Raw genomic sequence first — 57,671 nt, 5'->3', positions numbered from 1 at the left:
AAACCGGAGCGACATGGGCCGAACCGTTGTTGAGGGCGATCATCAACGCCTCGGACCAGCGCCCGAGCAGGCCGAACAACACGCCGGCGCCGACCTGGCGATTGGCGGTTTTCAGCACACGCCCCAGGCAGGCATCGTCATCCCGGCTGGAGGACGACGATTTGAGCATGTCACGTAGAGATTCTTCAAACGGATCGTGCATCAGGCACCTCACGCAATGTCAGTGAGAGACGAGGCCCGTTTCGGCCAGGTCACACACACTCGCCAAATGTTTTGCGCAAAACGCCTGCTCAGACCCAGCGCAGACGTCTGAACAGCCACCACTGTCCCGACGCCAGCGCCACGATCAACCCGCAGGCGACCAGAAAACCATAAGGGCTGTCCGAGCCCGGAATGCCGCCGACATTGATTCCCAGCAGGCCGGTCAGGAAACTCATGGGCAGGAAGATCCCGGTGATGATACCGAAGCGGTACATGGTGCGGTTCATGTGCTCGCGCAGCCGCCGGTCTTCGGATTCCAGCAACAGGCCGACCCGCTCGCGGGTCAGCTCCAGCTCTTCCAGATACCGGGTCAGGCTGTTGTTCAGCTCGTTCCAGTAATCGGCATCGTCATCGACGAACCATGGCAGTCTGATGCGCGACATTTGCCCGTAGATATCACGCTGCGGCCCGAGAAATCGCCGCAGCCCGGCCGCACGCCGGCGAATGTGCAAAAGCTTGCTGTGATCGGGCGAATACCGTTCGTCGGTGTCTGTCTTTTCTTCCTCGATATCAACCGATTCCGACAGCTCGCCCACCAGATCCTGAATCTTGTCGGTCAGGTACTGCGACAGGTACAGGATGAGTTCCGACGCGGTTTTCGGTCCGCGACCGGCGCTCAGTTGTTCGATCAGCTCTTCGGTAGCGCGCAACGGGCGCAGGCGCAGGGAAATGACGCGCTGGGCCGCGGCAAAGATCCGCACCGAGACCATGTCTTCCGGCTCGGCGCCCGGATTGAGGTTCACGCCGCGCAGGAACAGCAGCAGCTCCTGATCAGGCAACGGCAACAGCCGCGGGCGGGTGTTTTCTTCCAGCAGCAGGTTGCAGGAGAATTCGCTCAGACCACTGGCCTGGCGCAGCCAGGTATGGGTCTGCGGATGACTGCGATCCCAATGCAGCCACAGGCTTTCCTGGGGCTGCAACTGGAGTGCTTCGAGTTCGGTCCGAGCGATGAAACGCGCCCCGCCTTTACCATCCAATACGAGGGCATGGACCAGCCCCCACTGCGCGTTGGCTTCATCAAACATTCAGGTTTCGCTTATTCCGGCATTGTCAGGGGGGATGGGGAAATGATCACGCCGTTGTTATCGGCGTACAGGTAGTCACCGGGCCTGAAGGTCACTCCGCCGAAAGTGACCGGGACGTTCAGGTCGCCGATGCCGCGTTTTTCGGTTTTTCTGGGGTGGCTCGCAAGGGCCTGCACACCGAGATCCGTCTGCGCCAGCATGTCCACGTCACGCACGCAGCCGTAGATCAGCAGCCCTTCCCAGCCGCTTTTCGCCGCTTGCTCGGCCAGCAGATCACCCAGCAATGCGCAGCGCAGCGAGCCGCCGCCATCGACGACCAGCACCTTGCCCTTGCCGTCCTGGGCGACCTGATCCTTGACCAGGGAATTGTCTTCATGGCACTTGATGGTGACGATCTGCCCACCAAAGGAGTCGCGTCCGCCGAAGTTGCTGAACATCGGCTCTACCGCTTGCACCAGCTCCGGATAGGCGTCGCACAGATCAGGGGTCAGGTAATGCATGAGTCAGCTCCAGTCAGTTGTGAACATGCGCACGGCTAGATCAGCTGTAGCGGGATTAAAGCAGCATAGTGAATTTAATCCCAGCCATCGACGCAATACCCTGCCCGTCTCAGCTCACCTGCGCAACCGGCAGCGGCTGTACCTGCTGTGGTGCACAACGGGCCTGCAGCCAGTCGGCGATACGCGGCCAGACTTCCCGCTGCGCGGCTTTGCTGACCACCATCTCGACATGGCCGAAGTCTTCGCTGAAGCCCTGCTCACGCCCCAGGCACAGAAACTGTTTGTGCTCGGAGCCGATCTGCTCGAACAGCATCCGGCAGGCCCAGACCGGGTCTTGATGATCACCCATGGCGGCCACCGCCAGCAGCGGCACCTCAACGGCCTCAAGCCCCTCCCACCAATGATTGCCCCGCTCGCCGAACTGACCGAACAGGCCGTGCCAGCGCATGCTTTCCAGCACCAGGCCCATGGGCTCGTCTTCCGGACCGCGCTTGAAACGCGGGCCGGAGATGTGGTCGAAACGCTTGAGCAGCAGCCGTGCGGACCACTGCAACGGCGGAATCTTCAGCGGCCAGTAAGTGCGGCTGACCTGGCTGCCGAGCAGCGCCACCGAAGCGGCGTGCGCAGGCCCGAGGTACTGACCACCCAACGCCGCCGCCAGGGTCGTGCCGCCCAGGGAATGGCCGATCCAGTGCGGCGCCTGCCCGCTCTGCTCCCGAACGAAGCCGGCGATGGCCGGCAAATCATAACGGGCATAGTCCGCGACGCGGTTATCGCGGTAGCGTTCGTTGCGTGCGCAAAGCCCGTGACCGCGCATTTCGGCGATCCACACGTCATAACCGGCCCGCGCCAGAAACGGCCCAAGACCAATGCCTTTGGGCGAATACCAGAAACGGCGGTTGGAAAAACTGCCATGCAACAGAATCACCGGCACGCCGCGGGCATCGGGCTGGTCGCTCAGGCCCAGGCGGGTCAGGGCCAGTTCGACACTGGGGTCGGGACTGTTGGCAGGCTTGAGACGGTAGACGTCCTCGACCAGATCGCCACGACGTTCGGCGCTGATCAGGGCCACGGGAAAAAGATGGCTGCTGCTTTGCATAGTGCTCTTTATCGAGGGTTCCAGGGCCGCGCAGGCCCCGTCGGACTGAACAAGACGGCGTGCAGACGCCTGTTTCGGTGCAACACACAAGAAAAAAGGCGGTTTCCGGGAAAACCGCCTTTCGTCAAAAACCTGAACCACAAGACGGTTCAGATCGGATGTGCGTCACATCAGGCCGGCGCCTGCCCCTCGGACAGGAAGAACCAGGTTTCCAGCACCGAGTCGGGGTTGAGCGAAACGCTTTCGATGCCCTGCTCCATCAGCCAGCGCGCCAGGTCCGGATGGTCCGACGGACCCTGACCACAGATGCCGATGTACTTGCCGGCCTTGTTGCACGCGGCGATGGCATTGGACAGCAGCTTCTTGACCGCCGGATTGCGTTCGTCGAACAGATGCGCGATGACGCCCGAGTCACGGTCCAGGCCCAGGGTCAGCTGGGTCAGGTCGTTGGAACCGATGGAGAAGCCATCGAAGTATTCCAGGAATTCCTCGGCCAGGATTGCGTTGGAAGGCAGCTCGCACATCATGATCACGCGCAGCCCGTTCTCGCCACGCTTGAGGCCGTTGGCCGCCAGCAGGTCGATCACCTGGCTGGCCTCGCCCAGGGTGCGCACGAACGGCACCATGATCTCGACGTTGGTCAGGCCCATGGTTTCGCGCACGCGCTTGAGGGCGCGGCATTCCAGCTCAAAGCAGTCGCGGAAGTTTTCGCTGATGTAGCGCGACGCCCCGCGGAAACCCAGCATCGGGTTTTCTTCTTCCGGCTCGTAGAGCTTGCCGCCAATCAGGTTGGCGTATTCGTTGGACTTGAAGTCCGACAGGCGCACGATGACTTTTTTCGGCGTGAAGGCCGCTGCCAGGGTGCTGATGCCCTCGACCAGCTTCTCGACATAGAATTCGACCGGGTCGTCGTAACCGGCGATACGCTTGTCGACGCTGTCCTTGATGTCCTGCGGCAGCCCGGCATAGTTGAGCAGCGCCTTGGGGTGCACGCCAATCATGCGATTGATGATGAACTCCAGACGCGCCAGGCCGACACCGGCGTTGGGCAACTGGGCGAAATCGAATGCGCGGTCAGGGTTGCCGACGTTCATCATGATCTTGAACGGCAGTTCGGGCATGGCATCGACCGAGTTGGTCTTGATGTCGAAACCCAGCTCGCCTTCGAAGATGTAGCCGGTATCGCCTTCGGCGCAGGACACGGTCACGCCCTGCCCGTCCACCAGCAATTGGGTGGCGTTACCGCAACCGACCACCGCCGGGATGCCCAGCTCACGGGCAATGATCGCCGCGTGACAGGTGCGGCCGCCACGGTTGGTAACGATGGCGCTGGCGCGCTTCATCACCGGCTCCCAGTCCGGGTCGGTCATGTCGGAGACCAGCACGTCGCCAGCCTGGACCTTGTCCATCTCCGACACGTCCTTGATGATCCGCACCTTGCCGGCGCCGATGCGCTGGCCGATGGCACGACCCTCGACCAGAACCGTGCCCTTCTCCTTGAGCAGATAGCGCTCCATGACGTTGCCCGAGGTGCGGCTTTTCACCGTTTCCGGACGCGCCTGGACGATGTACAGCTTGCCGTCGTCACCGTCCTTGGCCCATTCGATGTCCATCGGCGCCTTGTAGTGCTGCTCGATGATCATCGCCTGCCTGGCCAGCTCGCTGACTTCGGCATCGGTCAGGCAGAAGCGCGCGCGTTCGGCGGCATCGACGTCGACGGTCTTGACCGACAGACCGGCCTTGGCCTCGTCGCCGTAGATCATCTTGATCGCCTTGCTGCCCAGGTTGCGGCGCAGGATCGCCGGGCGGCCGGCGGCCAGGGTGTTTTTGTGAACATAGAATTCGTCAGGGTTGACCGCGCCCTGCACCACGGTTTCGCCCAGGCCATAGGCGCCGGTGATGAACACCACGTCGCGGAAGCCCGATTCGGTGTCGAGGGTGAACATCACGCCCGCCGTGCCGGTTTCGGAACGCACCATGCGCTGCACACCGGCCGACAACGCGACCAGCTTGTGGTCGAAGCCCTGGTGAACGCGGTAGGAAATAGCCCGGTCGTTGAACAGCGAAGCGAAGACTTCCTTGGCCGCGCGGATAACGTTTTCCACGCCGCGGATATTGAGGAAGGTTTCCTGCTGGCCCGCGAAGGACGCGTCAGGCAGGTCTTCGGCGGTGGCGGAAGAACGCACGGCAACGGCCAGGTTCGGATTGCCCGCCGAGAGCGTGGCGAAGGCGGTCCGGATTTCGGCGTTAAGCTTCTCGGGGAACTCGGCTTCCATGATCCACTGACGAATCTGCGCGCCGGTACGGGCCAGGGCGTTGACGTCGTCGACATCAAGAGCATCCAGAGCTGCGTGGATCTGATCGTTCAGACCGCTCAGCTCAAGGAAATCACGGTAGGCCTGGGCCGTGGTGGCGAAGCCACCGGGCACCGAAACGCCAGCGCCCGAGAGGTTGCTGATCATTTCGCCGAGGGATGCGTTCTTGCCTCCCACATGCTCTACATCATGGACGCCGAGCTTATCGAGGGAAACTACGTACTCTACCAAGGTGATCTCTCCACTAACTGTGTTGTTGGGAAAAGCTCATACACCTGATGCCGCCTGAGGGCGACAGCGGGCCAGTTGGGTCGGGCGCGAGCCTGGACCTGAAAAAAAGGTGAGAATGCCGGCACCAGGGGCCGACAAGCGCGCCTATCATAGCCAAGAATCGTCACCTGCTTATAGGGCCAAAGGCGCAAATGAAACGATCCGCTTTCTTCATCTCCGACGGCACCGGCATCACGGCTGAGACGCTGGGCCAGAGTCTGCTAGCGCAGTTTGAAAACATAACCTTCAACAAGTTCACGCGCCCCTATATCGACAGCGTCGAAAAGGCGCGGGCGATGGTACAGCAGATCAACAAAGCCGCGGACAAGGACGATGCCCGGCCGATCATTTTCGACACCATCGTCAATCAGGAGATACGCGAAATACTGGCGACATCCAACGGCTTCATGATCGATATCTTTTCGACCTTCCTGGCGCCGCTGGAGCTGGAGCTTAGTTCACACTCCTCGTATTCGGTGGGCAAATCCCACTCCATCGGTCACAACTCCAACTACATGGAACGTATCGAGGCGGTCAACTTCGCGCTGGACAACGACGACGGCGCACGGACGCAGTATTACAACAAGGCCGACATCATTCTGGTCGGCGTATCGCGCTGCGGCAAGACGCCGACCTGCCTGTACATGGCGATGCAATTCGGTATCCGCGCGGCCAACTATCCACTGACCGAAGATGACATGGAGCGCCTGCAACTGCCGGAGGCACTCAAGGCGCATCGGGAAAAGCTCTTCGGCCTGACCATCGACCCGGATCGCCTCACCGCCATTCGTCATGAACGCAAGCCCAACAGCCGTTATGCCAGTTACGCCCAGTGTGAATTCGAAGTGCGGGAAGTGGAAAACCTGTTCCGCCGCGAGAACATTCCCAACATCAATTCCACGCATTTTTCCGTGGAAGAAATCTCGGCCAAGGTGCTGGTTGAAAAAGGGGTGGAGAGGAGATTCAAATAACGGACCCTGCTCACTGACCCGCTCGCCAGCAAGACGGATCGCCGGCTCCTGCAAGGACACGCCGCGCCCGCAGGAGCTGGCTTGCTGGCGAAAGCCATTTCCAGCACTGGCTGTCAGACCACAAACAAATCCATGAACCGATGCACCGTCATCTCTTCCAGGCGCTTCTGGTCCTTGCACAACGCAAAGATCTGTTCGCAGCGCTGGGCGGGGAAGCGGGTGGCGAGGTTGGTCTTGAATTTCTCTTCCAGCAGCGGGATGCCTTCAGCGCGACGACGGCGGTGGCCGATGGGGTATTCCACTACCACGTTGCCGGTGCTCGATCCGTCCTTGAAGAACGCCTGAATGCCGTTGGCGATGGAGCGCTTGTCCGGTTCCAGGTATTCCTGGCTGTAGCGCGGCTCTTCGATGATCACCATTTTCTCGCGCAGTTGATCGATGATCGGGTGCGCGGCGTGGAAATCGTCTTCGTAATGCTCGGCCACCAGCGTGCCGTAGGCCAGCGGCACTGCCACCATGTATTGCAGGCAATGGTCACGGTCGGCGGCATTGGCCAGTCGGCCTTCCTTGGAAATGATGCGGATCGCCGATTCATGGGTGGTAATCACGATCCGGATGATTTCATGCATGCGGTGGCGGATCTGCGGATGCAGGATCACCGCCGCCTCGCAGGCCGTCTGGGCATGGAACTCGGCCGGGAAGCTGATCTTGAACAGCACATTTTCCATCACGTAGCTGCCGTAAGGCCGCGACAGCACGAACGTACGTTGTTTCTCGGGCTTGGTGGCCAGGTCCTTGTTGCTGTGGCTGAACGACACGTCATAGAAGCCCCATTGCGGCGCGCTCAACACGCCGGGAATGCCCATCTCACCACGCAAGGCAATGTCGGCCAGGCGCACGCCGCGACTGGTCGCATCGCCCGCGGCCCAGGATTTGCGCGACCCGGCATTCGGGGCATGACGATAGGTGCGTAGCGCCTGACCATCGACGAAGGCGTGGGATAGCGCAGACAGTAACTGCTCGCGATCGGCGCCCATCAGTTTCGCGGTCACCGCTGTGGAGGCCACCTTGACCAGCAGCACGTGATCCAGCCCGACCCGGTTGAAGGCATTTTCCAGCGCCAGAATGCCCTGGATTTCGTGGGCCATGACCATCGCGTCCAGCACCTGACGCATCAACAGCGGCGGTTCGCCACTGGCCGCCCGGCGTTGCGAGAGATGATCGGCCACCGCCAGAATGCCGCCCAGGTTATCCGAAGGATGGCCCCACTCCGCCGCCAGCCAGGTGTCGTTGTAATCCAGCCAGCGGATGATGCAGCCGATGTCCCATGCGGCCTTGACCGGGTCCAGCCGCAGCTGGGTGCCGGGCACCCGTGCGCCGAACGGCACCACCGTGCCTTCGACGATCGGCCCCAGATGTTTGGTGCATTCGGGAAAGCGCAGCGCCAACAGGCCGCCGCCCAAGGTATCCATCAGGCAATTACGCGCCGTGTCCAGCGCTTCGGCCGATTCGACCTGGTAGTTCAGGACGTAGTCGGCGATATCCTGCAAGACCTGGTCGTAATCAGGGCGGTTGTTGACATCGACGTTCTGGCTCATGTGTACCCTCCACGCGTTATCAGGGTCGGCTCACCCTTATAGACAATTGCTGACCCCTAGAGCGGCACCCTGACCCAACCCTCCATCAGAACCCGCGCGCTGCGGCTCATGATTGCATTGGTCACCTTCCACTCCCCGCCTTCCTGACGTGCTTCGGCGCCGACTCGCAAGGTGCCCGACGGATGACCGAAACGCACGGCGCTGCGCGACTCGCCGCCGGCCGCCCGATTCACCAGCGTGCCGGGAATCGCGGCGGCGGTGCCGATGGCGACGGCAGCCGTGCCCATCATCGCGTGATGCAGCTTGCCCATGGACACTGCCCGTACCAACAGATCGATGTCCGATGCCTTCACCGGCCTGCCGCTGGAGGCGATGTAGTCGGCAGGCGGCGCGACAAACGCGACCTTGGGCGTGTGCTGACGCGTGGCCGCCTGTTCGATGCTGTCGATCAGGCCCATGCGCAACGCACCGGCACCACGAATGGCTTCAAGCATAGCCAAGGCTTGCGGATTGCCGTTGATATCGCCTTGCAGCTCGGCACCGCTGTAGCCGATAGCGTCTGCGTTGACGAAAATGGTCGGGATGCCGGCATCGATCAGTGTGGCTTGCAACGTCCCCAGACCGGGCACTTGCAGTTCGTCCACCAGATTGCCGGTGGGAAACATCGCCCCGCCCGCCCCGTCTTCGTCGGCAGCCGGGTCGAGGAATTCGAGCTGTACTTCAGCAGCCGGAAACGTCACGCCGTCCAGTTCGAAATCGCCGGTTTCCTGCACTTCGCCGCCGGTGATCGGCACGTGGGCGATGATGGTCTTGCCGATGTTGGCCTGCCAGATGCGCACCGTAGCGGTGCCACTGTGCGGAACATCGTCTACCAGACCGCTCGATATCGCGAAGGAACCCACCGCCGCCGACAGGTTGCCGCAGTTGCCGCTCCAGTCCACGAAGGGTTTATCGATGGAAACCTGACCAAACAGGTAATCGACGTCGTGCCCGGCCTTGCTGCTGCGCGACAGGATCACGGTCTTGCTGGTGCTGGAGGTCGCACCGCCCATGCCGTCGATCTGCTTTTCATAAGGGTCGGGGCTGCCGATGATTCGCAACAGCAAGGCATCCCGCGCCGGGCCGGGCACTTGCGCAGCTTCAGGCAGGTCTTCCAGCGTGAAGAACACACCCTTGCTGGTGCCGCCCCGCATGTAGACGGCAGGGATTTTCAGTTGTGGTGGATGGGGCATGGTCGTGGTCCTGTCGAAATTGTCCGGGTGAGGTTTTTTGGGAGGGAGCTTGCTCGCGACAGCGTGGGGACGGGCCATGCATTTCTGCCAAAGAAGCCCCCGTCGCCAGCAAGCTGCCTCCCTCAATGTCCACGCCGAGTCGGCACGAGGTCAGCTTGCGGTCGCCTCCAGAAAATCCTGGGCAAAGCGCTGCAGCACGCCGCCGGCTTCGTAGATCGAGACTTCTTCGGCGGTGTCCAGGCGGCAAGTTACCGGCACTTCGATGCGCTCGCCGCTGCGACGGTTGATGACCAGCGTCAGGGTCGCACGGGGTGTGCGATGGCCGACCACGTCGAAGGTTTCGCTGCCGTCGATGCCCAGGGTCAAACGCGTGGTGCCTGGCTGGAATTCCAGCGGCAGTACGCCCATACCCACCAGATTGGTGCGATGAATGCGCTCGAAACCCTGTGCCGCAATGGCCTCGACACCCGCCAGACGCACGCCCTTGGCCGCCCAGTCCCGGGACGAACCCTGGCCGTAGTCGGCACCGGCGATGATGATCAGCGGCTGCTTGCGCTGCATGTAGGTTTCGATGGCTTCCCACATGCGCGTCACAGTGCCTTCAGGTTCCAGGCGCGTCAGCGAACCCTTCCTGACCTGGCCGTCGATCACCGCCATTTCGTTGATCAGTTGCGGGTTGGCGAAGGTCGCCCGCTGGGCGGTCAGGTGATCGCCGCGATGGGTCGCGTAAGAATTGAAGTCCTCTTCCGGCACGCCCATCTTCGTCAGGTATTCGCCCGCCGCGCTGTCGCGCAGGATGGCGTTGGACGGCGACAGGTGATCGGTGGTGATGTTGTCCGGCAGCACCGCCAGCGGGCGCATGCCTTTGAGGGTGCGTTCGCCGGCCAGCGCGCCTTCCCAATACGGCGGGCGACGGATGTAGGTGCTGGCCGGCCGCCAGTCGTACAGCGGCGCGACCTGCGCGGCACTGCCTTCATCAATGGCGAACATTGGAATGTAGACCTGGCGGAACTGCTCGGGCTTGACCGAAGCCTGCACTACGGCGTCGATTTCCTCGTCACTGGGCCACAGGTCTTTCAGGCGAATGTCCCGGCCGTCGACCACGCCCAGCACGTCGTTCTCGATATCGAAGCGAATCGTGCCGGCAATTGCGTAGGCCACCACCAGCGGCGGCGAAGCGAGGAATGCCTGTTTGGCGTAGGGATGAATCCGCCCGTCGAAATTGCGGTTGCCGGACAGCACCGCCGTGGCGTACAGGTCCCGGTCGATGATTTCCTGCTGGATCGTCGGGTCCAGCGCGCCGGACATGCCATTGCAGGTGGTGCAGGCAAACGCCACGACGCCGAATCCCAGTCGCTCCAGCTCTTCAGTCAAGCCGGCCGCGCCCAGGTACAGCGCCACGGTCTTGGAACCGGGCGCCAGGGAAGATTTCACCCAGGGTTTGCGCGTCAGTCCCAGACGGTTGGCATTGCGCGCCAGCAGCCCGGCGGCGATCACGTTGCGCGGGTTGCTGGTGTTGGTGCAACTGGTGATGGCCGCGATGATCACCGCGCCGTCCGGCATTTGCCCCGGCGTCTCGCTCCACGGCCCGGCAATGCCCTTGGCCGCCAGCTCGGTGGTGGCGACCCGCGCATGGGGGTTGGACGGCCCGGCCATGTTACGCACCACGCTGGACAGGTCGAAGCGGAGCACTCGCTCGTACACGACCTGCGCCAGATCGTCCGACCACAGCCCGGTCTGTCGGGCATAGCATTCCACCAGGCGTACCTGCTCGTCTTCGCGACCGGTCAGGCGCAGGTAATCGAGGGTCTGCTGGTCGATGGAAAACATCGCCGCCGTCGCGCCGTACTCCGGCGCCATGTTGGAAATGGTCGCCCGGTCGCCCAGGGTCAGGCTCGACGCGCCTTCGCCGTAGAATTCCAACCAGGCGCCCACCACTTTCTGTGCACGCAGAAACTCGGTCAGCGCCAGCACCACATCGGTGGCGGTGATGCCCGGCTGGCGGCGGCCGGTCAGTTCGACGCCAATGATGTCCGGCAAGCGCATCCATGAAGCGCGGCCCAGCATCACGTTCTCCGCTTCCAGCCCGCCGACGCCGATGGCGATCACGCCCAGCGCATCCACATGGGGCGTATGGCTGTCGGTGCCGACCAGCGTGTCCGGGAACGCGACCGAACCCAGGACCTGCACCACCGGCGACATTTTCTCCAGATTGATCTGGTGCATGATGCCATTGCCCGGCGGGATGACTTCGACGTTCTTGAACGCCAGTTTGGTCCAGTCGATGAAATGGAAGCGGTCTTCGTTGCGGCGGTCTTCGATGGCGCGGTTTTTCTCGAACGCCTGGGGGTCGTTTCCGCCGCATTCCACCGCCAGCGAGTGATCGACGATCAGTTGCACCGGCACCACCGGATTGACCAGCGCCGGGTCACCACCCTGCGAGGCGATGGCATCGCGCAAACCGGCCAGGTCCACCAGCGCGGTCTGGCCCAGGATGTCGTGGCACACGACTCGGGCCGGGAACCACGGGAAGTCCAGGTCGCGGCGTCGCTCGATCAGTTGCCTGAGGGATGCGTTAAGGGTCGCCGGATCACAGCGACGCACCAGATTTTCCGCCAGCACCCGCGAGGTGTAGGGCAAGGTGTCGTAGGCGCCGGGCTTGAGCGCTTCGACCGCCGCACGGGCATCGAAATAATCCAGCGGCGTACCGGGAAGCGGCTTGCGAAAGTCAGTGTTCATTGCGGGACTCGATCACGGTGAAATCGGAAATGAGCGGGGCGTTCTTCAGTGACGCCCCTGCCCTTGGATAACCGGCAGCTTTCATTTGCCCGGTGGATGGGAAACCTGGTCGTCACGAGCAGGCTCCCTCCCACGGGACAGCGGCAGTGTTCAGCGCTGTGAGAGGGCAATGAACTTGCGCTGCTCGACACCGACGTACTCGGCGCTCGGGCGGATGATGCGGTTGTTGGCGCGCTGCTCGAACACGTGGGCCGCCCAGCCGGTCAGCCGCGAACAGACAAAGATCGGCGTGAACAGTTTGGTCGGGATGCCCATGAAGTGGTACGCCGAGGCGTGATAGAAATCGGCGTTGGGAAACAGCTTCTTCTGTTCCCACATGACCTTGTCGATGGCCTCGGAAACCGGAAACAGCACCGTGTCGCCCGCTTCATCGGCGAGCTGTTTCGACCAGCCCTTGATGACCTCATTGCGCGGGTCCGATTCCTTGTAGATCGCGTGGCCGAAACCCATGATCTTTTCCTTGCGTTCCAGCATGCCGAGGGTGCCTTGAGTGGCTTCTTCGGCCGAGGCGAAACGCTGGATCATTTCCATCGCCGCTTCGTTGGCGCCGCCATGCAACGGGCCGCGCAGGGTGCCGATGGCGGCGGTGACGCAGGAGAACAGGTCGGACAGGGTCGAGGCACAGACCCGCGCCGTGAAGGTCGAGGCGTTGAACTCGTGTTCGGCGTAGAGAATCAGTGAGACGTCCATGACCTTGCGGTGCAGGTCGCTGGGGGATTTGTCGAGCAGCAGGTGCAGGAAATGCCCGGCGATGGACGCTTCCTCGGTGGTGCAGTCGATGCGCTTGCCGTCATGGCTGAAGCGATACCAGTAGCACATGATCGCCGGGAAGGCCGCCAGCAGCCGGTCAGTGGCGTCGCGTTGCTGGTCGAAGCTGCGCTCCGGTTCCAGGGTGCCGAGCATCGACGCGCCGGTGCGCATCACGTCCATCGGATGGGTGTCGGCGGGAATGCGCTCCAGTACTTCTTTCAAAGCCTGGGGCAAATCCCGCAGGCCCTTGAGACGCTTCAGGTAATCGTCCAGTTGCGACTGGGTAGGCAACTCGCCATAAAGCAGCAGGTAAGCGACCTCTTCGAAACGCGCTTCGGCAGCCAGTTCGCGAACGTCGTAGCCGCGATAGGTCAGCCCGGCGCCGGCCATGCCCACCGTAGACAACGCCGTCTGCCCGGCCACCTGCCCGCGCAGACCGGCACCACTCAATACTTTTGCTTCAGCCATTGCATTCTCCAGTTCTTGAAATTGTCGGGAATCGGCTAGTCGGATCATTCGTCACTGCAGGAGCCACCTTGGTGGCGCAGGGACCGTTACATACGCAGCAAATTCGTTGACAAAAAATGACGTCATCGCGGCAAGCACGCTCCTACCGTTCAGGTCAGCCTTTCTTCTGCGCAAACAGCGCATCGAGCTTCTGTTCAAAATCGTGATAGTCGATGGCGTCGTATAGCTCCATGCGCGTCTGCATGGTGTCGATGACGTTCTTTTGCGTGCCGTCGCGACGGATGGCGCCGTAGACATTTTCGGCGGCCTTGTTCATCGCACGGAATGCCGATAAAGGATAGAGCACCAGAGAAACGTCGGCCTCGCGCAGCTGGTCCACGGTGAACAGCGGCGTGGCGCCGAATTCGGTGATGTTGGCCAGGATCGGTACGCCTGCGCGGTTGGCGAACTGTTTGTACATCGCCAGTTCGGTGATGGCTTCGGGGAAGATCATATCGGCACCGGCTTCGATACAGGCCGCCGCCCGCTCCAGCGCCGACTCCAACCCTTCCACGGCCAGCGCGTCGGTGCGCGCCATGATCACGAAGCTGTCGTCGCTGCGGGCATCGACGGCTGCCTTGATGCGGTCGACCATTTCCTGCTGCGAAACGATTTCCTTGTTAGGCCGATGGCCGCAGCGCTTGGCACCTACCTGATCCTCGATATGGATCGCCGCCGCGCCGGCCTTGATCATCGAGCGCACCGTGCGCGCCACGTTGAAGGCCGACGAGCCAAACCCGGTGTCCACGTCCACCAGCAGCGGCAGGTCGCACACGTCGGTGATGCGTCGCACGTCGGTCAGCACGTCATCCAGGCCGGTAATGCCCAGGTCCGGCAAACCCAGGGAACCGGCCGCCACGCCACCGCCGGACAGGTAGATCGCTTTGAAGCCCGCCCGTTTCGCCAGCAAGGCATGGTTGGCATTGATCGCCCCTACCACCTGCAACGGGTGTTCGCTGGCCACCGCATCACGGAAGCGCTGGCCGGGAGTTTTATTGTCGTGACTCATGGTTCACCTCGGTCGGGAGCCGTCTGGTAATGACGCTCGATGTTGCGACGTGAGGCGCCGATATGGCGGCGCATCAGCAGTTCGGCCAGTTCGCCGTCGCGGTCGGCGATGGCGTCGAGAATCCGGTGGTGTTCGGCAAACGCCTGGCGTGGCCGGTTAGGGGTCGTGGAAAACTGGATGCGATACATGCGCACCAGTTGGTACAGCTCGCCGCACAACATCTGGCTCAACGTGCGATTGCCGCTGCCCTGGATGATCCGATAATGGAAGTCGAAGTCGCCTTCCTGCTGGTAATAGCCGACCCCGGCCTGAAATGCCGCATCGCGTTCGTGGGTGTCCAGGACTTGGCGCAGTTCGTCGATCTGGGCTTGAGTCATGCGTTCGGCGGCCAGCCGGCAGGCCATGCCTTCGAGGTATTCGCGGATTTCGTACAACTCGATCATTTCCCCATGGCTCAGCGAAACCACGCGAGCGCCGACATGAGGCACGCGCACCACCAGGCGCAAGCCTTCCAGGCGGTGGATGGCTTCGCGCAGCGGCCCACGACTGATGCCGTAGGTGCGCGCCAGTTCCGGCTCGGAAATCTTGCTGCCGGGCGCGATCTCGCCTTTGACGATGGCCGACTGGATACGACGAAACACATTTTCAGACAGAGTTGCCGAATCGTCCTGTGTGCCCGCCAGATTCTGTAGCTCGCTGAACATTGTCGACACCCTTGTGATTCACCACGGCAAAACTAGTCAAATATGGCTCTGTCGTCAAAGAAAATACGCCGACTGTCGACAATCGTCTAATAGCTGGCCGAATAAGCGGCCAGCCTTCACAGGGAAGTTTCCTACGCATTACTGCACCAGTCGCACAACTGGCGCCAGAAAAACCCCATGCTAGAATGCTGCCGCTTTCGCGGGGGCGCCGTTGTTTCACCGCCCTCGGCCTTTCGCCGGCCTTGTCATCGGGCGCGTGTCGAGGCCAGTCGCCCGTTTGCCGCCCGTTCATTACCTTTTTTGCCCGAATGCGCCCACCGCGCCAGGATCTATGAGACTCACATTCTTCCCCGCCCTGCTCTGCCTGCTTTTTCTGCCCGCCCTGGGGTTCGCCGCCAGCAAGACCGTCTATGGCTTGAACGAATACGCCAGGCTCAGCGATATCGATCTGGAGGTTGCTGCCAAGCTCGACACCGGCGCCAAGACCGCCTCGCTGAGCGCCCGGGACATCAAGCATTTCAAGCGCGATGGCGAGAGCTGGGTGCGTTTCTATCTGGCGATCGACGACCGCCACGCGCACCCCATCGAACGGCCGTTGGCCAGGGTCAGCAAGATCAAGCGCCGGGCCGACGATCTGGACCCTGACGAGGACCAAAAGTACAGCGCCCGGCCGGTCATCAGCCTGCAGGTGTGCATGGGTGAAACTTTACGCACCATAGAAGTGAACTTGACCGACCGAAGTGCTTTCCAATACCCGCTCCTGATCGGCTCCGAGGCGCTCAAGCACTTCGATGCGCTGGTTGACCCAAGCCTTAAATACGCAGCAGGCAAGCCCGGCTGCGCTTCCGTCGCTCAAAACGCAGAGTAAAACCATGCGCGCTCTTACGCTCCATCTGAAAATCCTGATCACTGTGCTGGTGACCCTGGGCATCGCGATCACGGCTTACCAGATAGTCGCGCTCGGCATTCCCGTGAGCGAAGAAGAAACCGACGATTTGTGGAACATCGATGCCAAGGTCGAGTTCGTTGCCAACCCCAAGGATTCGGTGAAGATCCAGATGTTCGTGCCACCTCTGGCCCACGACTACATCAGTCTCAACGAAAGCTTCATTTCCAATAACTACGGGGTCAGCGTCAACCGTGCCGACGGCAACCGTCGTGTCACCTGGTCGACCCGGCGCGCCACCGGCAACCAGACGCTTTACTACCGTCTGGTGCTGACCAAGCGCTATACCGGCGACAAGCCCAAGGTCAAAGGCCCGATCTTCCGCGACAGCCTGCCGGTCGAGGGGCCGGAGAAAATCGCTGCGGAGGCGCTGCTGGCGCCGATACGCCAGCATTCGGCGGATGTCGAGACCTTCATCACCGAAGCCATCAAGCGGGTCAATAACCTCAACGACGACAACGTCAAGCTGCTGCTGGGCGGCGACACCTCGGCCTCGAAGAAAGCCCAGATCACCGAACTGTTGCTGTCCATCGCCCATGTGCCGATGGAAAAGGCCCACACCATTCGCTTGATCGCCGACCAGCCACAGACACCGGAACTGTGGCTGCGCAGCTTCAACGGCAAGGAATGGCTGTACTTCAACCCGGACACCGGCGAAGCCGGCCTGCCCGAGGACCGGCTGCTGTGGTGGACTGGCGAAGAAAGCCTGGTCACCGCCGAAGGTGGCAGGAAAGTGCAGGTCAATTTCAGCCTCAACAACAGCGAAATGAACGCCATGCGTCTGGCCAAGCTGACCGACGAAAGCACCGACGCAGACTTTTTGTCCTACTCGCTCTACGGCCTGCCGCTGCAGACCCAGCAGACGTTCATGATCATGGTGATGATCCCCATCGGCGTGCTGGTCATCCTGGTCCTGCGCAACCTGATCGGCCTGCAGACCCTGGGCACCTTCACACCGGTGCTGATCGCCCTGGCGTTCCGGGAAACCCAGCTGGGCTTCGGCATTGCGCTGTTCACGGTGATCACCGCACTGGGCCTGTCGCTGCGTTCGTACCTGGAACACCTCAAGTTGCAGATGCTGCCGCGCCTGTCGGTAGTGCTGACCTTCGTGGTGGTGCTGATCGCCGCCATCAGCCTGTTCAGCCACAAGCTGGGCCTTGAGCGCGGCCTGTCGGTGGCGCTGTTCCCGATGGTGATCCTGACCATGACCATCGAGCGGCTGTCCATCACCTGGGAAGAACGCGGCGCCAGCCATGCGATGAAAGTCGCCATCGGCACGCTGTTCGCCGCTTCCCTGGCGCACCTGATCATGAGCGTCCCGGAACTGACCTACTTCGTATTCACCTTCCCGGCCGTATTGCTGGTGCTGGTCGGCTTCATGCTGGCGATGGGCAGATACCGCGGCTATCGCCTGACCGAACTGATGCGCTTCAAGGCGTTCCTCAAAGAGGAACAGGCCAAGTGATCGGCTGGTGGAAGACCTGGAAGGCACTGGAAGCCAAGGGCATCATGGGCATCAACCGGCGTAATGCCGACTATGTGCTCAAGTACAACAAGCGCAGCCTGTACCCGATCGTGGATGACAAGATCATCACCAAGGAACGGGCGATCCAGGCCGGCATTCATGTGCCGGAAATGTACGGGGTGATCTCCACCGAGAAGGAAATCGACCGCCTCGACGAAATTCTCGGCGGACGCAGCGACTTCGTCATCAAACCGGCACAGGGCGCCGGCGGTGACGGCATTCTGGTGGTTGCCGACCGGTTCGAGGAACGCTACCGCACGGTGTCCGGGCGCATCATCAGCCACGATGAGATCGAGCATCAGGTGTCCAGCATCCTGACCGGCCTGTATTCCCTGGGCGGGCACCGCGACCGGGCGCTGATCGAGTATCGGGTCAAGCCTGACCCGATCTTCAAGAGCATCAGCTATGAAGGCGTGCCGGACATCCGCATCATTGTGCTGATGGGCTACCCGGTCATGGCGATGCTGCGCCTACCGACCCGACAGTCCGGCGGCAAGGCCAACCTGCACCAGGGCGCCATCGGCGTGGGTGTGGACCTGGCCACCGGCGTTACCCTGCAAGGCACCTGGCTGAACAACATCATCAGCAAGCATCCGGACACCACCAATGCGGTGGACGGCGTGCAGTTGCCGACCTGGGACGGCTTCATGAAGCTTGCCGCCGAATGCTACGAGCTGTGCGGCCTGGGTTATATCGGCGTGGACATGGTGCTGGACGAAGACAAAGGCCCGCTGATCCTGGAGCTCAACGCCCGTCCCGGCCTGAATATCCAGATCGCCAACGACTGCGGGCTGACGCACCGGACCCAGGCCGTCGAAGCGCGGCTGGAAGAGCTGGCGCGCAACGGGGAGCAGGAAACACCTGAGCAACGCCTGAAGTTCGTGCAGGAAACGTTCGGACATGTGGGCCTCTAGCCGCTGCTGATCGGCCGACACTTCATGACGATCAGCCAGGTTGCGGCTAGGACTCAGGGGCCAGTGGGATTACAATCGCCGACCTCTTAACGTCGACCGCCTTTACGAATGCCGATCTGTAGCCTGCATCCCTTGCCGTATTCAGCTGACCCTGCCGAATACTTTCTGCGCATCCGACACGCACCCGGCGCCGTACTGCTGGACAGCGGTCGTCCGGGCGCGGATCGCGGCAGGTTTGATCTGCTCAGCGCCTGGCCTGTGGACCAGCTGGCTGTCGAGGCAGACGAATCAGGTGCGGCGTTTCTTCAGCGTCTGCGCGACAGCCTCGCTGGCCTGGGCGAGGCACAGTTACCCGCAGGCAGCGAGCTGCCGTTTGCCGGTGGCTTGATCGGTTATCTGGGCTACGACCTGGGCCGACGCCTTGAACCGCTGCCGGAACGGGCCATCGACGATCTGCGGCTGCCGGATGCACGCCTGGGCTTGTACGCCTGGGCGGTCATTACCGACCATCATGCCCGCACCACGCAGCTGGTCTGCCACCCTTGCGTTGCCGAGGCCGACAAGCGTCGCCTGCTGGGGTTATTCGCTCAGCCGGCCGATCGCCAACCGGCAGCGTTCGAACTGACCGGCCCATTCAGAGCCGACCTCAGCCCCGAACAATACCGCGCCGCATTCGACAAGATTCAGGGCTACATTCAGGCCGGCGATTGCTATCAGGTCAACTTCGCGCAACGCTTTCAGGCCAATTGCCAGGGCGATCCATGGGCGGCGTACACCGCGTTGCGAGCGGCCTGCCCGACACCGTTTTCCGGCTTCATGCCGCTGCCGGACGGCGGCGCGGTGTTGAGCCTGTCGCCGGAGCGCTTCGTTCGGGTCAGCGACCGGCAGGTGGAAACACGCCCGATCAAAGGCACACGTTCCCGTGGCCGCGACGCTATCGAAGACGCCGCGCTGGCCGAAGAATTGCTCGCCAGCCCCAAGGACCGCGCGGAAAACCTGATGATCGTCGACCTGCTGCGCAACGATCTGGGTCGCAGTTGCCGGATCGGCTCGGTGACGGTGCCGGAGCTGTTCAGCCTGGAAAGCTACCCCAACGTGCATCATCTGGTCAGCAGCGTGACCGGCGAGCTGGCGGCTGACCACGACGCGCTGGACCTGATCGGCGGCAGCTTCCCCGGCGGCTCGATCACGGGCGCGCCGAAGATCCGCGCCATGCAGATCATTGACGAACTGGAACCGACACGCCGAGCGCTGTATTGCGGCTCGCTGCTGTACCTGGACGTGCGCGGCGAGATGGACAGTTCCATCGCCATCCGCAGCCTGCTGGTCAAGGACGGCCGCATTTGCTGCTGGGGCGGCGGCGGTATCGTCGCCGACTCGGACTGCGAAGCCGAATACCAGGAAACCTTCACCAAGGTGCGGGTGCTGATGGAGACGCTGGAAAACCTGTAGCCATGGTTTTTGGCGTCTGCCAATACGCGTTCGCCAGCAGGCTGGCTCCCTGCACGCTCCATGCATGCCCCCACAATAGAAAGCCTCGATTTGTTACCATAGCCGCCACTACGAGCGCTTGAAGCGCCACTCTGTACTTAGGAAGCCGCCTGATGAGCCAACCTTTCGACGTCGCCGAACTGGCCGCGACGTACGCCAACAAGTCCCCCCAGGACATTCTGAAACTGGCCTTCGAACACTTCGGTGACGATCTGTGGATTTCGTTCAGCGGAGCCGAAGACGTGGTGCTGGTGGACATGGCCTGGAAACTCAACAAGAACGTCAAGGTGTTCAGCCTGGACACCGGCCGCCTGCATCCGGAAACCTACCGCTTCATCGAGCAGGTTCGCGAGCACTACAAGATCGACATCGAGATCATGACGCCCGACCAGCGCCTGCTCGAACCCCTGGTCAAGGAAAAGGGCCTGTTCAGTTTTTACCGCGACGGTCATGGCGAGTGCTGCGGGATTCGCAAGATCGAACCGCTGCGCCGCAAGCTGTCGACGGTGAGAGCCTGGGCCACCGGCCAACGCCGCGACCAGAGCCCCGGCACCCGCAGCGCGGTGGCGGCCCTGGAAATCGACAGCGCCTTCTCCACGCCGCAACGTACGCTCTACAAGTTCAACCCGCTGGCGCAGATGACCAGCGAGGAAGTCTGGGGCTATATCCGCATGCTGGAGCTGCCGTACAACAGCCTGCATGAACGCGGCTTCATCAGCATCGGCTGCGAGCCCTGCACCCGGCCGGTACTGCCCAACCAGCACGAACGCGAAGGTCGCTGGTGGTGGGAAGAGTCGACGCAGAAGGAATGCGGATTGCACGCGGGGAATCTGATCGCACGGCAGCCGGGCTGAGCTACAAGCTACAAGCTACAAGCTGGGGCGTATGGCCCTGACTTGGAGCTTGCAGCTTGAAACTTGCCTCTGCTTTCTAATGCACCGGCAGCTCGACATCCTGGAACAGTTCTTCAAGCTCCTGTCGGTTATGGCAATGGATCGCCTTGGCCATGACTTCACGGGTCAGGTGCGGGGCGAATTTCTCGATGAAGTCGCACATGAAGCCACGCAGGAATGTCCCGCGTCGGAAAGCAATTTTGGTGACACTGGATTCGAACAGTTCGCTGGCATCGAGTATCACCAGGTCGCTGTCCAGTTCCTCGTCCACCGCCATCCTGGCGACGATACCCACCCCCAGATTCAACCGCACGTAAGTCTTGATCACGTCCGCGTCGGCGGCGGTGAACACGACCTTGGGCACCAGGCCCCGATGGCTGAAGGCTTCATCGAGCTTGGAACGACCGGTGAACCCGAACACGTAGGTGACGATCGGGTATTCGGCCAGCAGTTCCAGGGTCAGCTTCGGCACCTTGGTCAGGGGATGACCCTGAGGCACCACGACGCAGCGGTTCCAGCGATAGCACGGCATCATGACCAGATCGCCGAACTGCTCCAGCGCCTCGGTGGCGATGGCGAAGTCCACGGTGCCGTCAGCCGCCATTTCGGCGATCTGCATGGGCGAGCCCTGATGCATGTGCAACGCAACGTCCGGATACTGCCTGATGAAGTTGCTGATGACAGGCGGCAGCGCATAGCGCGCCTGCGTATGGGTGGTTGCAATCGATAATGTGCCCTTTTTCTCGTTGGAGAATTCCTGGGCGATTTGCTTGATGCTTTCGACCTTGCGCAAAATCTCACCGGCCGTGGTGATGATGCGCTCGCCTGCCGGCGTGACCCGGGTCAGGTGCTTGCCGCTGCGGGCAAAGACTTCGACCCCCAACTCGTCCTCGAGCAAGCGGATCTGCTTGCTGATGCCGGGCTGAGAGGTATAGAGGCTTTGTGCCGTCGCGGAAACGTTGAGGTCGTGGTGCGCCACTTCCCAAATGTAGCGCAATTGTTGGAGCTTCATATGTATCCCTCAAAGCAGATAAACCCTAGGGGCATCAGCGACGGTATATAACTGGATTAATGGTGCGATGAATTCTACTAGAACTATTTATCACCTTTGTGAGGCGATTACACGCTCCATTTCACCAAATCCCTTCAAACGAACCTTCGCTCTACCCTCGCCCTCTGTTCTGCATCATGGGCACCATGTAAACCGGTACATCGGAAAGCTGCAAAATCCTGGCGGCCGTACGTCCGATCGACTCGCCCTCTTTCGCCTGATGGGTATGACTTCCCACCACCAGCAAATCCACAGCCAGTTCCCGGGCCTGCTCAAGGATCACACTGGAAGGTTCTCCCTGAACGACTCGCACTGTGCGGATGAAAGACAGATCCTTGTGGCCTTCACCCAGTTCCTCACGAAACCCGTCGAGCATCCTTTGCTCTATTCCATCCATGAACGCACCTACGCCACTGCTGTGAAGGTCGTGCCAGGCGTCCTCGCCCAGGTAGCTCTGCAGCACCGACTCGGCGAACAGCCCCATGGGTTCAACGACGTGGACGACATAGAGTTCGGCACTGAAGGTTCGAGCCAGCGCCAACGCGTGTTGCGTGACATACGGCGCATACAGACCCAGGTCTGTGGCATACAGCATCGAACGAATCATGTGACCTCCCGGACTGCCTGAATGGCGGAGATTGATTCAGCTTAGCAGTGCGCTCACATCAGGGACGGCGGTGAACTTGCGCCCCGTCTCATCACAGCTTTATTTCGTTGCTGACCCCGTGGGGAACATGGCCGGTGGCTACGACCTCACGAGCCAGCTCGCAATGTCCTGGCTGATCGTCGAAGAACACATCGGCGGCGAAGGCTTCGAGAAACGCCGATTTGCGCAGGCCGCCGAGAAACAGCGACTCGTCGAGCCGGATGTCCCACTCGCGCAGGGTGCGGATGACCCGCTCATGCGCCGGTGCCGAACGGGCGGTGACCAGGGCGGTCCGGATCGGGCAGCTTTGTTCGGGGAATTCGCGCTGCAGGCGGTTCAAGGCGGCCAGGAAAGGTTTGAACGGCCCACCGCGCAACGGTTCGCGGGCCGACTCGCGTTCGCTGGCCTGGAACGCCGCCAGCCCGCCGGTCTGGTAGACCCGTTCGGAATCATCGGAAAACAGCACGGCGTCACCGTCGAAGGCGATGCGCAGCTCGGCGGTAGCTGCACGTCGCGCACCGCCGGACAAAATGGTCGCCGCCGCGAACCCCGCATCCAAGGCACTGCGCACGTCGTCGGCGTGGGTGGACAGAAACAGATGGCAGCCGAAGGCCGCCAGGTACGGATAAGGACTGCGGCCACCGGCGAACGCCGCGCGACTGATATCCAGCCCATGGTGCGCAATGGAGTTGAATACCCGCAGGCCGGTGTCGGCACTGTTGCGCGATACCAGCACCACTTCCACCCGCGCCTCGCCCAGACTGGCATTGAGGCTCAGGAGCTTTTCCACCAGAAGATACGCATCGCCAGGCTCGAGAAACTCGTCCTCGTGCTCGATCTGGTACTGACGGTAGGCTTCGACCCCGTCCCTCATGTACACCGCGTGGCTGTCACGCAGATCGAATAGCGCACTGGAGGAAATGGCCACCACCAGTTTTCGTTCATCAACCGTTGCCATGAACCGTCCTCCTGTTCATCCAAGGCCCCTCAGGGCAGTTCTTCCGCAGGCTGGTTCAAGGCAAGCTCCAGTGCCCGATTCAGTGCCGTGGCGTCGAGGGTCGAGCGCATCGCGCCGAAGAAAGCGCCGTCGCGCACCACGAACAATGCCGGCAGGTGAAACACTTCATAGCGCTGCACGGCGCCGCCGCTTTCCTGCGCATCGACCCAGCACAGCCGTTCGACCGCCAGCGCCAGGCGCGGCAGGTGCTCACGGGCCCAACGGCAGCTCGCACAGCCGGCGCTGGTGAAAATCACCAGCGATGTACCGGGCAGATCGAGCAACTGATGGTCGATGTCAAAGTCACTCAACTGCAACTGGTCCAAGAAAGCGTCCTCGATAATGGCCGTACACTATCCTTCGACAAGAGGCCGGTTGCAAATCCGGACGGGCCGACCTGCCAGGCCCGGCCCGACTGTCGGCGCATCGTCTGGCCGCGTTTGCCCATTGTAGAAACACCGGGTAACGCGCTAAGGTTCGGCTCCCCGCTGCGCTCAAACCTGCCGGGCACCGCCGCACGGGGATACCGTTGGCGGCCCGTACCCGTGACCTGATGAGTAACACATGGCCGATTTACCGATTGACGACCTCAACGTCGCTTCCAATGAGACGCTGATCACTCCCGATCAGCTCAAGCGCGAGATCCCGCTCACCGACGCTGCGTTGCAGACCGTCAGCCAGGGCCGCGAAGTGATCCGCAACATCCTCGACGGCAACGATCATCGCCTGTTCATCGTGATCGGGCCGTGCTCGATCCACGACCTCAAGGCCGCCAAGGAATACGCCGAGCGCCTCAAGGCCCTGGCCGCCGAGGTGTCCGACACGTTGTATCTGGTCATGCGCGTGTATTTCGAAAAGCCGCGTACCACCGTGGGCTGGAAAGGCCTGATCAACGACCCGTACCTGGATGACTCCTTCAAGATTCAGGATGGCCTGCACATCGGTCGCCAGTTGCTGCTGGACCTGGCGGAAATGGGCCTGCCCACCGCCACCGAAGCATTGGACCCGATCTCCCCGCAATACCTGCAGGACCTCATCAGCTGGTCGGCCATCGGTGCGCGCACCACCGAATCCCAGACGCATCGGGAAATGGCTTCGGGCCTGTCCTCGGCGGTCGGCTTCAAGAACGGCACCGACGGCGGCCTGACCGTGGCGATCAATGCCCTGCAATCGGTTTCCAGCCCGCACCGGTTCCTGGGCATCAACCAGGAAGGCGGCGTTTCGATCGTGACCACCAAAGGCAATGCCTACGGTCACGTGGTGCTGCGCGGCGGCAACGGCAAGCCCAACTATGATTCGGTCAGCGTCGCGCTGTGCGAGCAGGCCCTGAACAAGGCCGGCATCCGCCCCAACATCATGGTCGACTGCAGCCACGCCAACTCCAACAAGGACCCTGCCCTGCAGCCGCTGGTCATGGAAAACGTCGCCAACCAGATCCTGGAAGGCAACGAGTCCATCATCGGCCTGATGGTTGAAAGCCATTTGAACTGGGGTTGCCAGGCGATTCCCAAGGATCTGTCGGAACTCAAGTACGGCGTTTCCATCACCGATGCCTGCATCGACTGGGAAAGCACCGAGACCACCCTGCGCAGCATGCATGCCAAGCTCAAGAATGTCCTGCCCAAGCGCAAACGCGACTGAACGATCAGGCGGTAAGAGGGTGCTTACAAAATAGGCGAACGAAGGCAAGACAAGTCGAAATCGCTCAAAAAAGCGCAGTTTACATAGAGTAAATGAGCATTTTTAGGGCGGTTTCAACGCAATAATTGGCGAGTGCAGCCATTTTGTAGACACCCTCTAACGAAAACGCCGGGCAAAAGCCCGGCGTTTTTCATGGTGTGGCCGTGTGGTCAGATCTTGGCGGCCTGCCGCTGATGACGCTCCATGTAGCGCTCGACGTAGGAGCACGACGGAATCACGGTGTAGCCCATGCTGTCGGCGTAGTTCAAGGCACGTTCGGTGAGCGCGGCGGCCACGCCCCGACCACGCAGTGCATCGGGAACGAAAGTCCGATAGAAGTCCAGGGTCTGCTTACCCAGGTCCATGTAAGTCAGATAGGCGCGATGGCCGTCGATATTGACTTCGAATTGATGACCACTCTGGTCATGGTGGATGGACAACGCCTCGCTCATCACTTCTCCTCGCGGGTCTTGGAATTGGACCCTACCTTACCGATCTTTTTCCGGCGAAGGAACATCTACGCCACCCCGTGCCTGTCTGGACACCGAGAAGAGCACGCTGATCTCAATGAAGAGCACCTCTGAATAGTAGGCGTCATTGAGGAACATGCTCAAGCGGCGTCGGCCCGAAAAGTCATGACCGAACATCCGATTGCATTTGGGTTGAACCAGATCCCGCCGAATGCTGTCGACTGAGACGCCTGTAAAGAGTGGAAGTCACTGCAGTTTCCAGGCACCGTCAACGTGCCGCTGCGGGTGAGCGATACGAAGGTGCCGGATCGGGTGCGCGAGGGCCGGCATGGCGTCGCAAGTACCCGTTCTGCAAGGACTTGCAACCCGCCGGCACCCGGGAGCCACGCCGTCGTCGGGCGTGCGGCCGAGGCACTTGCGGCAAGGTGGATAGTTTTTAGACAGACTGGATGAGAAGTAACGCGGAACTCTTTCAAACCCAAGAAATTTGTTCGCTTCTTGCGCTTCGTCAGTTTACTTACTACAAACAATGGGTACTATGTACGCCGGTCATTTTCTCAGTTTCGAGAGGTGACTAACTCGAAGAAAAAGTCCTTGAAGGGGAACACGATGAACAACGTTCTGAAATTCTCTGCTCTGGCTCTGGCCGCAGTTCTGGCCACCGGTTGCAGCAGCGTCTCCAAAGAAACCGAAGCTCGTCTGACTGCTACCGAAGACGCAGCAGCTCGTTCGCAAGCTCGTGCTGATGAAGCCTACCGCAAAGCTGACGAAGCTCTGGCTGCTGCTCAGAAAGCTCAGCAAACTGCTGACGAAGCCAACGAGCGCGCTCTGCGCATGTTGGACAAGGCTAGCCGCAAGTAATCCCCCGGGATTATCGAAAAGCCGATCCGCCTAGGCGGGTCGGCTTTTTTTTCGTCTACAGATTGAGGTGCGAAGCCGGAAAATGGGCATATCCGTTATCCGGGTGACTGTGCTTATGGCTCCGGCCCTTACGGCCGGCCTACTTTGTTTTCGCACAAAGTAGGCATAGGCATTGCTCCCAGCTCCGGGGGCCGTGCTGCAAAGGGCCGTCCCGGCCCGCAGCACCAACTCGGCATCCATGCCTCGTTTCCCCCTGCGCAACGCCTCCACTCGGCCTGCACACGTCGCGATCGGCGGCGCCTGAGCCGTCGCGGCGAAGAGCAAAAGCCAAGGCCTGGGCGCCGTATCTGCCGCTGCAATCGTGACTGACACGCCGCCATCGCCAGCAAGCTGCCTCCTACAAAGCGCGCCGTATTACTGAAACATCACCGCCGGATCGCCCGCAGTCGTGGTCGCGGTACCCGGAACGGCAATTTCCACTGGCATGCCGTCTTCGGCTGCCACTACGTCCCGCACCAGATCCCAGTTCATGCGCAGGTTGTTCGCCAGGTCTTCCCGCTTGAGCAAGGCGTTGATCACCGCCGTGTGCTTGTCCACCACCGACGGATTGCCCAGGTCGTCCAGCGGGGTGTGGGCTTCGAGGAAAATCTTGCCGCCACTGATGCCGAACTTGTATGGCTCGCTGATGATTCGCACCGTGGTGCCTACCGGCGCCATGTCGGCCAGTTCCAGCACGTTGTTGTTGTACATGCGGAAGCAGCCGTGGCTGGTGCGCATGCCGATACCGAATTTCTTGTTCGAACCGTGGATCAGGTACCCGGACATGCCCAGGCCGAACTTGAACGGCCCCAGTGGGTTGTCCGGCCCGGCCGGTACCACGTTGGGCAACGGATCACCGTCGGCGGCGTGTTCGGCCTTGATCGAAGCCGGTGGTGTCCAGGTCGGGTTCGGCGTCTTGGCAGTGATTTTGGTCACGCCGATCGGCGAGCCCCAGCCTTCACGCCCCACACCCAGCGGATAGGTATGCACTACGTTCTGCCCCTTGGGGTAGTAGTACATCCGGTATTCGGAGAGGTTGATGACGATCCCTTCGCGCGGACCGGGCGGCAGGATGAAACGGGTCGGCAGCACGATGTCCTTGCCGGCGCCCGGCAGCCACGGATCGACACCGGGGTTGGCAGCGATCATTTCCAGATAGCCCAGGTCGTACTGCGTGCCCAGGTCGGCGAAGGTGTCTTCGTATTTGGCCTTGACCACCTGCACCTCGCCGATGATGTCTTCACCGGGCGGCGGCAGCGGAAATTCCAGTGCATTGACAGAGCCCGCTGCGCAGAGAGCAGCGATTGACAGGCAGCAGGTAACGGCTGGAATGCGCGACAACATCCTGGAACATCCTTCGGGTAAGCGGGGAAATGGGAAAGATGCGAGTGTACACGGCTGTCACTGGATCGGGGAAACTGCCCTCGGCCGGTGCCTACAGCTCGGGCCAGATCGGATTCATGCCCCGTCGCTGGGCATCGAGAATCGCCTTGCACAGCGGACAGAGGCGTTCGTCGCGCATGGCTTGAGGTTCGACGGCGGTCAGCTGGGGTTGCGCGGGCAACAGCGTGCCGCACAAGGTACGGTCGATGGAGCCGCCCAATTCCAGCTGACGAGCAATGACATGGACCCGGACTTCCTGGCAGGCGAAGAGGTCGAGCTGTTCATCAGGCTCGAGCAATTGATAAGCAAACAGGGACCAGGCGGGACGCGGCATGGGGGGCTCCAGATCGGGGGCGCCACCTTAGCCGAAAGCCCCCGCCTAGAAAAGCCTCAAAGCAGCGGTTTCAGGGTCGGCCAGACATTTTCCAGCAACTTGTCCTGCGCCGCCGCGGCCGGGTGCAGACCGTCGGCCTGCATCAGCCCCGGAACACCCCCGACACCATCAAGGAAAAACGGCACCAGCGGCACCTGTTTCTCTTGCGCCAGCGTGCTGTAGACCTCTTCGAACGCCTTGGTGTAGCGCGGCCCGTAGTTGGGCGGAATACGCATGCCCAGCAACAGCACCTTGGCGCCTGCCGCCCGCGAGCCATCGATCATCGAAGAAAGGTTTTGTTGCAATTGGGCAGGCAGCTGACCACGCAGGCCATCATTGCCGCCAAGCTCCAGGATCACCAGCTCAGGCTTATGCTCTGCAAGCAGCGCAGGCAGCCGCGCCTGGCCTCCGGCACTGGTATCGCCACTGATGGAAGCATTGACCACCTTGTCGTCGAAACCCTCCTGGCGCATACGCTCCTGCAGCTTGGTCACCCAACCTACACGGGTATCCAGGCCGAAAGCCGCGCTGATACTATCCCCAACGATCAACACCGTGCCCGCCACTGCGCCTTGTGACAACAGCAGCAACCCCAGGCCAGCACTTAAAAACCACGCACGCATCGGATTCTCCATGAGTGAAAGTATTCTCAGTGCCCAAAGCCTCAGTAAAGTCGTCCCCAGCACCGAAGGTGACCTGACTATCCTGCACGAACTCTCCCTGGAACTGAACAAGGGCGACACATTAGCTATCGTCGGCGCGTCGGGTTCCGGAAAATCCACCCTGCTGGGCCTGCTTGCCGGCCTCGATCTGCCCAGCGCAGGCGCGGTCATCCTGTCGGGCCGCAACCTCAGCCAACTCGATGAAGACCAGCGCGCCCGGGTGCGTGCCGAGCATGTCGGTTTCGTATTCCAGTCGTTCCAGTTGCTCGACAGTCTCAACGCGCTGGAAAACGTGATGCTGCCGATGGAGCTCGAAGGCCGCAAGGATGCGCGGGAGCGCGCCCGCACCTTGCTGGAACGCGTCGGCCTGGGCCAGCGCCTGACCCATACGCCTCGCCAGTTGTCAGGCGGCGAACAGCAACGCGTGGCCATCGCCCGCGCCTTCGCCGCCGATCCTGACGTGTTGTTCGCCGACGAACCCACCGGCAATCTGGACAGCCAGACCGGCGCAAAGATCAGTGACCTGCTGTTCGAACTGAACAAGGAGCGCCAGACCACCCTGGTGCTGGTGACCCACGACGAGCGCCTGGCCCATCGCTGCCGTCGCCTGATTCGTCTTGAAGGGGGCCGTCTGGTTGCCCCTCTGGAGCCTTGATGGCACGCCTGCCCTTTCTACGTCTTCTCAGCCTTGCCGGCCGCCAACTGGCGCGCGACGCCCGTGCCGGCGAACTGCGAGTGTTGTTCTTCGCCCTGCTGGTGGCCGTTGCCGCCAGCACCGCCATCGGTTATTTCGGCGCGCGCCTGAACAGCGCGATGATGCTGCGCGCCACCGAGTTTCTCGGCGCCGACCTGATCCTTGAAGGCTCAAGTCCGGCGCGACCGGAACAGGTCGAAGCCGGCGAAAGACTCAAGCTGGGTCACGCCCGCATCGTGATTTTCTCCAGCGTCATCGCCACCGACAACGGTATCCAGCTGGCCAGCGTCAAGGCCGTGGACGATGCCTATCCGTTGCGCGGCGAGCTGAAAAGCGCGCCGGACCTTTACCAGACCGAGCAGGTCGACAGCGGTCCGAAACCCGGCGAAGCCTGGGCCGAGGCGCGGCTGTTCCCGGCGGTGAATATCAAGATCGGCGATGAGATCGATGTCGGCGCCAAGACCCTCAAGCTGACCCGGGTGCTGACCTATGAACCGGATCGGGCGGGCAATTTCTACAGCCTGACGCCACGGGTGATGATCAACCAGCAGGATCTGGCCGCCACCAACGTGGTGCAGCCCGGCAGCCGGGTGACCTATCGGGAAATGTGGAGCGGCCCACCGCAAACCCTGGCGGCGTATCGCAAGGCCATCGAGCCGGGCCTGGAACCGCACCAGGAAATCAAGGACGCCCGGGACGGCAGCCAGCAGATCGGCGGCGCGCTGGGCAAGGCCGAGCGTTACCTGAACATGGCGAGCCTGGTGGCGGTGTTGTTGGCCGGCGTGGCGGTGGCGCTGTCGGCCGCTCGCTTCGCGGCCCGTCGCTACGATGCCAGTGCACTGCTGCGCTGTCTCGGCCTGTCGCGCGGTGAAGCGTTGACCCTGTTCAGCCTGCAACTGGCGATCATCGGCCTGCTGGCCAGCGTAAGCGGCGCCCTGTTGGGCTGGCTCGCCCAGCTGGGGCTGTTTGCCTTGTTGCAAGGCTTGCTGCCGGCCACGGTTCCGCCCGGCGGATTGATTCCGGCACTGGCCGGCATGGGCACGGGTCTGGTGGCGCTGGCCGGGTTCGCCCTGCCGCCGCTGGCTGCGTTGGGCCGCGTGCCGCCGCTGCGGGTATTGCGCCGCGACATGCTGCCGATTCCCGCCAGTTCGTGGCTGGTCTACGGCGCCGCGTTGCTGGCGCTGGGGTTGATCATGTGGCGCCTGAGCCTGGACCTGGTGCTCACCTTCGCCCTGCTCGGCGGCGGTGTAGTCGCCGCTCTGGTGCTGGGCAGTCTGTTGCTGGTGGCGCTCAACAGCCTGCGCCGCCTGCTCTCGGGTGCTTCGCTGCCATGGCGAATCGGCCTGGGCCAACTGTTGCGCTATCCACTGGCGGCTGCCGGTCAGTCCCTGGCCTTCGGCCTGATCCTGTTGTCCATGGGGCTGATTGCGCTGCTGCGCGGCGAACTGCTCGATACCTGGCAGAACCAGTTGCCCAAGGACGCGCCCAACTATTTCGTGCTCAACGTGCTGCCGGCGGAAAAAGATAATTTCGCCCAGACCCTGAGCCGCATTTCCCCTCACGCCGCCCCGCTCTATCCGGTGGTGCCCGGGCGCCTGACCAGCATCAACGACCAGCCGGTCGGCAACTTCGTGGTCAAGGATTCCCGAGGCGAAAACGCGACCCGTCGCGACCTGAGCCTGACCTGGGCGGCAGACTTGCCGGAAGGCAACACATTGACCGCCGGACACTGGTGGCAGGCCACCAATGGCGAGCCGACAGCCAGCGCGACGCCCGGTGTGTCGATCGAGAACAAGCTGGCCGAGAGCCTGCAGATCAAGATCGGCGACCGCCTGGGCTTCATCGTCGGCGGACTGACTCGCGAAGCGGTGGTCACCAGTCTGCGGGACGTGAACTGGGACACCTTCCAACCCAACTTCTTCATGATCTTCCAGCCCGGCACCCTGGCCGACCTGCCGACCACCTACCTGACCAGTTTCTATCTGCCGGCCGGCCAGGATCGGCAGATCGTCGAGCTGTCGCGGGCCTTCCCGGCGATCAGCATCCTCGGTGTCGAGGCCTTGCTGGCCCAGGTTCGCAGCATTCTGGATCAAGTGACACTGGCGGTGCAGTTCGTGCTGCTGTTCGTGCTGGCGGCGGGAATTGCGGTGCTGTTTTCCGGCTTGCAGGCGACGCTGGATGAACGCATTCGCCAGGGCGCATTGCTGCGTGCACTGGGCGCGGAACGGGCGTTGTTGATCAAGTCGCGACGGATCGAGTTCGGCCTGCTGGGCGCAGCCAGCGGTTTGCTGGCGGCACTGGGTTGTGAACTGGTGAGCCTGGTGCTGTACCGCTACGCCTTCTCCCTGGAATGGGCGCCGCACCCGTGGCTGTTGTTGCTGCCGGTGATCGGCGCATTGCTGGTAGGCGGTGCCGGCGTGTTCGGTACCCGACGTGCGTTGAACGCCAGCCCGTTGCAGGTGTTGCGGGAGGGGTAGAGTTCAGCGCAAGGACTATGGGAGGGAGCTTGCTCGCGACGTCGGTGTTACAGGCAGTAGATCTGTCAGGGCTGTACCGGCCTCGTCGCCAGCAAGCTGCCTCCCACAGAAGCCCGGCTCCCCCGACGGATCTCCATTCTGGGGCGTCAGGGTTATTTTTCGTAAACGATGCTATTCACAAACCACAACACCTCGCCGGTCGGGGTGTTGACGACCACTTCGTCGCCCACTTCCTTCTTCAGCAACGCCCTGGCCATGGGTGAGTCGATGGAGATGTAGTCGTTGCGACCGTAGATCTCGTCATAGCCGACCACCCGAAACCGCTTGGTCTCGCCCTCTTCGTTTTCGATTTCGACCCAGGCGCCGAAGAACACCCGGCCTTCCTGCTCCGGGGAATACGCCACCACGCGCATGTCTTCCAGACGTTTGCGCAGGTAACGCACCCGGCGGTCAATCTCGCGCAGCAGCTTCTTGTTGTACTGGTAATCGGCGTTCTCGCTGCGGTCACCCAGCGAGGCCGCCCAGGCGACTTTCTGCGTGGTGTCGGGGCGTTTCTCGCGCCACAGGTAGTCGAGCTCCTTTCTCAGCGCGTCATGGCCTTGCTGGGTGATGATCTTGGTGCTCGACATATATTCAGTGGACCTGGCAAACGAATCGGCAAACCGGGCTAGCGTCGCGCTACCTCATGTTTGATGCAACCGTCATGGTAAATCTTCTTGATGCTCTCGGGCTTGAGCCGCGACGGGCTATCGTAGGTCTGCTCGGTAATACCCAGCGCCATGGGGCGCATCCAGCTCTTGGGGAATTTGCGCGCCTGCAAACGCTGGCGTGCACCATACCGAGTGACACCGGCCAGCTTGGAGGCTTGCGCGTTTTTGGCGATGTCCGCGCCCCAGGTGCAGACATAACGCTGCTGCTCGGTAGCGCTGCGGGCCTGGGCCGCATACGAAATACTGACCAGCGCGACGCAGGCCACGGCATTGAACAGGATACGCATCCGTTGAATCACCTAATCCTTTGATAAGGCAAGGATTGTGGCAAGACGTTACGGACAGGTGGGCCAGCAAAATGCCTTCTCTGTCAGCCCAGCGCGATCAGCCCCTGACGGGCGATGCGGGTCAGGTGATGAATCACTTGCTCCACCTGTTCCGGCGCCGGTGACTGAACCACGGCCAGATCGAATTCATCATCGCGATACTGGCTCAGCGATTCGCGGCTGTCGACGAACTTGATCAGGAAGGCGTGCGGCCCGCTGCGGCGACGCGGCCAGCCATCGAGGTAGCGCAGCAGGGTCGGCTGATGGGTACCACCGAGAAGAATCTTCGGGTTCTTGCGGGACAGGACGGTGCTGATCGGGGACAGACGCAGAAGGGGGCGCAGGTTGTTCATGATGCGAGTCTCAGCCTCTATTGCTCCGCTGGGCAGCGGTGAGAGGCAACACCGAACCAACGTTTTAGCGGTATTTGGACAAGGCTGGCCTTGCCCGGCGCCCCGCAAGTAGTTGTTAAATCGGCGCTCGAACACGCATCCTAGAGAAGCCGCCGACCTGTTGTCAAATGCCGGGGACACAAATTGCGTACGCAAAAAAAGGCCCGCCTGCGGCGGGCCTTGATCGACAGCGTCAGGTCATTTGGTGATAGCGCCGTCCACCGAGAGCTTGCCGGCGCCTTCGATCAACACCGCGATAGCGCCGCCGAGCAGCGCCAGGGCGAATTCGTAGCCGTTGTTGGCCATGAACAGGCCGTTGCCGATGTGCACCGAGAGGATCGCGACCACCAACAGGCCGATCAACACCACGGCGGCAGGCCGCGCCAGCAGACCGATCAGCATGGCCACACCGCCGAAGAATTCCGCACTGCCGGACAACAGCGCCATCAGGTAGCCGGGCGTCAGGCCGATGCTTTCCATGTACTGACCGGTGCCTTCCAGGCCGTAACCTCCGAACGCGCCGAACAGCTTCTGGCTGCCGTGGGCGATGAAGATAATGCCGACGATGATGCGTACGACAGTCAGGCCGTACCCGGCGCGGGTGGTGAGCAGAGCGTTGATCGATGTGTTCATGGTGAAGCGTTCCGTCAGTGATTAAGTGGGAGTGGCGCCATCATAATCAAATCATCCAATATGAAAACGGCAAAAAACGCGGCATAACCATCGATTTATTCGATTACTTCCTGATGACGTATTCGCTGGCAGGGTTGTTCTCCAGCGTGTCGCGCTGGCGGTCAAACGCCAGGTAGTACTTGTTGACGCTGTTGACGAAGGTCACAACGTTGGCGCCGCCCTGCTCCATCGCGATGCGTTCGGTCTGGAAGAACCACTGATTGGGGTTGAGGCCGCGCTTTGCGGCTTCCTTGCGCATCCGCTGGACCCGCTCCGGCCCAAGGTTATAGGCGGCCAGCACGAATGCCATGCGCTCACGCTCGTTGACGCGGGAACTGTTGAAGAATTTACGCTGGATCAGCGCCATGTAGCGCGCCGCCGCCTGCACGTTGCTGTCGGTGGTCTGGATATTGGCAACCCCGACTCGCCGCGCGGCCGACGGCGTGATCTGCAGCAACCCGGTCGCCCCGCCGGAACCCTTCGCAGCAGGATCGAGTTTCGACTCCTTGAACGCCAGCGCCGCGAGGTCCAGCCAGTCGATGCCTTGGGCGTCGGCGTGACGCTGCAGGACCGGGCGCAAGTGTTCGAGCTTGCGCAGGGTGCCGTGGGCCAACGGGTCATGGACCCGGTACATGTGTTTGTAGGCTTTTTCGAAGGCCAGGTCCTGGCCGGCATCCTGCTCGTAACTGCCGAGGAAGTCGTCGACAGTGGCCCGCAGCTCGCCGGCGTCCTGGCGCACGAACCAACTGATATCGCCCTGGGTCTTGACGATCAGGCTGCGATCCAGGCGCAACCTGGGCATGACCCGCGCCCAGCGCTCGGCGATGGGCTGCTCGACCAGAGTCAGGGGATAGATGCCGGCCTGGATCATTTCCAGCACGTCCTCGACCGCCAGGCTGGGGTCCACCCACTCGATCTTTGCCGGCGGCAACTTGCGCAGTTCCAGACGCCGGTTGAGCTGATGCAGGGCTTCATCGGCGGCGCTGCCGCTCGGCAGACTCAAGGTACGACCGGATAACTGCTCCAGATGCCGCAGGCTGCGTTGCCCGCGCATGCCCACCAGCACCAACGGCACATGTTGAACAATCGGCGCGCTGGCCTGAACGCCCTTGCTGCCGGCCATGTCCAGAAGCTCGCCGGGCGCTACCAGATCACCGTCGCCGCGCTGCAGAGCACCGAGCAACTGGTTCTTGGCCTTGGGGATAATCTTGAGCGTGATCTTCTGCCCGTTCGGGGCATGCTTGTTGAGGTAGTGCTCGAAGGCTTGCAGCCGGTGGTACTCGACACCGATCTCCTGGCCCTTCACGCCGCCGGAGCTGTTGCGGCTCTGGTTGACCAGCACCCGCAACACGTTCTTGTCGCGGATGGCAGGCAGGTCACGGGCCTGGCTTTCGTGCTGTACCGCCTCCGGTCCGGCCGTCACCGCTGCGGCAGCCAGGGGCGAGGTTGCCAGCAGACAGACAAGACACACCAGAGCGGTTCGGGACATTCGCGCCTCCAGGGCAACACCGGAAAGGACAGCCATACGCGTGGCGCACGGATGGATCGAAGAGTCGGACCGCCTCGAAAGCTGCCGGTTTCGGCAATAACCGGCCATTGCGCTTACTGAACCATCGGATTTTCTTGTTCAGGCCGAAGCTCTGATATCCTCGGCCGCCTTCAGCGGGAGGTAGCACCATGCAACTCATCGACATCGGCGTCAACCTGACCAACTCAAGCTTCGACGCCCAGCGACAGGCGGTGCTCGACCGCGCCCATGCGGCAGGGGTCGCGCAACTGGTGGTCACCGGCACCAGTGTCGAGGGCAGCGAACAGGCCCTGCAGCTGTGCCATGAACTGGACGACAGCGCGCTGCGCCTGTTCAGTACCGCAGGTATTCATCCGCATTCGGCCAGCGACTGGAACGCAGACACCGAGCGCCAGTTGCGTGCCCTGCTCAACGAAAACCGGGTTCGCGCCGTGGGCGAGTGCGGCCTGGACTTCAACCGCGACTTCTCCCCTCGCCCACAACAGGAGAAGGTACTGGAGGCGCATCTGGCCCTGGCGGTCGAGCTGCAACTGCCGGTCTTTCTCCATGAGCGCGACGCCAGCCAGCGGCTGCTGGAGATTCTGCGCGACTACCGCGACCGCTTGCCCGCCGCCGTGGTGCATTGCTTCACCGGCGAGCAGCGTGCGTTGTTCAGCTACCTCGATCTGGATCTGCACATCGGCATCACTGGCTGGATCTGCGACGAGCGTCGCGGCACCCATTTGCATCCGCTGGTGCGCGATATTCCCCGTGGCCGGTTGATGCTGGAAAGCGATGCGCCGTATCTGCTGCCGCGCAGCCTGCGGCCCAAACCCAAGAACGGTCGCAACGAACCGGCGTATCTTCCCGAAGTGCTGCGGGAAGTGGCGCTGCATCGGGGCGAAAGCCAGCAAGACCTGGCCGCCCATACCACGGCCTGCGCACGCGCTTTCTTCAATCTGCCGGAAGTGGACGAAGCAACGGCATCAATCTGAGCTTACATTGACCGGCATCAATCCATTCTTGAATGATTCAGGCATCGTAGTGGCACCTTGCCGCACGCCTCCCGCGATCATTAAAGAAGACCACTCATGGGCTCATGGATTAGCAACCTGTCACTGAAATACAAATTCTGGGCCGTCAACGCGGTCGCCTTCATTACCACGCTGCTGCTGGTGCTGTACGCCCTCGGGCTGGAGCAACAAGGCAGACAGGAAACCGCCCGCGACGCGACGCGAGCCCAGGCGCGAATGCTCAGCGCCTGGCCCGCCGCTCAGGCATTGCCCGCCGATGAACAACTACTGATCTACAAGGCCGGCGCCACGCCCAGCCTCGGCAATCAACCGTTGCCGGAGCTGGCCAACGGGCAGGACTGGGTGGAACTAGACCAAGTGCTGGGCGAGCGCGTGTTGAGCGGCGCTCAAGTGGTCAGTCGCAGCGACGGACAGCGTGTCGCGATACTCGCCTTCGTACCGACCCTGCCCCGCTTGTTTGCCGAGCGATTCACGCAGTACGCCGTGGCCGTTCTGGTGCTGATGATCGCGATGCTCTGCGCGTCGCAATGGCTGATCCGTTTCCTGCTCAGCCAGCTCAACACGCTCAAGGACGTGATGATAAGCGTCGAGCGCAGCGGCGACCTGTCTGCCCGGGCGCCCAACGGCAGCGATGATGAAGTCGGGCAGATGGCCAAGGCATTCAATGCCATGCAGGCCGGCTACCAGCGGGTCGTGGGCACCGTGTCGCACACCGCGACGCGCCTGGATCAGGGCGCTGCACATCTGGCCGAAGGCATGAGCGGCGTGCGCCAGGGCATGCTCGGTCAACAGAGCAAGACCGATCAGGTCGCCACGGCCATCAATGAAATGACCACCACCGTGCACCATATCGCCCAGCATGCGGCCGCGACCCGTGATCAGTCGCAGGCCGCCGATGCCCTGGCCGGCAGCGGCAAGGCCGTGGTGGACCGGGTGCAGTTGTCCATCGCCGGTTTGTCCAGCGGCGTGCAGCAGACCGCCGACATGATCCAGCGCATGGCCCAGGACAGCCAGAAAATCAACGGCGTGGTCAGCGTGATTCACAGCATCGCCGAGCAGACCAACCTGCTGGCGCTGAACGCCGCCATCGAGGCCGCCCGCGCCGGGGAAATGGGTCGTGGGTTTGCGGTCGTGGCCGATGAGGTGCGCAACCTCGCCAAACGCGTGCAAGTCTCCACCGATGAGATCACCACCATGGTCTGCGCGCTGCAATCTGGAACCCGGGATGCGGTGGACTTCATGCAGGACAGCTCCCACAAGGCCGACCAGTGTGTGCAGCAGGCCCGGGAAGCGGGCCAGGCACTGGCGGCTATTGCCGATGCGGTGGGCCGGATGCGCGAAAGCAACACGCAGATCGCCGTGGCCGCGCAACAGCAGAGTCAGGTCGCCGAGGAGATGAACCGGGCAGTGGTGAGCATCCGTGACGTAACCGAAAGCACCGTCACCCAGACCGTCGAATCGGCCAATACCAGCGGCGAGCTCGCCGCCCTGGCGACGGAATTGAGCAAGGCCGTCGGCCAGCTCAAGCTTTAACTGGCTATGACACCAATAGTCATCCTTGACTCGCGGATGAGTCACGGCGGGCCTATTCTTCAGGCATTGATATGCGCATGAAGAGGAACGCAGTATGGGTAAGCGACATCCCAATCTCCACACATGGCAGTGGCGACATTACGCCGACGATCATCGGCACCCGGCCAATCTGGTACTGCACCTGATCGCCGTCCCGATGTTCATCCTGGCCGTGTTACTGATCCTCGACGGCCTGTTTTCCCTCAGCTTTACATCGATTGCCATCGGTGTGATCGGCCTGATCGCGGCGCTGGGTTTCCAGCGCCAGGGTCATCGCCTGGAAAAGCAGTCCGCCGAACCGTCCAGTGACCGCGGCGATGCCATCAAACGCCTGCTGGTCGAACAGTTCGTGACCTTCCCGCGCTTCGTATTGAGCGGAGCCTGGTGGCGGGCGTGGAAGCAACGCCACAAACGCTAGCCCTCAGCCGAACACCGTTACCGTTTGCCGACTGATTGCTACCAGCTCGCCGCCCGGCGTCCAGAGCGTTGCGGCCGTGTGGCCGTAGCCGTCGCGGGCATGTTCGATCACTGCGTGGTAAGTGCACCAGTCCTGGGTAGTCAGTGCCGGCTGGGGCTGCACGAACTCGATGGTCCAGGTCAACGAACTGGCGGGTGTCGGCTTGCTCAGGTAAGGCAACAGCGCCGGTGGCCAAGTGTCGACCAGCGCCAGGATATGCGCTTCATTCATCGGCTCGGCAAGCTGCTGATCGCGCAAGCGCGCGTAGCCGCCAATGGCAGGCGATGGCGTATGGCTGAACGGCAGACCGCCCAAGGCCCAGCGCATTTCCATGAACCTCAGGTACGCGGGCATGACGCCGCTGATGAAGGGCAGCTCCTGACAGTCTTCCACGGGCCTGAGCTGCGGGGCCGCCCCGGCCGCCACTGTCACCACTGACTCACGGGCCGCACCGAAGCTGCCTTGCATGAGCATCATCACTTGACCCTTTTGCATGGCCCGGCCGAGGACCTGGCTGACCGCCTTGCCTTCGCGCAACACATCGACTTCGAACGAAATAGGCACGTCCAGCTCGGCAGGCCCGACGAAGGTGATTGCCAGCGAGCGCACCGGTCGGTCTGCCGGCACCCGCTGGCGCATGGCTTCGAATTGCAACGCGGCCATCAGCCCGCCGAAGCTGGCCCGCCCCTGGGACCAACCGGGCGGAATGACGACACTGTGGGGATTGTCACGTACGGCATTGATCAGTTCTGAGAAGGTCATGGTCATGCTCCGGCGGTTAGCTGTGCTTGATCTTATCGACCTGCGCTGATTTTTATATGTGATATACCGGCCATACTTGCGGCGGAAATGACCTATGAAAAACACACCTTGCCCAGCTGCGTGAGCGCCTTTTCGGACTTGCTCTCGGCGCGCAGGATGCCGATCTGCCAGCCGGCGATGCACGGTGCCAGATCGGACTGCTGCCCGGCCTGGGCCAGCCACTGCAGATGATCGTGCCAGTTGCCCAGCTCGCCTTGGGCGTTCTTGAGACTGCGCTGCATGTTCGCAGGCTGGTGGCTGAGTTCGGGATAGGCTTCGGCGGCGTACCGGACGCGCTTGATCAACAGGCGCAGCTCATGGCGATCATGCCCCGGCTCGCTCATTGCCTTGCGCAGTTTTCGCCACTGTTTGTCCATGCGTTTTCCGATGGTCTTGCGCAGGCCGCGCAGCATGCCCTGGCGCTGCTGCATGCGCAGCATGGCCGGGAACTGATCCAGCGCAGTCAACAGGCGAGCCAGCTCGGTGCTGGTCGCGATCTTCGGGCATGCCTGGGCCAGGTGCTCGTTTCGCCGGCTTGCCGCCTCGTGCAGCCCTTGCTTGTCGAGAAACGCTGCCAGCACCTGCATATCGCGCAGTGGCGTGGTCAGTTGGCCGACCGCCTTGGCGGCCTGTTCCAAAGGTTCGGCTCCCGGCAATTCGCGCAGTGGTCTCAGTACGCTGCGCAGCCGGCGCACGGTAGTGCGCAGATCGTGCAGCGCTTCACTGTCGGTCGATACCGCCAGACGCGCCTGACAACCCAACAATTTGATATCCAGCGCCAACAGCTCGGCGATCAGGTGATTCACCATCGAAGACATTTTCCGCTCCCGCCATGCATGCGTTATGAATGACTGTCCTTCACCGCCGACAGCCGCCACGGCAAGCGGCGACGCAACGCCTTGAGGCGGCTTCGCAAATGGCTGACCGAAGCGGCACGGCCGGCATACCGCTGGGCCTCGAATTCACCCACGAAGGCCTCGATGGCATCGGCATGCTGCGGGAAGAACAACACCGCCCGACGGCAGAACGCTTGTGCGCCTTCGCCGGGCATACGACGCAGACCGTGGCGCGCCAGCAATCGTTCAAAGCCAATGAATACACGAAGTTGCGAATCGCTCTCGCGCTGCCAGGGCTTGAAGATCCACAACGCCAGCAAGCCGATCAGCGCAGCGGCGGCGCCAATGAACACGGGCACCTGGAATCCGGAAAACCAGCGGCCCAGGACCTGCAATTGCTGCTGCCCCTGATAACCCAGCACCCAGCGCTGCCAGCCGTAATTGAGGTTATCCCAGCTCAGGCGCAGGGAATTGAGCCATTCCACATTGCGGTAACGCAGGGCCGACAAGGGCGAATCCTGCAGAAAAGCTTCATCGGCGGCCAGCGCCTGCTCCAGTCCTTGCTCAATGCGTTGCGGCGCCACCGCCGCCGTCGGGTCCACGCTGCGCCAGCCGACACCGGCTTGCCAGTATTCGACCCAGGCGTGGGCATCGAACTGTCGCACGGTCAGGTACTGGCCCTGGGGGTTCAGCTCACCGCCTTGATACCCCGCCACCACTCGCGCCGGAATGCCGGCGGCGCGCAGCACGAAGGTCATGGCCCCGGCGTAGTGCGCGCAGAACCCCTGGCGGCTGGCGAACAGGAAATCGTCGATGGAATCAGCGCCCAGCGTCGGCGGCTTGAGGGTGTAGCGGTAAGGCTCGTCACTGAAGTAGTCGAGCATCGCGCCCACCAGCGCATCCGGTTGCCCATGGCGCCTGCGCAGCTCGGCGGCCCATTGACGGGCCTGGGGATTGCCCTTGGCCGGCAACTGCAGGTCCTGGCGCTGGATCTGCTCGCTCAGTTCCCCGTCACGCACCGCCTCGGGCCAGGAGTTCACTGCATACAGCAACGGTTGATCCACCGGACGGCGGCGCTGCAGGCGGAAATCGCTCATCTGCCGCACCTCGTCCAGCGTTGTTTCGCCGACGTCCAGGCTCGGCAACCAGGGTCGGCCGCTGGGCTCCATCACCACGCTGTAGGCCACCGGATCGCCGCGCTTCTGCCATTGCGGGATTTGCACCGATTGCGCGCGCGCCGATTGCGACCAGCGACGCCCGTCGAACTGTTCAAGTGTCAGCCCCCGCCAGTACAACTGTGGGCGAGCCGGGATCGGACCCTGAAAACTGGCGCGAAACACCAGAGCGGGGGACTTGCTCAGCTCGGCGATATCCCCCGGTGCCATGTTGTCCGACAGCCCCGTCAGGCCCTTGTTGCTCGGCTGCGGCAATGACCAGAGCGGATCGAGCCGCGGAAAGAACAGAAACAGCAGCAGCATCAACGGCAAAGCCTGCAGCATGAGTTTGAAGGCCAGCCTCAAGGTGCCGGACGCCCTGCGGGTGAGGTCCGACTGCTGCAGGCCGATCAATGCGGCCAGCAGTGCGCCGATGGGCAGCAGGCTGAACAGCGCCCATAGCAGGGTGTCCTCGAACAAGTACCCGACCACGACGCAGAAGAAGCCGAGGAAAATCAGCACCAGCGCGTCGCGGCGGTTATTCATTTCCAGCATTTTGAGTACGAATGCGGCAATCAGCAGCGCCGCGCCTGCGTCCAGCCCCACCAGACTGCCGCGAGCCAGATACACCCCGCCGGCGGTGCCGACCAGCAACCCGGACTTGACCCAGGTGCCCGGCATCCGCACGCGCATGCGAAACACTTGCACGCGCCAGACCGTGCAGCCCAGCCAGAGCAAGATGATGGAGACCGGCAAGTGGCTGAGAAACGGCACGATGACCAGCGCCTGGGCCAGCAACAGCCAGGTCAGGCTGTCACGGGGAATCGGCTGCGGCGTCGCCCCGGTAGTTTTCATGTCCGCAACCCGTACAGCGCCAGCGCTCGCAGGCAGGCTTCACGGTGCGCGTCGCCGGTGTCGACCGCCGACAACGAGCCGGGCAAGCGCAGGGCAAACGGCTGCTGGCGCTGGGACAGTTCCAGCACCCAATAGCACAGCCGCGACAGGCGTTCCTCGATGTCGCCGGCCAGTGCCATGAAATCCAGACACAGGTCCTGCCCGCTGAGGTCAGTAAAATCCTTGACCCACAAGCCCTGCCCGCGCGAATACGCCCGCCAGTCCATGCGCTGACGACTGTCGCCGGGTTGATAGGCACGCAGCCCCTGATAATCGTCGACCCCGGCCCCCTGAGTCGCCGCTCCCGAGTCTTCAGCGTGCGGTTGCACCCCCTTGAGCAACGGCATCGCACCGGCCAGCGGGCGCGGATAGATCAGCGCGCTCTGTTGCAAGTCCAGCCAGCTCCAGGCGCGCAGGATGCCTAACGGAAACACGCTTTCGACCCGCAATCGCGGCGCTTGCAGCCAGCCACGGGCCTGGGCGGGCAGGGTCAGTTCGACATCCGTCAGGCCGTTGGCGCTCACGTCGTACATCAGCAGGTGGCTCGCATCCCAGCCCAGCCCCAGTGCCTGATGGGCCTGCCCTTCGCTTTCAAGGCGCAAGCGCAATTGCACCGGTTCACCGACAAACACCGACCGCGCCACACCGGCGCTCAGAATCAGGCCACTGACATTGCGATAGGTATGCAGGATCGCCAGCAAGCCAACCGACAACAGCAGAAATGTCAGGCCGTAGGCCAGGCTGTTCTGATAGTTGATCGCCGCCAGCAGCATCAGCACCAGCATCAGCGCGTACCACAGGCCCGTGCGCGTGGGCATGATGAAAATGCGCCGGTGATCGAGCTGGATGCGCGACGCCGGCGGAATCCGTTTCACCAGCCAGCGCTGCCAGACTGGCCGGATCTGTCGAAGGAAAGCCTTTTGGATCAAAGCACGGGTACCTCACGCAGCAACCATTGCACCAGTGCCCCACCGCCATGGCCGGTGGGGTCGGTGCGTTCGCGCAAACGGTGACCGACCACGGACGGCAGCACCGCCTGGACGTCTTCGGGGATCGCGTAATCGCGGCCCAGCAGCATGGCCCAGGCACGCGCTGCCGCGAGAATGGCAAGGCTGGCCCGTGGCGACAGGCCATAAGCGAAATTGGGTTGGCTGCGGGTAGCGTCCACCAGGCGCAACACGTAGTCCACCAATGCATCGCTGACCCTGATCTGCCGCGCCTGGGCTTGCAGCGTCTGCAGCTCGGCATGGTCGATCACCGCGTGCAGGCGCGGCAGCAGTTCGCGTCGCGATTCGCCCAGCAGCAGCGCTTTCTCTGCGACCCGCGCCGGGTAACCCATGGAGATGCGCATCAGAAAGCGGTCCAGCTGCGATTCGGGCAGGGCAAAGGTACCGCCGGAGCTGAACGGGTTCTGCGTGGCAATGACGAAGAACGGGTCAGGCAGCAAGCGCGTCGCGCCTTCGATGGTCACCTGCCCTTCCTCCATGGCTTCGAGCAATGCGCTCTGGCTCTTGGGCGTGGCTCGGTTGATCTCGTCGGCAAGCACCAGTTCGGCGAAGATCGGCCCTGGATGAAAGGTGAATTGCCCGGTATCGCGGTCGAACACTGAGGTGCCGAGAATGTCACCCGGCAGCAGGTCCGACGTGAACTGGATGCGCTGGTAACTCAGGCCCAGGATTTTCGCCAAGGCATGGCTCAACGTGGTCTTGCCCATCCCCGGCAGATCCTCGATCAGCAAATGACCGCCACCGATCAGGCACGTCATGGCCAGACGCACCTGCACTTCCTTGCCCAGCACCACTTCGTTGATGGCGCTCAAGCATGCATCGAGTTTCCTGCCCATCGGAAAGCCCCTCCGGCAACTGCTACATGTCTATTGGGACTGCAAACGATGTCACGCGTGCGAACACTCTACGATTAGCGTAGGCGTTTTCGCTAGTTTGGGGAGGAATTGGTTGGAGGGTGAGAGCGGCGTATTCACTACCGAGGTGTCTGGTCGTTGAATACCGAGTCCGCCCGCTGGCTCGCGTGGCGTTCGCTCTGCTGAAGAGCCAGAGCGAACAGCAAACCAGAGGGCAGGTTATGGCTGGATCACAACCATAGGAACTCCGACAGCCCTACCCGAGAAACACGGGTGAGGCCGGAGCTGTAATCAGATTCAACGCCCGGCGCGGGATTCACGAATGTAGAAACGTGCTTTCTCAGCTTTCTGGGTACAACCTTCAAAAGCCTCGAACTGTTGCTGAGTCTTGGCGCCGGTCAGCAGCGACAGCGCTTTGGAATAACTCACGGTACCGGCAAATCCTTCCGCCTTGGCCAGGTCGAGTTCCTGCCAGGCGCTGTCAAGGTTGGAAGCACAGCTGTCGCGATACCCGGTTTTACCGGCACAGCCTGCAAGAACCAGGGCGAACAAGGGCAGACAGATCCAGGCTTTCATGGGGTATTACCTCAGGGGGAAGAAAGAAGATGCGGGTTTGACGGTATCTTGCAGCAAAAGTGCCGTGTCGGGTGAAGGAGTCACTGCCTGGATACACGACTGTGCAAGCCGCTTGCTAACCAACGCATTCGCAGCTTTCGCAGTGAGTCGGCGTGAATGTCAACGGCCCTGTCACGAGCAAGCTCGCTTCCATATGAGCCCTCACCGCCCGTGCACGCGACTTCAATACTGATCCAACAACCGATACCCCACTCCCGACTCTGTCACGATAAAGCGTGGTGCGGTCGGGTCGTCGGCCAGCTTCTGGCGCAGGTGGCCGACCACGATACGCAAATAGTGGGTGTCGTCTGTGTGGGTCGGGCCCCAGATGTCCTTGAGCAACTGCTGCTGGGTGATGACCCGCCCCGGATGGCGTGCCAGTTGCGCCAGCACCGCGTATTCCTTACGGGTCAGCGCAACTTCCACATCGTCCAGCAGTACCCGGCGGTAGGCCAGGTCCACGGTCAACGGGCCGCGCCTGAACACCGCTTCGGGCTTTTCGCCTCCCGGCACCTGGCGCAACAGGGCGCGGACGCGAGCGAGAAATTCCTGAATCCCGAACGGCTTGGTCACGTAGTCATTGGCACCGGCATCCAGGGCCATGACTTTCTGCGATTCGCTGGCCCGCACCGAAAGCACCAGCACCGGCACCGTCGACCATTCGCGAAACTCGTTGAGCACCTGCTGGCCGTCCATGTCCGGCAGGCCGAGGTCGAGTACCAGCAGATCCGGTCTGTTCAACGCCGCCTGGGCCAGGCCGTCGGCGCCGGTGCCGGCTTCCAGCACCTTGTAACCCTGGGACGCCAGGCTGATGCGCAGGAACTTGCGGATCTGCGGTTCATCGTCGATGACCAGGAGGGTGAACGTCTGACTCATCTGCGCCGCGCCATTTGAGTGTCGGGTAAGCGTGCAAGAGTAACCCGGAACCGCTTCAAGGTTGCTCCTGCGCTTCGCCGTCGGGTTGATCCTGCCGGGGCAGGTGCAGGGTGATGCGCGTGCCGCGGCCGGCGATACCTTCGCCAACGCTGATCCGCCCGCCGTGGGCGCCGATCATGCCCTGACAGATCGCCAGTCCCAGGCCGGTGCCCTGCCCGCCCCGGTCGCCGCGTGCGGCGGTGTAGAACATATCGAAAATGCTGGCCCGCTCTGCTTCGGGAATCCCTGGCCCTTCGTCACTGACCGCGAAGAACAGCTCGCCGCCCTCTTCACCGGCCTCGACCTGCAAGCGCCCACCCACCGGCGAAAATCGCGCGGCGTTTTCCAGCACGTTGACCAGCGCCTGTTCGATCAGCGCCGCATGCACATAGAGCAACGGCAGCTCGCCGGATACTTGAGTCGAGACCTGCAACGGCGCAGTCACGGCCCGCAAACGGTTCAGTGCACTGCCCACGATATCGGCCGGCGACACCCAGTCGCGGGCCAGCTTCAACGCACCATGGCCCAGGCGCGTCATGTCCAGCAGGTTCTGGATGTAGCGATCCAGGCGTTCGGCTTCGTCGCGGGTGCCTTCAAGCAGTTCACGGCGGTCGGCGGCCGGTATCGCCTCGCCCAGCGCCAGCAGGCTGTCGATGCTGCCGCGCATGGACGTCAGCGGCGTGCGCAGGTCGTGGGACACCGACGCCAGCAAGGCGCTGCGCAATTGCTCGGTCTCGCCGTGCAGCCGCGCGGCTTCCAGTTGTTCGGCCAGTTGCGCCCGCGCCAGCGCCTGGGCGAGCGGTTGCGCCAAGGCAGCCAGCAAGCGGCGGTGCTGCGCGGTAAAGGCGTGACCTTCCTTCGGACAGACGCCGAGCAGCGCCAGCGGGCCTTCCTCGGCGCAAATCGGCCACCACCACCAGCGCCCGGACGGCAAGGTGCCGGTGCCGCTGCCCGCCGCCTGATCATGCTGCCAGGCCCAGTCGGCGGCAGCGCGTTCGGCTTCGGTAAACTGCACCGGCGTGCCGCTTTCCACGGTCCAGCCGCCCTGCGCATCGCGACCGATCAGGCACAGCTGCAACGTCCGCCAACCGCTGAAATGTTGCTCGGCGGCATTGAGCACCGCCTGGCGATCGGTCGCGGCGGTCATCTTGCGCGACAGGTCGAGCAGTTCGCTGGTCTGCTCCTGAGTCTCGCGCAAAGCCCGTAATTGTTGCCGTTGCCGGGCCGCCAGCTTGCCGGTGAGCGCCGACATCAGCAGGAAGAACAGCAATGTCAGCACGTCCTCTTCGCGCTGGATGCTCAGGGAAAAACTTGGCGGAATGAACAGAAAGTCGTAGGCCAGGAACGACAGCGCCGCGCACACCAGTGCCGGGCCGATGCTGCTGCGCACTGCCACCAGCAGCACCGCCGCCAGAAAGATCAAGGAAATGTTGGGCAGCGCCAGCATGCCGGAGACGCCCCAGGCCAGGGCGCTGGCCAGCAGCGTCGCCACGAACGCCAGCCCATAGTCGAACCACACCAGCTCACGAATCGGCCGGTAGCGCGTCACTTCAGGGGTCGGCTGATGGTGATCGAGCACGCTGATTTCCAGGCCATGACCTTCGCGCAGCAGCCGTGCTCCGACGCCGCCGCCAAAGACGCGCCGTCGCCAGCGTCTGCGAGACTGGCCGACCATCACCACACTGGCCCGGCGCTCGGCGGCATGCTGCAACAGGGTCTTGGCGACCTCACCGGCGCGCAGGGACACCACTTCGCCGCCCAGCCGCTCGGCCAGCTGTTGGGCGCTCTGCAAGCGGGCGCGGGCCTGCTCGTCGAGGGTCTGGCCGTCATCGACATGCACCGCGCTCCACGGCAGATGCCGGCGTTGGGCGACGCGGCTGGCATGGCGCACCAGATGATCGGCACTGGCGTCGCCGTCGATACCCACCAGCAAGCGACCGCGCACCGCCGGTGCAGCCTGGCCCAGTTGCCGATAGCCCTGGGCCAGATCGTTGTCGACCTGGGCGGCGGCGGTCTGCATCGCCAGTTCGCGCAGGGCGGTGAGGTTGGTCTGGGTGAAGAACGCATCGATGGCGGCGCGAGCCTGTTCGGGCACGTAGACCTTGCCGTCGCGCAGCCGCTCCAGCAGCTCCCGGGGCGGCAGGTCGATCAGTACCAGGTCGAAGGCTTCCTGAAGGACCCAGTCCGGCAGGGTTTCGCGCACCACCACGCCGGTGATGCCGCGCACCTGATCGTTGAGGCTTTCCAGGTGCTGGACGTTGACCGTGGTGTAGACGTCGATGCCCGCCGCCAGCAGTTCCTGGATATCCTGCCAGCGCTTGGCATGGCGGCTGCCGGGGACATTGCTGTGGGCCATTTCGTCGACCAGCGCCAGCGCCGGGTCAAGGGCGAGCAGCCCGTCCAGGTCCATTTCTTCCAGGGTCATGCCGCGGTATTGCAGGCGCAACAGCGGTTGCTGCGGCAGACCGTTGAGCAGCACTTCGGTTTCCGCACGGCCATGGGTTTCCACGACGCCGGCCACCACCTTTACGCCCTGGCGCAGTTGGGCATGGGCCGCCTGGAGCATGGCGTAGGTCTTGCCCACGCCCGGTGCCGCCCCGAGAAATACCTTCAGCCGCCCCCGTCCCTCACGGGGCAGTTGTGCCAGCAATGCGTCAGCTCGACCGGAATCGCTCAAATTGTTTACTACCTCGGTTGTTATGGTCAGCAAGAAATCTGCGGGAGCGGACCGGGCGCCTCCCACAAACCCGCTCTTACAGATTTTGCGCAGACGGTACCTGATTCAGGCTCATATTCAAGGTCATGACGTTGACTACCGGCGGGCCGATCAGCGGGCGCTGGGTGTTGGCCTCGACCAGTGCCCGCACTTGATCCGCAGGCATCTGCCGGGCCGCCGCGACGCGGGCGACCTGCCAGTCGGCCGCAGCCGGCGACAGATGTGGGTCGAGGCCGCTGCCGGAGGTGGTCAGCAACGCCAGCGGCACCGCGCCCCGGCCGGGTACCGCCAGCTGCGCGGCCTGCTCGGTGACTCGGCTCGCCAGCGCGGGATTGCTGGGTGCCAGGTTACTCGCGCCGCTGGCCACGGTCGCATAGGCACCTGCCGAGGGCCGCGGCTGGAACCACTCTTCGCCGGTGAACGGCTGGGCAATCAGTGTCGAGCCGCGCACCTTGCCGTCGGCGTCGCGCATCAGGCTGCCGTCGGCCTGCTTCGCAAACGCCAGTTGCGCCACACCGGTCACCGCCAGTGGATACGCCACGCCGGTGATCAAACTCATCAACAGAATCAGGCTCAGGGCCGGACGCAATACATTCGACATCTGCACATCCTCGATCAGGTAACGCTGCACGCCGCCCGGCATGCAGCGGGTCAGCGGCTCAAGCCAGGTTCAATGCCACCAGCAACAGGTCGATCAGTTTGATCCCCAGGAACGGCACGACAATCCCGCCCAGGCCGTAAATCAGCAGGTTGCGCCGCAGCAGGTGCGCCGCGCTGGCGGCCTTGACCCGGACGCCGCGCAGGGCCAGCGGGATCAACACGACGATGATCAGCGCATTGAAGATAATCGCCGAGAGGATCGCGCTTTGCGGGCTGGCCAACTGCATGATGTTGAGCATGCCCAGTTGCGGGTAGATCGCCGCAAACAGCGCCGGCAGTACCGCGAAGTATTTGGCGACATCGTTGGCGATGGAAAAGGTGGTCAGCGCGCCACGGGTCACCAGCAATTCCTTGCCGACCTGCACCACGTCCAGCAGCTTGGTGGGGTCGCTGTCCAGATCGACCATATTGGCCGCTTCCCGCGCGGCCTGGGTGCCGTCGTTCATCGCCACGCCTACATCGGCCTGGGCCAGTGCCGGTGCATCGTTGGCACCGTCGCCGCACATGGCGACCAGCCGCCCCTGATTCTGTTCGTGGCGGATGCGTTCGAGCTTCTTCTCCGGCGTGGCTTCGGCCAGTACGTCATCCACGCCCGCCTCGGCAGCAATGGCCGCGGCGGTCAGCGGGTTGTCGCCGGTCACCATCACGGTGCGAATGCCCAGTTTGCGCAGTTCCTCGAAGCGCTCGCGGATGCCAGGCTTGACCACGTCTTTGAGGTGGATCGCCCCCAGCAGCCTGCCTTCGGCGCAGACCAGCAACGGCGTGCCGCCGGTCTTGGCGATGTTCTCCACTTCCCGGGCCAGCGCCGCCGGCAGATCGCTGCGTTGCATACCGATGAACGCCAGCAGCGAATCCACCGCGCCCTTGCGGTACACGCGGCCCTGGTAATCGACCCCGGACAGCCGTGTGTCGGCACTGAACGGCACGCCGGTGACCGCGCTCAGCGGCGGCTCGCTGAGCGGATGCAGGTTGCGCAGAAACTCGACGATGGATTTACCCTCGGCGGTGTCATCCGCCAACGACGCCAGCAGCGCGCCTTCGCCCAGCTCTTTGGGCGTCACGCCCGGCGCGGCATACACGGCCGTGCAGCGACGATTGCCGAAGGTGATGGTGCCGGTCTTGTCCAGCAGCAGGACGTGCACATCCCCCGCCGCTTCCACCGCACGGCCGGACTTGGCGATGACGTTCAGGCGCACCAGTCGGTCCATCCCCGCAATACCGATGGCCGACAGCAGGCCGCCGATGGTGGTGGGAATCAGGGTCACCAGCAGCGCCACCAGAAACACCAGCGGCAGGCTGCCGCCGGCGAACCGGGCGAACGGCTGCAAGGTGATGACCACCAGCAGGAAGACCAAGGTCAGGCCGATCAGCAGGATATCCAGCGCCACTTCGTTGGGCGTCTTCTGGCGCTTGGCGCCCTCGACCAGCGCGATCATGCGGTCCAGGGTCGACTCGCCGGGATTGCTGCTGATGCGCACGAGCAACCAGTCGGACACCAGCCGAGTGTTGCCGGTGACCGCCGAACGGTCGCCGCCCGACTCGCGGATCACCGGCGCGGACTCCCCGGTGATTGCCGCTTCGTTGACCGCCGCAATGCCTTCGATCACTTCGCCGTCGCCGGGAATCATTTCTCCGGCTTCGACCCGCACTACGTCGCCCTTGCGCAGCTCACCGGCGTTGATCACCCGAAAGCTGCCGTCCTCGGCGCGACGCCGGGCCTTGAGCCCTTCGCTGCCGGCCTTGAGGCTGTCGGCACGCGCCTTGCCCCGGCCTTCGGCCAGCGCCTCGGCAAAGTTGGCGAACAACACGGTGAACCACAACCACAGCGCGATCTGCGCCGCAACGTAGGTCGGCACTTGCGGATCGGGAATCACGCACAGCACGGTGGTCAGGATCGCGGTCAGCTCGACCACCAGCATCACCGGCGAACGCTTGAGCTGACGCGGGTCGAGCTTGACGAAGGCCTGCACCAGCGCCGGGCGCCACAGGGCGCCGAAGCCGGTCCTGGCAGGTGGTTGTGCGGTGTGAGCGCCGGTTTGAGCGCCGGCCGTTTTTTCAGCATCAACAGGCATGTTCATGATCGTTTCTCGTGGTGAACAGGGCTCACAAGCCCAGGCTCAGATGTTCGGCAATCGGCCCCAGTGCCAGGGTCGGCAGGAAAGTCAGGCCACCCACCAGCAGGATGGTGACGGTCAGCAAGGTCACGAACAGCGGGCCGTGGGTCGGGAAACTGTCCTGGCCCTGAGCCGCTCCCTGAGGCGCAGCCTTCTTCATCGCCAGGCTGCCCGCCAACGCCAGCACCGGCAGGATGTAACCGAAGCGACCGATGAAAATCGCCAGGCTCAGCATCAGGTTGTGGAAGGTGGTGTTGGCGCCGAAGCCACCGAACGCCGAGCCGTTGTTGGCCGTGGCCGAGGTGTAGGCGTAGAGCAACTGGCTGAAGCCATGGGGTCCGGGATTGCTCACCACGCTCGCCGGGCCTGGCAGGCTGGCGGCGATGGCGCCCAGCACCAGCACGCCCACCGGCATCACCAGCAAAGTGGCGACCAGCAGCTGGACTTCCCGTGCCTGAAGTTTCTTGCCCAGGTATTCCGGGGTGCGGCCGATCATCAACCCGGCCAGGAACACCGCGATCAACACGTTCAGCAGCAAGCCGTTGAGGCCCACGCCGACGCCGCCGAACACCACCTCGCCGAGCATCATGTTGACCAGCGCGACCATGCCGGTCAGCGGGTTGAGGCTGTCGTGCATGGCGTTGACCGAACCGTTGGACGCCGCCGTCGTCGCCACCGACCAGAGCACGCTGCCGGTAGTGCCAAAGCGGGTTTCCTTGCCTTCCAGCGGCGCGGTCTGCTCGACACCCGTCAGGTTCAGGGTCGGGTTGGGCTGGTACTCGGCCCACAACGAGACTGCGCCGCCGATCAACAACAAAGTCAGCATGCAGGCCAGGATCGCCCGGCTCTGGCGCATGTCCTTGACGTAGTGGCCGAAGGTAAACACCAGTGCCGCCGGGATCAGCAGGATCGACACCAGCTCGATGAGGTTGCTCCAGGCGGTAGGGTTTTCGAACGGGTGCGCCGAGTTGACGCCGAAGAAACCGCCGCCGTTGGTGCCCAGTTGCTTGATGGCGATCTGGCTGGCCGCCGGCCCCATCGGCAGGCTTTGATCAGCGCCTTGCAGGGTCAGTGCGTCCACATAATGCGCAAAGTTCTGCGGCACGCCCTGCCAGACCAGCAGCAGCGCCACCAGCAGGCTGATCGGCAGCAGGCCGTACAGCGTACCGCGGGTCAGGTCCGCCCAGAAGTTGCCCAGGGTTTGTGAAGAACGGCGGCTGATGCCGCGACACAGCGCGACCAGCACGGCCAGGCCAGTGGCGGCACTGACGAAGTTCTGCACGGTCAGACCGACCATCTGGCTCAGGTAGCTCAATGACGCTTCGCCACTGTAAGCCTGCCAGTTGGTGTTGCCGACAAAACTCATGGTGGTGTTGAACGCCAGCGACCATTCCATGCCCGGCAGTTGTTGCGGATTGAGCGGCAACGCGCCCTGCAGCACAAGGATCGCGAACAACAGGACAAAGCCCGCCAGGTTGAACGCCAGCAAGGCGACGGCGTACTGCTTCCAGGATTGCTCGATCTGCGGGTCCACCCCGGAAATCCGGTAGCAGATCCGCTCGACCGGCCCCAGCACAGGGCTGAGCCAGGTGCGCTCGCCTTCCATGACGCGATAATAGAAACGCCCAAGCCAGGGTGCCGGCAACAGCAGCAGCACCAGAAAGGCCAGGATCAACAGGTAGTCATAACTGTGCATGGCCGCTCCTAAGTCCGGTCGGCGCGCAGCAGCGCCACCAACAGATACACGAACAACCCGGCGCCCATCAGCAGCGAGATAGCATCCATAACGCTCATCCAGAATTCCCCTTGTACGGCAAAGGCCGCGTGGCAGGCATTGTCGGAAAACCGGGCGTAAAGGAACGAGAGCAAGGAGCAGCAAGGGGCGTAAAGACGGCGTAAAAAACGCATAGGGCAGGCGTTCAAACGGCCGGAAATCCCGGGCGCCGCTGATAGTTCTGACAGGTTTCGGCCACGGCGAACCGCGTTAAGGTGACGCGGTACTCGTTCAGAAAAAGGACTTCAGAATGAAACACGCAAACCCGCGCACCGGTGATGCATCATTACCCCTGTACTGCGCACCCGATCCATCCAGGGTCAGGCTCACCGCCAAGGAACACGAAGTTCTGGAGTGGGCCGCCAAAGGCAAGTCTGCCTGGGAGATCGCCCGCATCCTGGGCCGCAGCGAAGCGGCGATCAATTTCCACATGTGCAATATCCGGCGCAAATTTGGCGTGAGCTCGCTGCGGGCGGCGTTGGTGATGGCGATTGTGCAGGGAATCATCCTGTTGTGATGCTCGCTAGGGACCCTGTCGTATCAGGGCCATCACTGCATCGTAGCTGGGAGGCAGATCGTAGCGGGGAAGCAGATCGTAGCTGGGAGGCGGATCGTATGCGAGTGGGGGGAGCGAAGACCCAAAACGCGACCGGACCACCCGTAGCAGTTCTTGGTGATGTGTTTCAGGCGATGTCCCTGGAACGACCGGGGCGCCTCTAGGAAAAGGCCGATAGAGCGGCTGTCTAGCTAGCAGGGTTGCCGGTCCGGGCCCAGGCGGATGATAGATAGCCCCCCTCCTCGCAGGATTGAATCCTGGTGGCAAAACTGTGTCGAGAGCAATTTCACTCGGGACAGCTACATCGCCCCCCACGCTACCCATGGCAGCCGGGGCGATATCCAGGTCAGGAATAGAACCGCTCTGCCAGCCAGTGGTCGCGAAGTCCTTGCTCGCTCCGCCGGACTGGGAAGCCGTCCATGACGGGGTCTTCTCACTGGCGGATGCCTGGCTTACAACGTTGCCAACGTTGGAAGAAGCCGTCTCCGACGTGCTTGAGGCGACGGAACCGCTTCGGGAAGAACGACCTGCGTTGACTAAATCATCGGCTGTCTGATTCAGACCAAAGGACTGTGCTCGCGCCCTGCCGATCCGGCTAATCGCCCTGCTCAGCATCCTGCCCATCGCGGACCAGAAGCTGTGCCCGGTCGGATCGACGTAGTTGACCGGATCCCCTTTGCAATACGCATAGGCGTTCAAGCCACCCTCCCCGAATGGACTCCGGCTGTCCGGACTGTGAAAACGCGCCAGTACCGGGTTGTAAGCCCGATAACCCTTACCCAGCAATTGCCAGCCGGTACCAGGCTCGGTCAGCTCGCCGTTGAAACCCAGCGGGCTCAACGGCGCAGCGGCGCCGCTGGAATGGCCGAAGGCGGTGTACGCCCTGGCGTGGGTCGCGGCTGTCTCGATTTCACTCAAGACGGTGTTGCTGTCGTTGACCGCCAGCAGCAGGGTTTGAGGATCGGGTGCCATCTGATATTGCACCAGCAGCACGTCACCGCCCCTCAGGAACGTTTTTTTTTTGGTGTCCTCCCATTGACTGGCCAACTCGCCGTCCCGGTAAAAGCGCTGTTCGTTGACATTGCCGCCGGCATCGGCGTGGCTCGACAGGCTGTCCAGCGCGTCGTACCGATAGCGGCCGCCACCGTCGCCACTGACTTCGATCAACCGTCCCAAAGCATCGTACTTGAGTACCCGGCCCTGTTCGTCTCGGGTCAGGTTGCCGTCGTCGTCATAGGTCAGCTGGATCGCCGCGGGATAGTCGGCGTGGCTATTGCTCACCCGGCTCAGCTGAACAGGATCGACTCCATCGTAGTGGTACAGCGCACGATTGACGCCGCCATTGAACTGGGTCAGGACCGCCGTGAGATTGTCCACCGCGCTATGGGTGAATATCTGGCTATCGATGACCTTGCCGTAGGGGTCGACCGGACACTGGGTGCCAGTGCATGCGTAGTTGCTCAAACGTCCGCGCACGTCATATTCGAAGGTTTCCTCGCGCAGCACGCTGGTCCCTTGCCGGAGGCTGCGGCTATGCAATTTGTCGACGTCGTCGTAGGTCTGCACCAGTTGCTGCTCGGTACCCTCGAGATCGAAAGTTCGCAGGATCTCGCGCCCGAAATCGTCGTACTCCAGGGTGACCTTCAGGTGCTGCACGGTGGCGCTGTCCCTGGTTTCAATGGTTTCGACTCGGCCCAGCGCGTCATAGGTGAAGTCGCTGGCGATGGTCCCAAGCCCGGTATGTTCCAGACGGCCTGCGGCATCGTAGCGGCAGGTCTGCTCCTGGCCGAAGACATCGGTGTATCCCAGCATCAGGCCGAGTCGGCTGTAGCGATAGAGCATGGAAAAATTGCCTTCCGGGGTTTGCCTCTGCTCGCTTTTCAACTCGCCGGTACTGAAGTATTCGCGGGTCAGCGCTTCACCCTGCTCCCGGCAAGTGAGCAGCCGGGCATTTTCAGCGTCGTACTCATAATCGGCGGTGATGCTGTCTGGCAGGTAGCGATGCAGCGGGTCGTCGCCCAGTTGCGGGCGGTAGTCGTAACCGATGGTCTGGCCGCCGGGCGTGGTGACCTGGTACGGACGCATCTGGCCCGGCAGGTACTCGAAGCGCTTTTCACGGCCGCCGGTCACCGACCGGATCATCCGGTCCAGGCCGTCGAATTCCTGCTCGCCAAGCGTCACGGTTCTGGTGCCGTGCTCGACGCTGACAGATACCGGCAGATCCTCGCTGCTGTGCGCTGCATAGCTGCGATGCACCACGGCGGTATCCGGCAGAGTGGTCTTGGTCAGCCGGTCGAACGGGTCGTATTCATAGCCGGTCACCCGCAACAGCTGGCCAACGCCTACGGTCTGTTCGACGCTGCGACCCAGGCCGTCATACAGCGTCCTGGTCAGACTGACCTGCTTCTGGCCAGCATCCAGACGCTCCACCCGGGTGGGTTTTTCGAACAGATTGAGCCAGGTGACGGTGACCCCGGTGGCGATAGCCGGGGAGCCGTGCTCGCTCCAGGCCCTGCGGATCGGGCCCGCTGACTCGGCACTGCCGATGGGGTCGGTTTCCTCGATGGTCCGCACGCCGTCCGGGCCGGTGACACAGCGCTGCTCGCCCCAATCGTCGTACTCATAACGGCTGGTCAGGGGCAATGCCGCAGTTTCCAGCCAGTCGATCCGGGTTTCTTCCACCAGGCGGTCCCAAGGGTCGTACAGGGCCGAGTAGGTCTGCCGAAGCACAGGGCACTCGGTCGGGCAGTCCGCGTCATCGCGTTCTTCATGAATGGCGCGGTTGAGCCCATCAAAGCGGGTCACCGTTTTCACCTGTTTGACGTCGAACAGGGTTTGCTCGGCCTGATCACCGGAACTGGCGCACAGGAGGTACTCATAGCGCCGGCTGGCCTCGTACTCGGTGCCCGGCGCTACGGTCTCCTTCACGACACGTCGAAGATTGTCGTAGACGTAGCGTATCTCGACATCGTTGTCGTCGCGACTGAGCAACGGTTCTCCATTGAACAATGAGTTCTGCAAGGTGACGGTTTTACTGGTGCCGTCGAACCCGCTCAGGATCTGCACCACTTCTTCCACGCTTTCCTGAAGTTCTTCGCTGTCCTGCTTGCTGTAGGCAAACGCCGTTGTCGTGGCCTTGCCATTCAGAGTCACGATGCGTCGTGCAATGCGTCCGTGGAGAAAAGCGTCGCTGACGTCCTCGTGATATTCGGTCTCTTCGCGCTGGAGTTCCAGTTCGGGCGATCCTTGCTGCAGCAGGGTTTCACGCTCTGTGGCCAGCCAGTCCGGAAAGCCGCTGTCAGCCAGCGCGTTCAATGCCCGGTAGCGAAACCGGGTAACCAGAGTCGATGCCTGACCTTGCGCCCCGGCAGCCGGGATTACGGTTTTTTCTTTGAGATTGCGCACGAAACCTTCCGGGTCCGGCGGGCAGCCGTCTTCACCGGCGGCGGCATACCACTTGCTCTCTTCGACGATGCCGTTGGCCTGGGTCTGCTCGATCAGATTGCCGTGGGTGTCGTACAGGCTGGTCACCGATTCGCTGCGCAAGCGGGTCGGATCATCAAGCTCGGACCAGCTGGTCGTAACGTCTTTGGGCAGCTGGCAATCGTTGGGCTGCTGGTCGTAGGGCTGGCCGACCAGGTAGTTGTACGTGTGGTCGACCTGCTTGCGGCTGTTGTTCTGGATGGTGACTTCCCTGCTCAGCAAGTGAAACCGGTTGAAGGATCGCTCGATGCTGCGCACGGCTTTTTCATCGACCCACCAGGTTTCGTCGCAGTGATATTCGTACTCCCCAAGATACTTGAACAGGTTGTCGTAGCCGTCCTCAGCCCAGGACAGCGTGAGTCCGAAGCCCAGAAAATTGTGGTTCTGCGGGTAGGTGTAGCGTACGTCGACCTGCGGCTGGCCGAAGCCGGGAGCGATCAGATGGCGGGTCACGCGTGGCAAGGGGGTACGCCCGCTGCT

General features: G+C 62.5%; 51 protein-coding genes (1 of these 51 running past the window's edge). 14 read left to right on the top strand and 37 right to left on the bottom strand.

Annotated elements, in window-relative coordinates:
* The 5 genes from EGJ27_RS18655 to ppsA all read right to left on the bottom strand — a co-directional run.
* On the bottom strand, nt 1-202 hold the 5' portion of the coding sequence (locus EGJ27_RS18655; protein ID WP_125832220.1) for a CrfX protein. Its footprint begins 47 nt before the window's first position; 202 of the gene's 249 nt are visible here — the first part of the coding sequence; the start codon lies at nt 200-202; the stop codon falls past the left edge of the window.
* An 88-nt stretch (nt 203-290) separates the two neighbouring features.
* A complete protein-coding gene (locus tag EGJ27_RS18650) occupies nt 291-1,286 on the bottom strand; it encodes a zinc transporter ZntB (protein WP_125832219.1) in 996 nt (331 codons plus the stop codon).
* Nucleotides 1,287-1,297: 11 nt separating this feature from the next.
* Nucleotides 1,298-1,786: a ribonuclease E activity regulator RraA gene (rraA, locus tag EGJ27_RS18645; protein WP_125832218.1), complete on the bottom strand. Its 489-nt coding sequence runs from the start codon at nt 1,784-1,786 to the stop codon at nt 1,298-1,300.
* 109 nt (nt 1,787-1,895) lie between these two features.
* Complete coding sequence (locus tag EGJ27_RS18640) at nt 1,896-2,885, bottom strand: alpha/beta fold hydrolase (protein ID WP_125832217.1); 990 nt, start codon at nt 2,883-2,885, stop codon at nt 1,896-1,898.
* Between the two features lie 170 nt (nt 2,886-3,055).
* Nucleotides 3,056-5,431 (bottom strand): phosphoenolpyruvate synthase, encoded by a 2,376-nt coding sequence (ppsA, locus tag EGJ27_RS18635; protein WP_125832216.1) that lies wholly within the window; start codon nt 5,429-5,431, stop codon nt 3,056-3,058.
* A gap of 191 nt (nt 5,432-5,622) precedes the next feature.
* Here ppsA and EGJ27_RS18630 point away from each other — a divergent pair, with 191 nt between their 5' ends.
* Nucleotides 5,623-6,441, top strand: coding sequence for a pyruvate, water dikinase regulatory protein (locus EGJ27_RS18630; protein WP_125832215.1), 819 nt, complete (start codon nt 5,623-5,625; stop codon nt 6,439-6,441).
* A 113-nt stretch (nt 6,442-6,554) separates the two neighbouring features.
* On the opposite strand, the gene prpD is transcribed toward EGJ27_RS18630, so the two are convergent.
* The 6 genes from prpD to EGJ27_RS18600 all read right to left on the bottom strand — a co-directional run bounded on the left by prpD (nt 6,555) and on the right by EGJ27_RS18600 (nt 15,040).
* The gene (prpD, locus tag EGJ27_RS18625) at nt 6,555-8,039 is read right to left on the bottom strand and encodes a 2-methylcitrate dehydratase (RefSeq protein ID WP_125832214.1); all 1,485 of its coding nucleotides are present in this window, start codon (nt 8,037-8,039) and stop codon (nt 6,555-6,557) included.
* Between the two features lie 56 nt (nt 8,040-8,095).
* Entirely contained in the window at nt 8,096-9,271 is a 1,176-nt protein-coding gene (prpF, locus tag EGJ27_RS18620; protein WP_125832213.1) for a 2-methylaconitate cis-trans isomerase PrpF, read from the bottom strand.
* A 150-nt stretch (nt 9,272-9,421) separates the two neighbouring features.
* Nucleotides 9,422-12,010 carry a Fe/S-dependent 2-methylisocitrate dehydratase AcnD gene (gene acnD / locus EGJ27_RS18615; RefSeq protein WP_125832212.1) on the bottom strand — a complete coding sequence of 863 codons (2,589 nt, stop codon included), beginning with the start codon at nt 12,008-12,010 and terminating at the stop codon, nt 9,422-9,424.
* Nucleotides 12,011-12,160: 150 nt separating this feature from the next.
* Nucleotides 12,161-13,288 (bottom strand): 2-methylcitrate synthase, encoded by a 1,128-nt coding sequence (gene prpC / locus EGJ27_RS18610; RefSeq protein ID WP_125832211.1) that lies wholly within the window; start codon nt 13,286-13,288, stop codon nt 12,161-12,163.
* Between the two features lie 154 nt (nt 13,289-13,442).
* The gene (prpB, locus tag EGJ27_RS18605; protein ID WP_125832210.1) at nt 13,443-14,336 is read right to left on the bottom strand and encodes a methylisocitrate lyase; all 894 of its coding nucleotides are present in this window, start codon (nt 14,334-14,336) and stop codon (nt 13,443-13,445) included.
* A complete protein-coding gene (locus tag EGJ27_RS18600; protein WP_125832209.1) occupies nt 14,333-15,040 on the bottom strand; it encodes a GntR family transcriptional regulator in 708 nt (235 codons plus the stop codon). The genes prpB and EGJ27_RS18600 overlap by 4 nt, the downstream gene beginning before the upstream one ends.
* A gap of 331 nt (nt 15,041-15,371) precedes the next feature.
* Between EGJ27_RS18600 and EGJ27_RS18595 the strand changes: the two genes are divergently transcribed.
* The 5 genes from EGJ27_RS18595 to EGJ27_RS18575 all read left to right on the top strand — a co-directional run bounded on the left by EGJ27_RS18595 (nt 15,372) and on the right by EGJ27_RS18575 (nt 20,770).
* The gene (locus EGJ27_RS18595) at nt 15,372-15,908 is read left to right on the top strand and encodes an ATP-dependent zinc protease (RefSeq protein WP_125832208.1); all 537 of its coding nucleotides are present in this window, start codon (nt 15,372-15,374) and stop codon (nt 15,906-15,908) included.
* A 4-nt stretch (nt 15,909-15,912) separates the two neighbouring features.
* Nucleotides 15,913-17,451, top strand: a complete 1,539-nt coding sequence (locus EGJ27_RS18590) for an inactive transglutaminase family protein (RefSeq protein ID WP_125832207.1) — start codon at nt 15,913-15,915, stop codon at nt 17,449-17,451.
* Nucleotides 17,451-18,425: an alpha-L-glutamate ligase-like protein gene (locus EGJ27_RS18585; protein ID WP_177523062.1), complete on the top strand. Its 975-nt coding sequence runs from the start codon at nt 17,451-17,453 to the stop codon at nt 18,423-18,425. Before EGJ27_RS18590 ends, EGJ27_RS18585 begins: the two co-directional genes overlap by 1 nt.
* Before the next feature lie 108 nt (nt 18,426-18,533).
* Nucleotides 18,534-19,877 (top strand): aminodeoxychorismate synthase component I, encoded by a 1,344-nt coding sequence (pabB, locus tag EGJ27_RS18580; protein ID WP_125832205.1) that lies wholly within the window; start codon nt 18,534-18,536, stop codon nt 19,875-19,877.
* Between the two features lie 152 nt (nt 19,878-20,029).
* The gene (locus EGJ27_RS18575; RefSeq protein ID WP_125832204.1) at nt 20,030-20,770 is read left to right on the top strand and encodes a phosphoadenylyl-sulfate reductase; all 741 of its coding nucleotides are present in this window, start codon (nt 20,030-20,032) and stop codon (nt 20,768-20,770) included.
* 76 nt (nt 20,771-20,846) lie between these two features.
* Here EGJ27_RS18575 and cysB read toward each other — a convergent pair whose 3' ends face one another.
* The 4 genes from cysB to EGJ27_RS18555 all read right to left on the bottom strand — a co-directional run bounded on the left by cysB (nt 20,847) and on the right by EGJ27_RS18555 (nt 23,829).
* Nucleotides 20,847-21,821, bottom strand: a complete 975-nt coding sequence (gene cysB / locus EGJ27_RS18570; RefSeq protein WP_125832203.1) for an HTH-type transcriptional regulator CysB — start codon at nt 21,819-21,821, stop codon at nt 20,847-20,849.
* Between the two features lie 151 nt (nt 21,822-21,972).
* Entirely contained in the window at nt 21,973-22,467 is a 495-nt protein-coding gene (locus tag EGJ27_RS18565; RefSeq protein WP_125832202.1) for a universal stress protein, read from the bottom strand.
* Nucleotides 22,468-22,558: 91 nt separating this feature from the next.
* Entirely contained in the window at nt 22,559-23,464 is a 906-nt protein-coding gene (locus EGJ27_RS18560; protein WP_125832201.1) for a 5'-nucleotidase, read from the bottom strand.
* Between the two features lie 29 nt (nt 23,465-23,493).
* Nucleotides 23,494-23,829: a thioredoxin family protein gene (locus EGJ27_RS18555; RefSeq protein WP_125832200.1), complete on the bottom strand. Its 336-nt coding sequence runs from the start codon at nt 23,827-23,829 to the stop codon at nt 23,494-23,496.
* A 238-nt stretch (nt 23,830-24,067) separates the two neighbouring features.
* Here EGJ27_RS18555 and EGJ27_RS18550 point away from each other — a divergent pair, with 238 nt between their 5' ends.
* Nucleotides 24,068-25,144 carry a 3-deoxy-7-phosphoheptulonate synthase gene (locus tag EGJ27_RS18550; protein ID WP_125832199.1) on the top strand — a complete coding sequence of 359 codons (1,077 nt, stop codon included), beginning with the start codon at nt 24,068-24,070 and terminating at the stop codon, nt 25,142-25,144.
* Nucleotides 25,145-25,353: 209 nt separating this feature from the next.
* Here the strand turns inward: EGJ27_RS18550 and EGJ27_RS18545 are convergent, their stop codons facing one another.
* On the bottom strand, nt 25,354-25,635 hold the full coding sequence (locus EGJ27_RS18545; RefSeq protein WP_125832198.1) for a GNAT family N-acetyltransferase: 282 nt from the start codon (nt 25,633-25,635) through the stop codon (nt 25,354-25,356).
* A gap of 627 nt (nt 25,636-26,262) precedes the next feature.
* On the opposite strand from EGJ27_RS18545, the gene oprI reads away from it, so the two are divergent.
* Nucleotides 26,263-26,514 carry an outer membrane lipoprotei OprI gene (oprI, locus tag EGJ27_RS18540; RefSeq protein WP_002553018.1) on the top strand — a complete coding sequence of 84 codons (252 nt, stop codon included), beginning with the start codon at nt 26,263-26,265 and terminating at the stop codon, nt 26,512-26,514.
* A 414-nt stretch (nt 26,515-26,928) separates the two neighbouring features.
* On the opposite strand, the gene EGJ27_RS18535 is transcribed toward oprI, so the two are convergent.
* From EGJ27_RS18535 to EGJ27_RS18525, 3 genes are all read right to left on the bottom strand, one after another.
* Nucleotides 26,929-27,897 (bottom strand): L,D-transpeptidase family protein, encoded by a 969-nt coding sequence (locus EGJ27_RS18535; protein ID WP_125832197.1) that lies wholly within the window; start codon nt 27,895-27,897, stop codon nt 26,929-26,931.
* Nucleotides 27,898-27,988: 91 nt separating this feature from the next.
* Complete coding sequence (locus EGJ27_RS18530) at nt 27,989-28,270, bottom strand: hypothetical protein (RefSeq protein ID WP_125832196.1); 282 nt, start codon at nt 28,268-28,270, stop codon at nt 27,989-27,991.
* A gap of 56 nt (nt 28,271-28,326) precedes the next feature.
* Complete coding sequence (locus tag EGJ27_RS18525) at nt 28,327-28,932, bottom strand: arylesterase (RefSeq protein WP_125832195.1); 606 nt, start codon at nt 28,930-28,932, stop codon at nt 28,327-28,329.
* 10 nt (nt 28,933-28,942) lie between these two features.
* Here EGJ27_RS18525 and EGJ27_RS18520 point away from each other — a divergent pair, with 10 nt between their 5' ends.
* A complete protein-coding gene (locus EGJ27_RS18520; protein WP_125832194.1) occupies nt 28,943-29,626 on the top strand; it encodes an ABC transporter ATP-binding protein in 684 nt (227 codons plus the stop codon).
* Entirely contained in the window at nt 29,626-32,142 is a 2,517-nt protein-coding gene (locus EGJ27_RS18515) for an ABC transporter permease (RefSeq protein WP_125832193.1), read from the top strand. The genes EGJ27_RS18520 and EGJ27_RS18515 overlap by 1 nt, the downstream gene beginning before the upstream one ends.
* 152 nt (nt 32,143-32,294) lie before the next feature.
* Here EGJ27_RS18515 and greB read toward each other — a convergent pair whose 3' ends face one another.
* The 5 genes from greB to EGJ27_RS18490 all read right to left on the bottom strand — a co-directional run bounded on the left by greB (nt 32,295) and on the right by EGJ27_RS18490 (nt 35,731).
* Nucleotides 32,295-32,771, bottom strand: coding sequence for a transcription elongation factor GreB (gene greB, locus EGJ27_RS18510; RefSeq protein ID WP_125832192.1), 477 nt, complete (start codon nt 32,769-32,771; stop codon nt 32,295-32,297).
* A gap of 38 nt (nt 32,772-32,809) precedes the next feature.
* Nucleotides 32,810-33,139 carry a hypothetical protein gene (locus EGJ27_RS18505; RefSeq protein ID WP_125832191.1) on the bottom strand — a complete coding sequence of 110 codons (330 nt, stop codon included), beginning with the start codon at nt 33,137-33,139 and terminating at the stop codon, nt 32,810-32,812.
* 83 nt (nt 33,140-33,222) lie between these two features.
* On the bottom strand, nt 33,223-33,531 hold the full coding sequence (locus EGJ27_RS18500; protein ID WP_125832190.1) for a class I SAM-dependent methyltransferase: 309 nt from the start codon (nt 33,529-33,531) through the stop codon (nt 33,223-33,225).
* Between the two features lie 237 nt (nt 33,532-33,768).
* Entirely contained in the window at nt 33,769-34,203 is a 435-nt protein-coding gene (locus EGJ27_RS18495) for a DoxX family protein (RefSeq protein ID WP_125832189.1), read from the bottom strand.
* A 103-nt stretch (nt 34,204-34,306) separates the two neighbouring features.
* Nucleotides 34,307-35,731: a transglycosylase SLT domain-containing protein gene (locus EGJ27_RS18490; RefSeq protein ID WP_125832188.1), complete on the bottom strand. Its 1,425-nt coding sequence runs from the start codon at nt 35,729-35,731 to the stop codon at nt 34,307-34,309.
* 188 nt (nt 35,732-35,919) lie between these two features.
* Between EGJ27_RS18490 and EGJ27_RS18485 the strand changes: the two genes are divergently transcribed.
* The 3 genes from EGJ27_RS18485 (at nt 35,920) to EGJ27_RS18475 (ending at nt 38,773) form a co-directional block, all read left to right on the top strand.
* Entirely contained in the window at nt 35,920-36,744 is an 825-nt protein-coding gene (locus EGJ27_RS18485) for a TatD family hydrolase (RefSeq protein ID WP_125832187.1), read from the top strand.
* A gap of 96 nt (nt 36,745-36,840) precedes the next feature.
* Nucleotides 36,841-38,316 (top strand): methyl-accepting chemotaxis protein, encoded by a 1,476-nt coding sequence (locus EGJ27_RS18480; protein ID WP_125832186.1) that lies wholly within the window; start codon nt 36,841-36,843, stop codon nt 38,314-38,316.
* A 94-nt stretch (nt 38,317-38,410) separates the two neighbouring features.
* A complete protein-coding gene (locus tag EGJ27_RS18475) occupies nt 38,411-38,773 on the top strand; it encodes an Mpo1-like protein (protein ID WP_125832185.1) in 363 nt (120 codons plus the stop codon).
* A gap of 3 nt (nt 38,774-38,776) precedes the next feature.
* Here the strand turns inward: EGJ27_RS18475 and EGJ27_RS18470 are convergent, their stop codons facing one another.
* The 12 genes from EGJ27_RS18470 to kdpF form a co-directional block, all read right to left on the bottom strand.
* The gene (locus EGJ27_RS18470) at nt 38,777-39,574 is read right to left on the bottom strand and encodes an acyl-CoA thioesterase II (RefSeq protein WP_125832184.1); all 798 of its coding nucleotides are present in this window, start codon (nt 39,572-39,574) and stop codon (nt 38,777-38,779) included.
* Between the two features lie 92 nt (nt 39,575-39,666).
* The gene (locus tag EGJ27_RS18465; RefSeq protein WP_177523061.1) at nt 39,667-40,422 is read right to left on the bottom strand and encodes a CHAD domain-containing protein; all 756 of its coding nucleotides are present in this window, start codon (nt 40,420-40,422) and stop codon (nt 39,667-39,669) included.
* Nucleotides 40,423-40,454: 32 nt separating this feature from the next.
* Nucleotides 40,455-42,458, bottom strand: a complete 2,004-nt coding sequence (locus EGJ27_RS18460) for a DUF3488 and transglutaminase-like domain-containing protein (RefSeq protein ID WP_125832182.1) — start codon at nt 42,456-42,458, stop codon at nt 40,455-40,457.
* Nucleotides 42,455-43,426 (bottom strand): DUF58 domain-containing protein, encoded by a 972-nt coding sequence (locus EGJ27_RS18455; RefSeq protein WP_306085283.1) that lies wholly within the window; start codon nt 43,424-43,426, stop codon nt 42,455-42,457. The genes EGJ27_RS18460 and EGJ27_RS18455 overlap by 4 nt, the downstream gene beginning before the upstream one ends.
* Nucleotides 43,423-44,340 (bottom strand): MoxR family ATPase, encoded by a 918-nt coding sequence (locus tag EGJ27_RS18450; RefSeq protein WP_125832181.1) that lies wholly within the window; start codon nt 44,338-44,340, stop codon nt 43,423-43,425. The genes EGJ27_RS18455 and EGJ27_RS18450 overlap by 4 nt, the downstream gene beginning before the upstream one ends.
* 315 nt (nt 44,341-44,655) lie before the next feature.
* Nucleotides 44,656-44,934: a hypothetical protein gene (locus tag EGJ27_RS18445; protein WP_125832180.1), complete on the bottom strand. Its 279-nt coding sequence runs from the start codon at nt 44,932-44,934 to the stop codon at nt 44,656-44,658.
* Between the two features lie 222 nt (nt 44,935-45,156).
* Nucleotides 45,157-45,849 (bottom strand): response regulator, encoded by a 693-nt coding sequence (locus EGJ27_RS18440; RefSeq protein WP_125832179.1) that lies wholly within the window; start codon nt 45,847-45,849, stop codon nt 45,157-45,159.
* Between the two features lie 55 nt (nt 45,850-45,904).
* The gene (locus tag EGJ27_RS18435) at nt 45,905-48,565 is read right to left on the bottom strand and encodes a sensor histidine kinase KdpD (RefSeq protein WP_125832178.1); all 2,661 of its coding nucleotides are present in this window, start codon (nt 48,563-48,565) and stop codon (nt 45,905-45,907) included.
* Between the two features lie 76 nt (nt 48,566-48,641).
* Entirely contained in the window at nt 48,642-49,205 is a 564-nt protein-coding gene (kdpC, locus tag EGJ27_RS18430; RefSeq protein ID WP_125832177.1) for a potassium-transporting ATPase subunit KdpC, read from the bottom strand.
* 58 nt (nt 49,206-49,263) lie between these two features.
* Nucleotides 49,264-51,342: a potassium-transporting ATPase subunit KdpB gene (gene kdpB / locus EGJ27_RS18425; RefSeq protein WP_125832176.1), complete on the bottom strand. Its 2,079-nt coding sequence runs from the start codon at nt 51,340-51,342 to the stop codon at nt 49,264-49,266.
* A 25-nt stretch (nt 51,343-51,367) separates the two neighbouring features.
* Complete coding sequence (gene kdpA, locus EGJ27_RS18420) at nt 51,368-53,074, bottom strand: potassium-transporting ATPase subunit KdpA (RefSeq protein ID WP_125832175.1); 1,707 nt, start codon at nt 53,072-53,074, stop codon at nt 51,368-51,370.
* Nucleotides 53,075-53,082: 8 nt separating this feature from the next.
* A complete protein-coding gene (gene kdpF, locus EGJ27_RS18415; protein ID WP_125832174.1) occupies nt 53,083-53,172 on the bottom strand; it encodes a K(+)-transporting ATPase subunit F in 90 nt (29 codons plus the stop codon).
* A 230-nt stretch (nt 53,173-53,402) separates the two neighbouring features.
* Here kdpF and EGJ27_RS18410 point away from each other — a divergent pair, with 230 nt between their 5' ends.
* The gene (locus EGJ27_RS18410; RefSeq protein ID WP_125832173.1) at nt 53,403-53,669 is read left to right on the top strand and encodes a helix-turn-helix domain-containing protein; all 267 of its coding nucleotides are present in this window, start codon (nt 53,403-53,405) and stop codon (nt 53,667-53,669) included.
* Nucleotides 53,670-53,675: 6 nt separating this feature from the next.
* Here the strand turns inward: EGJ27_RS18410 and EGJ27_RS18405 are convergent.
* The coding region (locus tag EGJ27_RS18405; protein WP_125832172.1) for an RHS repeat domain-containing protein at nt 53,676-57,671 on the bottom strand (3,996 nt) is incomplete at its 5' end.

This window comes from Pseudomonas sp. v388 (genome assembly GCF_003935425.1).
GTDB lineage: Bacteria > Pseudomonadota > Gammaproteobacteria > Pseudomonadales > Pseudomonadaceae > Aquipseudomonas.
This window is presented reverse-complemented; position numbering and strand designations above follow the sequence as displayed.

Coding starts and splice junctions, on each gene's coding strand:
- EGJ27_RS18650 (WP_125832219.1), bottom strand. CDS start 1,286: ATGTTTGATGAAGCCAACGCGCAGTGGGGGCTGGTCCATGCCCTCGTA.
- rraA (WP_125832218.1), bottom strand. CDS start 1,786: ATGCATTACCTGACCCCTGATCTGTGCGACGCCTATCCGGAGCTGGTG.
- EGJ27_RS18640 (WP_125832217.1), bottom strand. CDS start 2,885: ATGCAAAGCAGCAGCCATCTTTTTCCCGTGGCCCTGATCAGCGCCGAA.
- EGJ27_RS18630 (WP_125832215.1), top strand. CDS start 5,623: ATGAAACGATCCGCTTTCTTCATCTCCGACGGCACCGGCATCACGGCT.
- prpD (WP_125832214.1), bottom strand. CDS start 8,039: ATGAGCCAGAACGTCGATGTCAACAACCGCCCTGATTACGACCAGGTC.
- prpF (WP_125832213.1), bottom strand. CDS start 9,271: ATGCCCCATCCACCACAACTGAAAATCCCTGCCGTCTACATGCGGGGC.
- acnD (WP_125832212.1), bottom strand. CDS start 12,010: ATGAACACTGACTTTCGCAAGCCGCTTCCCGGTACGCCGCTGGATTAT.
- prpC (WP_125832211.1), bottom strand. CDS start 13,288: ATGGCTGAAGCAAAAGTATTGAGTGGTGCCGGTCTGCGCGGGCAGGTG.
- prpB (WP_125832210.1), bottom strand. CDS start 14,336: ATGAGTCACGACAATAAAACTCCCGGCCAGCGCTTCCGTGATGCGGTG.
- EGJ27_RS18600 (WP_125832209.1), bottom strand. CDS start 15,040: ATGTTCAGCGAGCTACAGAATCTGGCGGGCACACAGGACGATTCGGCA.
- EGJ27_RS18595 (WP_125832208.1), top strand. CDS start 15,372: ATGAGACTCACATTCTTCCCCGCCCTGCTCTGCCTGCTTTTTCTGCCC.
- EGJ27_RS18590 (WP_125832207.1), top strand. CDS start 15,913: ATGCGCGCTCTTACGCTCCATCTGAAAATCCTGATCACTGTGCTGGTG.
- pabB (WP_125832205.1), top strand. CDS start 18,534: ATGCCGATCTGTAGCCTGCATCCCTTGCCGTATTCAGCTGACCCTGCC.
- EGJ27_RS18575 (WP_125832204.1), top strand. CDS start 20,030: ATGAGCCAACCTTTCGACGTCGCCGAACTGGCCGCGACGTACGCCAAC.
- cysB (WP_125832203.1), bottom strand. CDS start 21,821: ATGAAGCTCCAACAATTGCGCTACATTTGGGAAGTGGCGCACCACGAC.
- EGJ27_RS18565 (WP_125832202.1), bottom strand. CDS start 22,467: ATGATTCGTTCGATGCTGTATGCCACAGACCTGGGTCTGTATGCGCCG.
- EGJ27_RS18560 (WP_125832201.1), bottom strand. CDS start 23,464: ATGGCAACGGTTGATGAACGAAAACTGGTGGTGGCCATTTCCTCCAGT.
- EGJ27_RS18550 (WP_125832199.1), top strand. CDS start 24,068: ATGGCCGATTTACCGATTGACGACCTCAACGTCGCTTCCAATGAGACG.
- EGJ27_RS18545 (WP_125832198.1), bottom strand. CDS start 25,635: ATGAGCGAGGCGTTGTCCATCCACCATGACCAGAGTGGTCATCAATTC.
- oprI (WP_002553018.1), top strand. CDS start 26,263: ATGAACAACGTTCTGAAATTCTCTGCTCTGGCTCTGGCCGCAGTTCTG.
- EGJ27_RS18535 (WP_125832197.1), bottom strand. CDS start 27,897: ATGTTGTCGCGCATTCCAGCCGTTACCTGCTGCCTGTCAATCGCTGCT.
- EGJ27_RS18530 (WP_125832196.1), bottom strand. CDS start 28,270: ATGCCGCGTCCCGCCTGGTCCCTGTTTGCTTATCAATTGCTCGAGCCT.
- EGJ27_RS18525 (WP_125832195.1), bottom strand. CDS start 28,932: ATGCGTGCGTGGTTTTTAAGTGCTGGCCTGGGGTTGCTGCTGTTGTCA.
- EGJ27_RS18520 (WP_125832194.1), top strand. CDS start 28,943: ATGAGTGAAAGTATTCTCAGTGCCCAAAGCCTCAGTAAAGTCGTCCCC.
- EGJ27_RS18515 (WP_125832193.1), top strand. CDS start 29,626: ATGGCACGCCTGCCCTTTCTACGTCTTCTCAGCCTTGCCGGCCGCCAA.
- greB (WP_125832192.1), bottom strand. CDS start 32,771: ATGTCGAGCACCAAGATCATCACCCAGCAAGGCCATGACGCGCTGAGA.
- EGJ27_RS18505 (WP_125832191.1), bottom strand. CDS start 33,139: ATGCGTATCCTGTTCAATGCCGTGGCCTGCGTCGCGCTGGTCAGTATT.
- EGJ27_RS18500 (WP_125832190.1), bottom strand. CDS start 33,531: ATGAACAACCTGCGCCCCCTTCTGCGTCTGTCCCCGATCAGCACCGTC.
- EGJ27_RS18495 (WP_125832189.1), bottom strand. CDS start 34,203: ATGAACACATCGATCAACGCTCTGCTCACCACCCGCGCCGGGTACGGC.
- EGJ27_RS18490 (WP_125832188.1), bottom strand. CDS start 35,731: ATGTCCCGAACCGCTCTGGTGTGTCTTGTCTGTCTGCTGGCAACCTCG.
- EGJ27_RS18485 (WP_125832187.1), top strand. CDS start 35,920: ATGCAACTCATCGACATCGGCGTCAACCTGACCAACTCAAGCTTCGAC.
- EGJ27_RS18480 (WP_125832186.1), top strand. CDS start 36,841: ATGGGCTCATGGATTAGCAACCTGTCACTGAAATACAAATTCTGGGCC.
- EGJ27_RS18475 (WP_125832185.1), top strand. CDS start 38,411: ATGGGTAAGCGACATCCCAATCTCCACACATGGCAGTGGCGACATTAC.
- EGJ27_RS18470 (WP_125832184.1), bottom strand. CDS start 39,574: ATGACCTTCTCAGAACTGATCAATGCCGTACGTGACAATCCCCACAGT.
- EGJ27_RS18465 (WP_177523061.1), bottom strand. CDS start 40,422: ATGGTGAATCACCTGATCGCCGAGCTGTTGGCGCTGGATATCAAATTG.
- EGJ27_RS18460 (WP_125832182.1), bottom strand. CDS start 42,458: ATGAAAACTACCGGGGCGACGCCGCAGCCGATTCCCCGTGACAGCCTG.
- EGJ27_RS18450 (WP_125832181.1), bottom strand. CDS start 44,340: ATGGGCAGGAAACTCGATGCATGCTTGAGCGCCATCAACGAAGTGGTG.
- EGJ27_RS18445 (WP_125832180.1), bottom strand. CDS start 44,934: ATGAAAGCCTGGATCTGTCTGCCCTTGTTCGCCCTGGTTCTTGCAGGC.
- EGJ27_RS18440 (WP_125832179.1), bottom strand. CDS start 45,849: ATGAGTCAGACGTTCACCCTCCTGGTCATCGACGATGAACCGCAGATC.
- kdpC (WP_125832177.1), bottom strand. CDS start 49,205: ATGTCGAATGTATTGCGTCCGGCCCTGAGCCTGATTCTGTTGATGAGT.
- kdpB (WP_125832176.1), bottom strand. CDS start 51,342: ATGAACATGCCTGTTGATGCTGAAAAAACGGCCGGCGCTCAAACCGGC.
- kdpA (WP_125832175.1), bottom strand. CDS start 53,074: ATGCACAGTTATGACTACCTGTTGATCCTGGCCTTTCTGGTGCTGCTG.
- kdpF (WP_125832174.1), bottom strand. CDS start 53,172: ATGAGCGTTATGGATGCTATCTCGCTGCTGATGGGCGCCGGGTTGTTC.
- EGJ27_RS18410 (WP_125832173.1), top strand. CDS start 53,403: ATGAAACACGCAAACCCGCGCACCGGTGATGCATCATTACCCCTGTAC.